This is a genomic window from Streptomyces sp. NPDC001381 (assembly GCF_042895685.1).
Lineage (GTDB): Bacteria > Actinomycetota > Actinomycetes > Streptomycetales > Streptomycetaceae > Streptomyces.
The window spans coordinates 637551-693209 of sequence record NZ_JBIAWO010000005.1 but is presented as its reverse complement, the minus strand read 5'-3'; the positions used below and the strand labels follow the sequence as shown (position 1 = coordinate 693209).

Genomic DNA, 55659 nt, shown 5'->3' with positions numbered 1-55659 from the left:
GTGTCCGGTTCGGGCTGGAGGTGCTCGCGGGCGTGCACGACCCGGCCGCCGAGGACGAAGACGCGGAACTGGTGGCGCCGGCCGTCGGCGGTGATGTTGCCCGCGTCGCGCGAGAGCATCCAGTCGGTGCCGTGCTCGGCGTAGTAGGCGGTGGCCTGCTCCAGCAGTTCCGGGGTGGTGACATGGAAGGTGTCGTTGCCGCCCGTCCCGACGACGGGGCGGGCCCAGGTGTCGCCGCCGAGCCGCTCGAACGCCTCGGACGCCTGCCGCGCGGAGGGCCCGGACAGGACGACCGTCTCCATCTGGGCGACGCCGTCCCGGTGGAAGCGGGCGACGGTGAGGTTCTTCTCCGTCGCCGTCCGCCAGGCTTCCGGGCCGGTGCCCAGGGTCACCACGTCGTGGGTCTCGAGGAGTTCCTGAAAGGCGGCGAGGTCCCGCCGGCGGTGCGGCGGGATCTCGTAGAGCAGGACGACGTCGGGCACGAAGTCCAGCCGCTCCTCGGGGACCCGCAGCCGTAACCGGCCTCCGTCGGGGATCCCGCGGCCGGTTCCGCCGGCCGCGAAGTGGCGGGAGTCGATACGGACGGGCGGGGTGCCGGTGAGCAGTTCCACGGCGTCGGCGAGGTACTCCCGGCAGCCTTCGGGCGACGTGGGATCGGCGATCAGGGCGATGCTCGGTCGGGACACAGCGGCCTCCAGTGGTGTCGACGCGCGCTCGTGCCGCGGGTGCCCTCGTGCGCGGTGCGAGCGGTGTCACGGATGGTGCCTGTCGCGCGGGTGGTCCTCGCACCCGTCGCCCTGGAAGCCGCGCCGGTGTGCGGGGCCGTACCGGGCCCGGACGGTGCCGGGTCGCGGTGGCCGGTGACCACGGGGGGTGGGGCTCGCCCCGCCGGATCCGCGTCGCAGGGCTGGCCGACCACTGTAAGCACCGGGCGAGGCGCCGTACCAGGGCGCACGCGCGCCCTCGTCCTGCCCCTTCCCCTGCGCCGTCCGCCCCCGTCCGTGCGCCCCGCCCGGCCACCGGTGACCTGCGGTCTCAGCCGCCCCAGGACCAGTCCGCGACCTCGGGAAGGTCGGTGCCGCGGGCCCGGATCCAGTCATGGTGGCGCAACCGCGCGTCCTCCATCCGCTGGCGTACGGCCGCCGCCCGCACCGCGAGTCCGGGGACGCGGTCGATGACGTCCATGACCAGGCGGTAGCGGTCGAGGTCGTTGCGGACGACCATGTCGAACGGGGTGGTCGTGGTGCCGATCTCCTTGTAGCCGCGCACGTGCAGGTTGCGGTGGCCGGTGCGGCGGTAGGCCAGGCGGTGGATCAGCCAGGGGTAGCCGTGGTAGGCGAAGATCACCGGCTTGTCGGTGGTGAACAGGCCGTCGTACTCGAAGTCGCTCATGCCGTGCGGGTGTTCCTCGCTGGGCATGAGGCGGGCGATGTCGACGACGTTGACGACGCGGACGGCGAGGTCGGGCAGGTTGCGGCGGAGCAGCTGGGCGGCGGCCAGCACCTCCTGGGTGGGGACGTCACCGGCGCAGCCGAGCACGACGTCGGGTTCGCGGCTGCCGTTCTCGGTGCCGGCCCAGTCCCAGATTCCGGCGCCGCGGGCGCAGTGGGCGCGGGCCTGGTCCAGGGTCAGCCAGTCGAAGCAGGGCTGTTTGCCGGCCACGATCACATTGACGTAGTCGCGGCTGCGCAGGGCGTGGTCCGCCACCGACAGCAGGGTGTTGGCGTCCGGCGGCAGATAGACCCGCACGACCTCGGGGCTCTTGTTGAGGACGTGGTCGACGAAGCCGGGGTCCTGGTGGGAGAAGCCGTTGTGGTCCTGGCGCCACACGTGCGACGTGAGCAGGTAGTTGAGGGAGGCGATGGACGCGCGCCAGGGCAGCCGCCGGGTCACGCGGAGCCACTTGACGTGCTGGTTGACCATCGAGTCGACGATGTGCACGAACGCCTCGTAGCAGGAGAACAGTCCGTGACGGCCCGTCAGGAGGTAGCCCTCCAGCCAGCCCTGGCAGGTGTGCTCGGAGAGGATCTCCATCACCCGGCCGTGCCGGTCGAGGTCCTCGTCGACCTGGAGGGTCTGCGCCTGCCAGGCCTTTCCGCTGGCTTCGAAGACGGCCTGGAGCCGGTTGGACGCGGTCTCGTCGGGTCCGAAGAGCCGGAAGTCCCGTCGCCCGGCGCTGGATCGCATGACGTCGCGCAGCAACTCACCCAGAACACGGGTGGGTTCGTGCAGGTTCGTGCCGGGCTTGTCGACCGGGACGGCGTACGAGTCGAGGGCGGGCAGGGGGAGTTCGCGCAGGAGCAGGCCGCCGTTGGCGTGCGGGGTGGCGCCGAGGCGGCGGGTGCCCTCGGGAATCCAGGCCAGGACGTCGAGGCGGGGGCTGCCGTGCTCGTCGAAGAGTTCCTCGGGCCGGTAGGAGCGCAGCCACGCCTCCAGCTGGCGCAGGTGGTCGGGGTTGTCCCGGACGGCGGACAGCGGGACCTGGTGGGAGCGCCAGGTGCCCTCGACGGGCAGCCGGTCGACGTGGGCGGGGCCGGTCCAGCCCTTCGGGGTGCGCAGGACGATCACCGGCCAGCGGGGGCGTTCCCCGGCCCCGTCCTGGCGGGCCGCGCGCTGCGCGGCGGCGATGCGGTCCAGGGCGGTGTCCATGGCCTGCGCCATCGCGCGATGGACGGCGTTCGGCTCGTCGCCGGTGACGTGGATGGGGTCGTGGCCGTAGCCGCGCAGCAGCTCGTCGAGTTCCGGTTCCGGGATCCGGGCCAGCACGGTGGGGTTGGCGATCTTGTAGCCGTTGAGGTGCAGGATCGGCAGCACCGCGCCGTCGTGCACGGGGTCGAGGAACTTGTCGGAGTGCCAGGCGGCGGCCAGCGGCCCGGTCTCCGCCTCGCCGTCGCCGATCACACAGGCCACCAGCAGGTCCGGGTTGTCGAAGGCGGCGCCGTAGGCGTGCGCCAGCGAATAGCCGAGCTCACCGCCCTCGTGGATCGAGCCGGGCGTCTCCGGCGCGACGTGGCTGGGCACACCGCCGGGGAAGGAGAACTGCCGGAACAGCCGCGCCATGCCCGCCCCGTCCCGCGGCACGTCCGGGTACGTCTCGCTGTAACTGCCCTCCAGCCAGGAGTTGGCGACCACCGCCGGGCCGCCGTGGCCGGGACCCCAGACGCACAGGGCGTTCAGGTCGCGGTTGCGGACGACCCGGTTGAGGTGGGTGTACACGAGGTTGAGCCCCGGTGAGGTGCCCCAGTGGCCGAGCAGCCGGGGCTTGACGTGCTCCGGGCGCAATGGCTCGGTGAGCAGCGGGTTGGCCATGAGGTAGATCTGGCCGACGGACAGGTAGTTCGCGGCGCGCCAGTGGGCGTGCAGTGTCCTGAGCTCGTCGTCGGTGAGCCGGGCGGACGACTGCTGCGGGTCGACGGACATTCTCGGGTTCCCTTCCGGATCGGGGTGGCGCGGAGGTGCGTACCGGTCCGTACCTCCCCACCCTCTCCCGGCGCCGGGTACCCGACCGGGCCGACCGGACCATACGGGCGAGCGGATCCGTCCGTAAGAGGACTCCCCCGGGCCGTCCTCGGGCTCCCCGGGCCGCCCTCAGGCCTCCCTCCCCCCGCTCTGCGGCCCGCCTCGCCAGGAGGCGGAGCGGCCCGCGTCGAGCCCGTGGATGTGCTCGACGTTGCGCCGGTCCTCGGCGTCCTGGCCGGCCTCCGCCGCGAACCAGGCGTCCAGGATCTCCTTGAGCAGGGGCACGGAGGTCAGGCGCAGGCTCAGGGCGAGGACGTTGGCGTCGTTCCACCGGCGGGCGCCGTCGGCCGTGACGGCGTCGGTGCACAGGGCGGCCCGGACGCCGGGCACCTTGTTCGCGGCGATCGACGCGCCCGTGCCGGTCCAGCAGCACACCACGGCCTGCTCCGAGGTGCCGTCGGCCACGTCCCGCGCCGCCGCCTCCGAGCACACCGCCCACTGCGGGTCGGAACCGGGGCGCAGCGCGCCGTGGGTCACCACGTCGTGTCCGCGGCCGCGCAGCTCCGAGACGAGGGCGCGGGCCACGGGTTCGTCCATGTCCGAGGAAACGGAGATCCGCATGTCGCGAGCCTACTGAGGGGACGTCCCCGCTGTCGCCTCCAGGAGCCCGCCGGAAGCGGGGCACCGGGTGACGTCCTCGGGCGCCCCGCGTCCCCCTCCGGCAGCCGAGCCCCGTCCGCCCCGGGAGCCGAGCCCCGCGGTCCCGCCGAGCGGCCCGGCCCCGCGCTCACCCCGCGCTCACCCCGCGGTCACCCCGCGGTCGGGTCCCATGTGCCGCTGGTCAGACCGACCGGGTTGGCGTCGGGGATGATCCCGGAGTCCAGGACGGTGCGGGCGAGTGGTTCGAGCAGGTGGGCGAGGCGGGCGGTGCCGTCGGCGCCGAGGGCGGTCCACGGTGCGGCGGCCGCGGCGTCGGTGTCGGCCTCGATCTCCTGGTGGGCGGCGGCCCCCTCCTTGGTGAGCCGCCCGTCCTCGTCGAGCCATCCGCGCGCACGCAACCCCGCCCGGGCCGCCTCCCAGTGGGCCGGGTCCCACTTACGGGTCTGCCGCTGGAACTCGTCGTCCGACTCCCCCGTCGCGCACTTCAGCGCCATGGCCTCGACCGGCCCCACCCCCCGGCCGACGAGGACGGCGACGTGTCCGTCGCCCCGGTGTTCGCGCAGGGTGGTCAGGGCCTGCCAGAGCCTGACGTGGGGCTGCGCCGGGCGGGCGAGGGCCTGGTTGGCGGCGGCGAGCACCCGCCCCGCCGTGTCCGCGGCCCGCGCGGCCTCCCAGGCCAGGTCGGCCGCCTCGGCCATCTCGTCGGAGGCGACCGCTTCCGGGCCGTGGAGGCCGGTCATGGCGGCGTCGACGGCTTGCGCGCGGGCCGCGAGGACGTCCGCCGGGTCGGCGTAGGTCCAGGCGTCGGGCAGGGCGCGGGCCACCCGGTCGGGGTGGAAGACGTAGAAGCAGCTGGTGACGACGGAGGCGGGAGCGGGGCCGAGCGGGGCGGCGCGCAGGGCGAAGTAGCCCATCCAGTAACCGCGCAGGCCGAGGCCGTCGGCGGCCCGGCGCACCTCGGGAGCGAAGTACACCAGGTCGTGGACCGGCTCGAAGCGCTCCCACATCGTCCGTGCGACGGTGTCGCCCACTGTGTGCCCTCCCGGGTCTCTCGGCGGCGGGTGCCGGAGGCAGCATCCATCATGACAGCGGTCATAACAAGCCCCCGGCCTTCACGGAGGCCCTGGACGACCCGCCGCACCGACCCCTGCCGCAGGCTCCGGGAACGCCGAGACCGCCGCCACGAACCGCTCGGCGTCGTCGAGCCAGGGGTAGTGCCCGGCACCCGGCTGTACGACGAGGGAGGCGTCCGGGAACAGGCGCGCGAACCGCGCCACCGAGCGGGGCGGGCTGTTCAGGTCGACCTCTCCGGCGAGCAGCAGGACGGGAGCGGCGAGGGCGGCGAGCGCGGCGCGGGTGGCGTGCGGGGTGAAGGCCCCTTCCTCCCCGAAGCGGGCCACGGCCTCGGCGTTGTCCGGCCGGGTGTCCGTGTGGTGCCGGCGCGCTGCGGCGTCCCAGCGGCCGTGGAAGAAGGGGGCCACGGCCTCCCAGTCCCGGCCGGTCCCCTCGGTGACGGCCACCAGGGCGGCGTACGCCTCCGGGAACCACGGCTCGTGCCGCCGCAGCCGCGCCAGCTCTCGGCGCGTCTCTCCGGTGATCTCGATGCCGACGGCGCGGGTGCCGGGGGTGACCAGGGCGAGGCTCGCGACGCGCTCCGGATGCCGGGCCGCGTACTGCGTCACGACGTTCGCACCGGCGGAGTGGGCGAGGAGGTCGATGCGGGGCAGTCGGAGGTGGGCGCGCAGGGCCTCGACGTCGTCGACGAGACGGTCGCAGCGGTAGGAGGCGGTGTCCTCGGGGATCGCGGACCGTCCGGTGCCACGGAGGTCCAGCGTGATCAGTTCGCGGTGCGCGGACAGGCCGCCGAGGTCGCCGAGGTAGGCGGAGGCCGCGGGGCCGCCGGGGACGCAGACGAGCGGGGCTCCGGATCCGGTCACGTGGTAGGCGAGCCGGGTTCCGTCAGGTGCGCAGAAGGTGGGCATGCCGGGGATCCTGGCATGTATAACCTGGTTGTACAACCCGGTTATGAGGCCCGAGCAGGGTGTATAACCGGGTTGTGACAGGTGAGGAGAGCACGGGGAGCGGCCCCGGGGCGCTGACCGAGGAACAGGCCGGGCGCATGCTGGCCGACATCAACGAGGTCATCCGCGCGGGCGAGGAGATGCGCGCGCTGCGCGCCGAGATGATCCAGGTGTTCGCCGGCCTCGGCTGGACCCAGGACACCATCGCCCGGCTCGCCGGGATGAGTCAGCCGGCCGTGTCCAAGCAGATGACGAAGCACCGGGACGACCCGCCGCCCCCGGTGGAACTCGCCCTCGACCAGCGGGACGCCCCCTGGCTCGAGGGGCGCCTGTGGGGCCTGGCCGAGGAGATCTCGGAGTGCCTCGGCCACTCCGCCCACTGCACCCGGTACGTCGAGGCCGTCACCCGGGGCAGGAAGCGCTTCACTCCCCAGAACGTCGACGCACTGCGCCGCCTCGTCGAGGAGGACCTGCGGGTCCACCGCGCGGAGCTGCCCGCCGGACACCGCGCCGCGTACGACACGATCAGCCGCGGACTCGACCTGCCCGAGCGGGCCACGGCCCCCGCCACCGCTTCGGCGTCCGTACGGCGCACGCTCGCCCGCCGGCTGCAACGGGACCGGCTGCGCGAGGACTGAGACGCGCGGCGGTCGGCCGGCGACCGTCCCGACGGGGCGGAACAAGGTCTCGGGCCGCGCCCCGCACCACCCGCGGCGCCCCGGCGCCGCCGTCCGTCGGTGCTGCGGGATCACGCCCGGCGCCGGACGGCCGGCGGGCAGGAGGACATGATCACCGACGGCCCTGGACCCGGTGGCACGGGCGCTTGGCGGGGCCTGAACCGGGCCGGTCGGGGCGGCCCCGCCCGGGAGGTCACCCGTTCCGGGCGGGGCAGCGGCCGTCGGCCGGTCAGCGGCGGGCGCGCTGGTGGACGCGGGCGAGGAGGAGGTTCGGGTCCTCCTGGGTGAAGTACGCCGCGCTGGGCACGTAGGCGGTCCGCCCGCGTACGGCCACGGAGGTCGGGTTGGACAGCCCGTCCTCGCCGGTCAGGACGACGGCGTGGGTGCCGTCCGGGCGGACCCGGACGACCTCGTTGGCGGCGATCAGCGCGGCGAGGACGGTGTCGCGGTGCCGCTCGACGAAGCCGAAGTCGTCGATGCCGGGCAGGCCGGTCGCCCTGGTCCTGATGGGGCCGGCGGAGCCGTTCTCCCGGACGGGGATGCGCAGGAGGGTGCCGGCGTCGGAGTTGGACACCCAGACGGCGTTGTGGTGGAGGCGGAGGCCGTTGACGCCGAAGCCGGACGCGTCCGGGCCGGTGCCCGGCTCGAGTTCGGGTCCCGTGGCCCAGGCCTTGGGCCTGCCGCCCCGGCTCGGGACGCGCCAGACGGTGCCCCGCACCGAGTCGGCGGTGTAGAGGACACCCCGGCGCTCGTCGAGGGCGAGGCCGTTGAGGAACCCGTCGGGCGGCAGCTTCGCGATCTGCCGCGGGGCGCCACCGTCGCGGGGGATGCGCCAGATGCCGGTCCGCCTGGTGCCGGTGGAGTAGTTGACGTAGAGCGTGCCGTCGTGGGCGCGGGCGATGCCGGTGACGACGGCGGCGCCGATGTTGGGGGTGTCGGGGTTCGCCACGGCGGGCAGGGTGGCGATGATCCGCGCGGTGCCCTTGCGGGTGACGTTCGCGACCTTGCGGGCGAAGCTGAAGGTCAGGTCGGCGGAACCGTCGGGTTCGAGGGCGATGTTCTCGGGTGTCTGCCCCTGGGCGAAGTCGAAGTGGGCGATGACGCGCGGGTCGGACACGGTCGGTTCGCCGGCCGCCGCGGTGGCCGTCGTGAGCAGGCCGAGAGCGAGGGCGGCTGCGGTGACACCCGCCAGGCGTGGAAGTCGGGACATGGACCTCTCCTCGGAGGGGAGCACGAAAGGCGCCGGTGTGCGGCGCGAGACGAACATGGCGGCGGGCCGGTGGCGGCGGCGGCAGTCGCGGCCGGGGGATCCCCCGCGTGGCCCAGGGCATGAACCCGCCTGCCGCATGCACGAGACTGGGCCGTGCAGTCAGGCACCGACCGAGAGGGAAACAGCGGCGTGATCATCTTCGGCACCAAGGGCTGTCTGTACCAGCTGGCGATCGTGACGCTGGTGTGCGGCCGCTGCGGCAACCCCTCCGCGCACACGCTCAGGAAGCGCGTCACCAAGTTCACGCTGTTCTTCGTGCCGCTGTTCCCGGTCTCCGTGAAGTACCTGACGCAGTGCACCTTCTGCGGAGCCGAGGAGAAGGTGACGCGGGAGCAGGCGGAGCGGCTGCGGACCCAGGGGTCCGTCACCGGGTGAGCCCGGCTCGCTCGCAGGCGGCCCGCAGCTCCCGGGTGCAGATCCGGTCGACGGTGTACACGCCGTCCTTGACCAGGGTGCGCCCGATGTCGGCGGCCGTCACCGCGTGCGGGGTGAGCAGGACCGCCGGGATGTCCCTGGTCGTGGGGCTGTCGACGGTGGTCGGTGCGTGGTCGCGGATGTCCTCGTCGCGGCCCAGGGCGACGGCCATGGCGGCGGCCGCGGCGGCCTCCTTGCGGAACGGCTTGTACACCGTCATGTACTGCTCGCCCTTGACGATGCGCCGTACGGCGTCGAGGTCGGCGTCCTGGCCGGTGACGGGGGGCAGGGGGGTGACGCCGGCGCTCTTGAGGGCGGCGATGACGCCCGCGGCGATGTTGTCGTCGGCCGCCACGACACCGTCGATCCCGCCGGGGCCGAGCGCCGCCACGGCGGCGGACATGTTGGCGTGGGCGACCTGCGTGCTCCAGTCCTGGGTCTCGTACGACCTGGCGACCCGGACCCGGTCCTGGATGACGGAGAGCGCCCCCCGCCGGAACAAGGCGGTGTTGGGGCTGGTCGGGTCGCCGTTCATCATCACGACCGTCCCGCCGTCGGCCTGCTTCCCCATGCCCTGCAGAAGCGCCTCGCCCTGGAGTCTGCCGACCCGCGTGCCGTCGAATCCGACGTAGCCGGAGACCGGGCCCTCGGCGAGCCGGTCGTAGGCGACCACCGGGACGCCCGCCTGGCGCGCCTCCTGGATCGAGGAGCGCAGCGCACGGGTGTCGGCGGCGTCGAGGATCAGGACCTCGGCCCCCTTGGTGATCATGGAGATCATCTGCTGCCGCTGCCGGGTCGCGTCGTTCTCGGCGTTGGCGTAGTCGAAGGTGCACGCGGGGCACAGCTTCCTCACCTGGGCCTGGATCATCGGCCGGTCGGCGTGCTCCCAGCGGGGGACCGAGCGGCTCGGCAGGAGCAGGCCCACGGTGAAGCCGTCGGACCGCGGGCCGCTGTCTTCGCCGCAGGCGGCCACGGGCAGTGCGAGGAGCACCGCGGCGAGCGCCGCCGTGACCGTCCGTCCGCGCGCTCTCATGGCGGGCCGCCCGCCTGCTGCTGGGCGACCGGTTCGTGGTCCGGTACGACGATCTCGCTCCACACCTGCTTGCCGCCGGCCACCGGGACCGAGCCGGAGGACTCCGACATCGCCTCGACCAGCATCAGTCCCCGGCCGCCGGTGGACTCCCAGTCCACGATCACGGGCTTGGCGGGCGCGCGGGGCGAGGAGTCGCTCACGCTGACCCGGACCCGGTCGCCGCGGAGCACCAGGTCGAGGCGGACCGGGCCCTGGGTGTGCACCAGGGCGTTGGTGACGAGTTCGGAGACGACCAGCAGCACCGCGTCGGCGGCTTCCGCGACCTTCCACCGGCGCAGGGTGCGGGCGGTGAAGCGGCGGGCGTGCATGACGGCGTCGGGCAGCCGCCACACCATCCACCCGGCGCGGATCGGACGGGTCGTCATGCCGTCGTAGCGCAGGAGCAGCAGGGCCACGTCGTCCTCGCGGCGGCCCGCGTCGCCGAGGAGTTCGTCGGCCATCGTCCCCGGGTCCGCCGGGTCGGCGGCGGCGAGCGCGGTGCGGGTGCGGCGCATGCCCTCGTCGAGGGGCAGGTCGGAGGCCTCGACCAGGCCGTCGGTGACCAGGGCGAGGACCGTGCCGGGGGCCAGCGCGACGGAGGTCATGGGGAACTCCGCCTCGGCGAGGATGCCGAGCGGGGGCCCGCCCGCGACCTCCACCTCCTCGGTGCCGCCGTCGGGATGGCGCACCAGCGGTGCGAGGTGCCCGGCGCGGACGAAGAGGGTGTTGCCCTCCTCCATGTCGAGTTCGGCGTAGCAGCAGGTCGCGAAGAGGTCGGTCTCCATGCCGACGAGGAGCCGGTTGGCGTGCGAGACGACCACGTCGGGCGGGTGGCCCTCCATGGCGTAGGCCCGGACGGCGGTGCGCATCTGGCCCATGATCGTCGCGGCTCCCGCGCTGTGTCCCTGCACGTCGCCGATCACCAGGGCCACCCGGTCCTCGGAGAGCGCGATGACGTCGTACCAGTCGCCGCCCACCTGGAGTCCCCGCCGGGCGGGCAGATAGCGGGCGACGGCGATCCCGCCGGGGAGTTCGGGCAGCCGGCGGGGCAGCAGGCTGCGCTGGAGCATGGTGGCGAGCTCCTGCTCCGCGTCGTGGGCGTGGGCGCGCTGGAGGGCCTGTCCGACGAGGGCCGCGGTGGCGGTGAGCAGGGAGCGCTCCTCGGGGACGAACTCGTGCGGCTGGTGCCAGCCGACCAGGCACACGCCGGCGATGCGGCCCTTGCCGGGGAGCGGCAGGACGGCGAGCCCGCCGGGGCCGATGCCCGCCAGGCCGGGTTCCAGGGCGGTGCCGGCGGGCCACAGGTCCATCCGGCCGTCGCTCAGCGCGGCCTGCAGGGTGGGCAGCGCCCGCACGGGTGTGTCGGGCCACTCCGTACGCCATTCGGAGCGCCACACGTCCGGCCAGGCGGCGGGCTGCGGCGGGTCCAGCACGGTGACCATCAGCCGGTCGTCCTGGACGGCGGCGAGGGCCACCCGGTCGGCGCCCAGCGGCTCGCGCAGGGCGGCGACCACCACCCGGCCGACGTCCCGGGTGGTGACGGCGTCGTCGAGCGCGGCGGTCAGCCACTGGATCCGGGAGACGTCGTCGGGGCTGCGGCGCAGGACCGGGGTGGCGGTCACCACGCCGACCACCTGCTCGGGCCGGTCGGCGGTGGCCGGTTCGGCCCGGCAGCTCAGGCTCAGCCAGCGCATCTCGCCCGTCGAGCCGCGCACCCGGAACTCCAGGTCGCGCCGGCCGGACGCCTGGGAGGCGGGTTCCAGGACGGACATCAGCGCGTGCATGTCCTCCGGGAGGGCGTGCGCCAGCAGGGTGTCGACCTTGCCGTCGAAGTCGTCCGCCGAGATGCCGACCAGGTCGAGGAGCGTGCCGTCGGCCTCGATCAGACCGGTGTCGGGGACCAGGACGAAGGAACCGACGCGCAGACTCCGCAGGGCGGGGTCCAGCAGGGACGACGGCTCGGGCGGTCCCGTCACGGGCTGGAGCAGGCCGGCGACCGCGTCGGCGTAGCGCTCCAGGAAGCGGCGCTGGTCGGCCTCGAAGCCGTCCGTCGAGGCCCCCGTCACGACGAGACAGCCGAGCCGTCTGCCCTCCGCGTCGAGGGGCAGCGCGCCGAGCGAGGGGTCGGCGGTGAGCCACAGCGGGCGGTCGGTGAGGAAGGCCCGCGCCGCGGGTGAGTCACCGGACAGGGGCAGCCGCTCCGGTGGTGCCGGCTCGGCAGGGGTACCTCCTGCCGAGTCCACCAGCCGAAGCTCTTCGTTCCCGGCCCCGGGCGTGTAGACCGCCGCCTGTGTCGCTCCGGCCAAGGTCAGGGCCCGGTCGAGGCATGTCCGCAACGTACCTCCCGTCCCTGCCGCAGGTGCCGACAGGTTGAGAACGGGGCACCCACCCACCAGAATCGCATATACGAACCAACCGGACATACCTACTCATCGTCCCTCTTGTCGTCTACGGCAGGTGGCACCCATGAAGGCCTGCATACGGGACACGGCCGCCACCCTGACCGCGGTCTCGGCGGCCGTCGCCCTGGCGGCCTGCGGGGCGGACGGCGGCACCGACCCCGGCGGGGGGACCGCGCCGCGCATCGGCCTGCTGCTGCCGGACTCCACCACGGCACGCTGGGAGGCGCAGGACCGGCCGCTGCTCGAGAAGAGGATCGAGGCCCTGTGCGACACATGCGTGGTCGAGCACGCCAACGCCAGGGGCGAGGTGGCCATCCAGCAGGAGCAGATGGACTCGATGATCACCAAGGGCGTCGACGCCATCGTGCTGGTGGCCGTGGACGGCAAGTCGCTCGCCACGTCGGTCTCGGAGGCCCGGGCGGCGGACATTCCCGTCATCGCCTACGACCGTCTCGCCGAGGGCCCGATCTCCGGCTACGTCTCCTTCGACGGGGTGGAGGTCGGCAGGCTCCAGGGCCGGGCCCTGCTGGAGGCCATGGGCGACGGGGTGAGGGAGCCGCAGATCGTCATGATGAACGGCGATCCCGCCGACCCGAACGCGGTGTCGTTCAAGAAGGGCGCGCTGTCCGTGCTCCGCGGGAAGGTGAAGATCGGCAAGGAGTACGACACCCCGCAGTGGCGGGCGGAGACCGCGCACATGAACATGTCCGCCGCGATCGCGGCCCTCGGCGCCGACGCCATCCACGGGGTCTACTCGGCCAACGACGGCCTCGCCGCCGGGAGCATCTCGTCCCTGAAAGCCAACAAGGTCGATCCGCTGCCGCCGGTCACCGGCCAGGACGCCGAGCTGGCGGCCCTGCGGCGGATCCTCGCCGGCGACCAGTACATGACCGTCTTCAAGCCCTTCGGCCCGGAGGCGGCGGCCGGCGGTGCGATGGCCGTGGCCGCGGCCCGCAGGGAGGGCCTGGACCGGGTGGCCACGGGCGAGGTGACGACGGGGAACGGCGAGAAGGTCCCGGCCGTCCTGCTCACGCCGGTGTCCGTGACCGCGGACAACATCGAGAGCACCGTGGTGAAGGAAGGCCTGCACACGGTCCAGCAGATCTGCACCCCCCAGCTCCGGTCCGCCTGCGAGGAGGCAGGGCTGACCTGACGGGCCGGTTCCGCGGGCTCCGGGCACGCCCGGGTCCAGGGAAGGAGTTGGTTGCCGTGCCGGATCCCCCCTTGCTGGCGCTGCGCGGGGTGTGCAAGCGCTACGGCGTCGTCGACGTCCTCACGGACATCGAGCTGGAGATCCACTCCGGCCAGGTCGTCGCCCTCCTGGGGGACAACGGAGCCGGCAAGTCGACCCTGGTCAAGGTGATCTCGGGGGTCACGCCCGCGGAGAGGGGCGTCATCGAGTGGGAGGGCCGGGCGGTCCACATCAGACGCCCGCACGACGCCCGGGACCTCGGCATCGCCACCGTCTACCAGGACCTCGCCCTGTGCGGGAACCTCGACGTCGTCGGGAACCTGTTCCTCGGGCGGGAGATCCGCCGGTACGGGTTCCTCGACGAGATGGAGATGGAGCGCCGCACCCAGCTCCTGCTGGAGCGGCTGACCCGGCGGGTCCCCGATCTGCGGCTGCCCGTCGCGTCGCTGTCCAGCGGCCAGCGCCAGACCGTCGCCATCGCCCGCTCACTCCTCGGCGACCCGCGGGTCCTCCTCCTCGACGAGCCGACGGCGGCCCTGGGGTTCGAGCAGACGTCCGAGATCCTGGACCTCATCGACCGGTTGCGGGACCGCGGACTGGGCGTCCTGCTCATCAGCCACAGCATGGGCGACGTGAAGGCCCTCGCGGACCGGGCCGCGGTGCTGCGGCTCGGCCGCAACAACGGCTTCTTCGACGTGAACACCGCCTCGCAGGAGCAGATCATCTCGTCCATCACCGGCGCCACGGAGAACGTGCCCCGCCGGCCGGCCCACCGGGAGGCGGGGTGGTGAAGGACATGCGCAGGGTCGCGGACGGCAGCCCGGGCGAACGCACCCTGCCGGAGGGCGAACCCCGTGCGCCGAGCCGAGCGCGGCTCGCCTCCCGGGCCGTGGGCGGGTGGACGCGTGCCGTGCGCGGCGGGGTGGAACTCCTGCGGCACAAGGTGACCGCGGGCGAACTGGGCTCACTGCCCGTCGTCCTCGTCCTCGCCGTCGTCTGGATCACCTTCCAGTCCCTGAACGAGAACTACCTCTCCCCGCGCAACCTGTCGAACCTCTGCGTGGACATCGTGGGCACGGGGCTGATCGCGGTCGGCATCGTCTTCGTGCTGCTGCTCGGCGAACTCGACCTGTCCGTGGGCTCGATCAGCGGTCTCGCGGCCGCCGTCTTCGCCGTGCTCAACGTGAATCACGGGGTGCCGGAGTGGCTCGCCCTCGTCGTCGGGGTGCTCACCGGCACCGTGGCGGGCACCGTCCAGGGGTTCTCCATCGCCAGAACCCGGGTACCGGCCTTCGTGGTCACGCTCGCGGGGCTGCTCACCTGGAACGGCCTGATGCTCGCCGTCCTCGGCGACAGCGGCACCGTCAACCTGGACGAGGACGGGCTCGTCGCCGACCTGACCAGCTACTACTTCACCCAGGACGCCGTCGCCTACGCCCTGGCGGCGGCCGCCACCGCGGCGGTGTTCCTGGTGGCCGACCGGGACAGACGGCGCCGCCTGTCCGTGGGCATGCCGCACCGCTCGCTGCCGGCCGTCGCGGTGCGCACGGGGGTCACGGCGGTGGTCGCGTTCGGCACCGCGTACCTCCTCAACCGCTTCCAGGGTCTGCCGCTCGCCCTGCTGATCTTCCTCGTGATGGTCGCCGGCCTCGACGTCCTGCTCCGCCGCACCCACTACGGGCGGCAGGTGTACGCGCTCGGCGGCAGCATCGAGGCGGCCCGGCGCGCCAGCCTCAGCGTGCTCCGGGTCCAGACCGCGGTGCTCGCCGTCTCCGGCACCATGGCCGCGATCGGCGGCCTGTTCCTGGCCTCCCGCATCACGTCGGTCAGCCAGAGTTCGGGCTCGGGCGTCCTGCTGGTGAACGCCATCGCCGCGGCCGTGATCGGAGGGACCAGTCTGTTCGGCGGGCGCGGTACGACGTGGTCGGCGGTGCTGGGCATGCTGGTCATCCAGTCCGTCGCCTCGGGCATGGCGATCACCGACACTCCCCCGGCCCTGCAGTTCGTGATCACGGGCGGGGTGCTGTTCGCGGCGGTGGTCATCGACGCGTTGTCGCGGCACTCGCAGGAGGCCCACGGACGGGCGTGACGGCCCGCGCGGCCCGGCACTCCCCCGGTGACCCGGACCGGCCGCATCCCTCTGTGATCTGCGCCACATCACGCGACTGCCGCAACTTTAATTGAAAGTTTTGTCATCTAGGCTGACAAACCTTCCGCCCCTCCGCAGGCCACCGGAGCGTCCCTCCATGCCCGACAGGTCCACCTCCGCCCCCGCGCAGCCCTCCGTGACCGCCGCGTACGCCCGGATCTACGAGGAACAGCAACCGCGTCTCGTCGCGTACGCCCGCACACTCACCCGGAACGCCTGGACCGCCGAGGACCTCGTCGCCGAGGCGCACTTCCGGGTGTGGCGGCGGCTGGCCGAGGGCCATGAGATCGACAACGTGCCGGCGTATCTCAGGACGACGGTGCGGCACCTGGCGATCGCCTCCGGGACCGCGGTGCGCGAGACGCCGCGCGATCCGCACACCGACGAGCGGGCGGAACCGGGCACGCCCCAGGGCGACCCGGCCGAGCAGGTGTCCCAGGTCGACCTGGTGGTGCGGGTGCTGGGCCAGCTGCCCGAGCGCTGGGTGAAGGCGCTGTGGCTGGCCGAGGCGGAGGGCCAGCCGCTGGCCGCGATCGGGCCGCAGCTCGGGACCAAGGAGGGCGCGACGGCCGTACTGCTGCACCGCGCCCGGGAGGGCATGCGGCAGGCCTTCCTGCGCACGCAGAGCGGCGCCCCCGACGACCCGGCGTGCCAGGTCCACTGGGCCCGGATGCCCGCGTACGTCCGCGGTGCCGCGACCCCGCGCCAGGGGGAACGGCTGCTCGGTCACGTGGACGGGTGCGCGGACTGCCGCGCGCGGCTCGCCGCGCTGATGCGGGCCAACGACCGGCTGCCGGCGCTCGTCGCCCCGGCGCTGCTCGTGTGCGCGCTGGGCGGCACGGGCAAGTTCCTCCCGGCCCTCGCGACGGGATCCGCCGGCGCGGCGACCGCGGCCGGCGCGGCGGGCGGGCACGGCGCCGGACTGCTGCACGGCGTGCGCCATGCCGTGGTCGGCGGCTCGAAGGCCCCCGCGGCGGTGGCGGCCGGCGCGCTGGTGGCGGGCGCCGCCGCGGTCTGCCTCGTCCTCGGCACGGCCGAGTCCGCTCCGACGCCCGCACAGCGCACGCCGGTCGCCGACGCCCCCGTGACCCGGGTGCCGGTGACCGGGACGCCGGTGGCACCGCCGGCGGGGGCCGCGCTTCCGGTGAAGGCCACCGGCGACGACCGGGCGACCTCCGCTCAGGCGGCCGACGACCGGGGAGAGGGCGCCGCCCGGACGGGGGACACGAGCAGTCCGCCGGAGTCGGCTCCGGGCGGGACGACCGCCTCCGCACCCGGGGACGACACGTCCCCGCCCGCCGAAACCCCGCCGGAGGAGGAACCGGCCGCTCCCCCGGCCGACGAGGGCGATCAGGACGGGGGTGGCCAGGAGGCACCGGAGCCCTCCGCTCCCGCCCCCGAGCCTCCGCCCGCTCCCGCTCCCGTTCCCGGGCCCGGGAACGGTACGGGCACCGGAACCGAGGAGCCCGGCGGGGACACCGACCCGGGCTCAGGCTCGGGCTCCGACACGACCGGCCCGGACTGCGGGACCGGCGGCGGGGACGCCGGGCACGGGGAGGACGGCGTGCACGGGAAGGGAGCCAGGCACGGGAAAGGCGGCGTGCACGGGAAGGAAGCCGGGCACGGGAAGGGCCGGGAGGGCGAGGGACGTCACCACCGGCCCGGGCACGCGAGCCCGCTCGGCGACTGACCCCGGCTCACGGCTCCCGGCCGCGACCGTCCGGGGGCGCCTGCCGCGGCTCCCCCGGACGACCCGATGGACCGGCCCTCACACGTTACGGCGGTACTGGCCCCCCACCTCGAAGAACGCGTCGGTGATCTGCTGCAGGGAGCAGACCCGGGCCGCGTCCATGAGCACGGCGAACACGTTGCTGTCGTTGACCGCCGCGTCCTTGAGGGCGGCCAGGGCCGCGTGCGCCTCGTCGCGGTGACCGGCCTGGTAGTCCCGGACGCGCTCCAGCTGGGAGCGCTTCTCCTCTTCGGTGGCGCGGGCCAGCTCGACCACTCCGTGCTCGGCGGTGTCGGCGTGGGGGTTGCGGAAGGTGTTGACGCCGATGATGGGCAGCGTGCCGTCGTGCTTGCGCTGCTCGTAGAGCATCGACTCGTCCTGGATCCGGCCGCGCTGGTAGCCGGTCTCCATGGCGCCGAGCACACCCCCGCGCTCGTTGATCCGCTCGAACTCCTGGAGGACGGCCTCTTCGACCAGGTCGGTGAGTTCGTCGATGACGAACGAGCCCTGGAGGGGGTTCTCGTTCATCGCCAGGCCCCATTCCCGGTTGATGATCAGCTGGATGGCCAGGGCGCGGCGGACGGATTCCTCGGTGGGGGTGGTGACCGCCTCGTCGTAGGCGTTGGTGTGCAGGCTGTTGCAGTTGTCGTAGATCGCGATGAGCGCCTGCAGCGTCGTACGGATGTCGTTGAAGTCCATCTCCTGGGCGTGCAGGGAGCGTCCGGAGGTCTGGACGTGGTACTTCAGTTTCTGGCTGCGCTCGTTGGCGCCGTACTTCTCCTTCATCGCGACGGCCCAGATCCGGCGGGCCACCCGGCCGAGGACGGAGTACTCGGGGTCCATGCCGTTGGAGAAGAAGAACGACAGGTTCGGGGCGAAGTCGTCGATGTGCATGCCCCGGGCGAGGTAGGCCTCGACGTAGGTGAAGCCGTTGGCCAGGGTGAAGGCGAGCTGGCTGACGGGGTTCGCGCCGGCTTCGGCGATGTGGTAGCCGGAGATGGACACCGAGTAGAAGTTGCGGACCTGGTGGGCGATGAACCACTCCTGGATGTCCGCCATCATCCGCAGGGAGAACTCGGTGGAGAACAGGCAGGTGTTCTGGCCCTGGTCCTCCTTGAGGATGTCCGCCTGCACCGTGCCCCGCACGTTCGCCAGTGCGCGGGCGCGCAGTTCGGCGGCCTCGTCCGGAGAGGGGTCGCGTCCCTCGGCGGCGCGGAAGGCGTCCAGCTGCTGGTCGACGGCGGTGTTGAGGAAGAACGCGAGGATCGTCGGGGCGGGGCCGTTGATCGTCATGGAGACCGAGGTCGTGGGGGCGACCAGGTCGAAGCCGTCGTAGAGCGCCTTCATGTCGTCGAGGGTGGCCACCGAGACCCCGGAGGTGCCGACCTTGCCGTAGATGTCGGGGCGTTCGTCCGGGTCGCGGCCGTAGAGGGTGACCGAGTCGAAGGCGGTGGACAGCCGGGTGGCCGGCTGGCCCTCGGAGAGCAGTTTGAAGCGCCGGTTGGTGCGGAACGGATCGCCCTCGCCGGCGAACATCCGCGCCGGGTCCTCGCCGTCGCGCTTGAAGGGGAACACCCCGGCGGTGAAGGGGAAGTAGCCGGGCAGGTTCTCCCCGCGCCAGAACCGCACCAGCTCTCCGTGGTCGGTGAACCGGGGCAGCGCGACGCGCGGGACCTTGTTGCCCGAGAGCGACTCACGCGTCAGCTTGGTACGGATCTCCTTGTCCCGGACCTTCACCACCTGCTCGTCGCCGGAGTAGGAGGCCACGACGGCGGGCCAGTCGCGGAGCTGTTCCGTGAGGTGGTGGGGGAGCTCGTTGCGGGCGCCGTCGAGCAGTGCCCGCACGTTCGCGGCGTCGGAGCCCGCCGCGGCGAGTTCGTCCGCGACGGCCTCCAGCCGCTGCACCCGCCTCGCCGCCTCGGCCAGCCGGCCGGTCTCGGCGTGGTAGGCGCGCACGCTGTCGGCGATCTCGGCGAGGTAGCGCACCCGGTCCGCGGGGACCACCTGCCGGATGCCGGAGGAGTGGCGTACGCCGACCGGCGCCAGCGCGCCCTGGATCAGCGGCAGGCCCCGCTCGGCGAGGGTGGCCTTGAGGTGCTGGTAGAGCGCCGTGACCCCGTCGTCGTTGAAGGTGGCCGCGGAGGTGCCGTACACCGGCATGTCCTCCGGCCGCTTGCCGAACGCCTCGCGGTTGCGGACCAGCTGGCGGCCCACGTCGCGCAGCGCGTCCTTCGCGCCGCGCCGCTCGAACTTGTTGATGGCCACGACGTCGGCGAAGTCGAGCATGTCGATCTTCTCCAGCTGCGAGGCGGCACCGAATTCCGGCGTCATCACGTACATCGAGGTGTCGACGAACGGCACGATCGCCGCGTCGCCCTGGCCGATGCCCGGCGTCTCCACGATCACCAGGTCGAACCCGGCCGCCTTCACGACGTCGATCACGTCCGCGAGGTGCTCGGGCAGCTCCCGGCTCCCCCGGGTGGCCAGGCTCCGGAAGAAGACCCGGTTGCCGTCGAGGGAGTTCATCCGGATCCGGTCGCCGAGCAGCGCGCCCCCGCCCCGGCGGCGGGTCGGGTCGACCGCGATCACCGCGATCCGCAGTTTGTCCTGCTGGTCGACCCGGAAGCGGCGCACCAGTTCGTCGGTCAGGGACGACTTGCCCGACCCGCCCGTGCCCGTGATGCCGAGCACCGGCGTGGTCCGCGCCGCCGCGCCGGCCCGCATCTGCTCCACGAACTCGGCGGGCAGCTTGCCCAGTTCGGCGCCGGTGACGGCGCGGGCGATCGCGAACCGGTCGCCCGCGAGGACGGCGGCCGCGTCCGCCGGCCTGCCGTCCCACAGGTCGAAGTCGCAGTCCCTCACGACCGAGTTGACCATCCCGGCCAGGCCCATCCGCTGGCCGTCCTCCGGGGAGAAGATGGTCACGCCGCTCCGGCGCAGCCGGGCGATCTCCTCGGGCACGATGACACCGCCACCGCCGCCGACCACACGGATGTGCTCCGCGCCCTGCCGGCGCAGCGACTCGACCAGGTACTCGAAGTACTCCACGTGGCCGCCCTGGTACGACGAGACCGCCACACCGTGGACGTCCTCCTCGAGCGCCGCGTCCACGACCTCCTGGACCGACCGGTTGTGCCCGAGGTGGATCACTTCCGCGCCCTGGGACTGGAAGATCCGGCGCATGATGTTGATCGAGGCGTCGTGCCCGTCGAACAGGGCCGAAGCCGTGATCAGACGGATGGGGTGCACGGGACGGTGCACTTCACTCATGGGGGGCCTTCCCGGAGAGGTCAGGGGTACGCCGACCCCGAGATAGTAGGACGTCCTACTAATTTACCGCAGGCGGCGCCGCTGTGACGTGTACCGCACGGTCGACCCCCGCGGGCCCGTCCGGGCCACCTCCGCGAACCGGGCGTCAGGGGCGTCCCGCCTCCAGGGAACGCACGGCGGCCTCCAGGACTTCGTGGACGGACTTGGCGGGGTGGCCGACGACGGCTTCGAGCGCGGGGCCGGCGGCGTGGAACTCGCCGCCGCGTGCCGCGGTGAACATCGTCAGGGCGAACTCCGCGGCCGGTCGCGGCATCCCCGTGGCGACCGCCGCGGAGATCCATTCGTCGTCCTCCACGACGGTCCGGGTGACGGTCCGGCCGGTGATGCGGCTGAGGATGCCGGCGACATCGGTGAAATCCAGTGCGTGGGGGGCCGCCAGCGGCGGCGTGACCCCTTCGAGCGCGTGGCCGCCGGTCAGCGCGAGGGCCGCGGCTTCCGCGAGATCCTCGTGGGCCGTCCAGGAGACCGGGCCGTCCTGCGGCACGGCGAGGATGCCGGTCCGCAGCGCGGCGCCGATGTGACGTTCGAGCGTGGAGGCGTAGAAACCGTTGCGCAGAGCGGTCCAAGGGACCCCTTGCCGCTGGAGGTGCTCTTCGGTGGCCGCGTGGACCTTCTGGGGCGGGAAGAGCGAGGTGGGAGATGCGGCCTGGTGGCTGGTGTAGAGGATGTGCCGGGCGCCCGCTTCCCGTGCCGCGTCGATGGCGGCGCGGTTCGCGCTCACCGCGGCGCCGCCCCGTATGGCCGCGGAGACGACCAGGACGCGCTCGGCACCCTCCAGGGAGTGCTTCAGGCTGTCGGGGTCGGTGAAGTCTCCCGCCCGGACCCGGACGCCGCGCTCGGCAAGGTGAGCGGCTTTGCCCACGTCGCGCACGCTCACGCCGATCCGGTCGGCCGGCACCTGCTCCAGCAAGCGGTTGACGATCAGCGATCCGAGGCGGCCGGTGGCTCCGGTGACGATCAGCATCGAGAACTCCCTCTGTCGATTTCCAGTGGAACCAGAAAAGACGGTAACACTGATACTTCCACTGAGACCAACAGGGGCGTCCGGCCCACGGGGGCGATGTCCGCCGCCCTCACATACAGCCAGTTCAGCGGCCTGCCACTGACGACGATCACCGGCAGCCCCGGCGGTATCATCGTTCCCATGCCTTCGAAACCGCAGGGGAGAGACAGCACCCGGGACCGCATCGTGAAGGCCGCGGCGGACCTGCTGCGCGATCATGGGCCGACCGCTGTGACCACCCGCCGCGTGGCCCACGAGGCGGGGCTGCAGCCACCCGCGCTGTACCGCTTCTTCCAAGGCAAGGACGACCTGCTGGACGCCGCGGTGGAGCACGTGTTCGCCGAACACGTGGCGGGCAAGCAGGCCACGCCGCCCTCGCAGGATCCCGTGGAGGACCTCCGCGACGGATGGAACACGCAGATCAGCTTCGGCCTCGCCCACCCCCACGTGTACGGCCTGCTGCTGGACCCGACACGCGCACGCGACACCCCCGCGATGTCCGCCGGTGTGCGGGTCCTCGCCGAGCGGGTGCACCGAATCGCCGCCGCCGGACGGCTCCGGGTGAGTGAGGAACGCGCCGTCAACCTCATCCGCGCGGCAGGAACCGGAACCGTCCACACCCTTCTGACCCTGCCACCGGGCCAGAGCGATCCGCACCTGGCCGACGCCGCCTTCGACGCGGTCGCGCGGGCCGTCTTCACCGACGAGTCGGCCGTCCCCACCCGGGACCCGGCGGCGATCGTGGCGGCCTTCCGCACCCTCCTGCCCGAACTGCCCGGCCTCAGCACGGCCGAGCTCACCCTCCTCGACGAGTGGCTCCAACGCTGATCACCGGCTTGGTGCGAGCCGCCACACCGGTCTTCTCCGCGACGGCGGCCGGCCCGGGCCCGTGCCGCCGTCACGATCGCGGATGCTCCGGGGCCGAAGCCGCGGGCCTCCCGATCTCGCGGTCGTGAGCCGCCTTCACGGCCCGCCCCGGATGCCGCTCAGGTGACCTTCACAGCCGCAAGGCCGATACTGCCTTTGTAGGACTCCAGTCGGCACGCCGTCGATCCACCGCCAGGTCTGACACGACGTCACCGAAGTCGGCATCACGTCGGCATCGGTGCCGCCACCACGCCGCTCCGGCCGCACCGGCCCGGGGCCGACGGCTACCGAACCCGATCTGACCAGCGAAAACACAGGCCGAAGACCACCTTCTAGGCTCGCTAGGAGATCCCCATGAAGATGCTGATCAACGTTCCGGAATCCGTGGTCGCGGACGCGCTGCGCGGCATGGCGGCCGCTCATCCCGAACTGACCGTCGACGTCGAGAACCGGGTGATCGTACGGCGGGACGCGCCGGTGGCCGGCAAGGTGGGCCTGGTGTCCGGCGGCGGGTCGGGGCACGAGCCGTTGCACGGCGGGTTCGTCGGACCCGGGATGCTCTCCGCGGCGTGTCCCGGCGAGGTGTTCACGTCTCCCGTGCCCGATCAGATGCTGCGGGCGGCGGCCGCCGTGGACAGCGGCGCGGGCGTGCTCCTCATCGTGAAGAACTACACCGGCGACGTGCTCAACTTCGACATGGCGGCCGAGCTCGCCGAGGACGAGGGCATCCAGATCGCCAAGGTGCTGGTCAACGACGACGTCGCCGTCACCGACAGCCTCTACACGGCCGGACGGCGCGGCACGGGCGCGACGCTCTTCGTGGAGAAGATCGCGGGCGCCGCGGCCGACGAGGGGCAGCCGCTGGAGCGGGTCCAGGCGGTCGCCCGGCAGGTGAACGAGAACTCCCGCACCTTCGGCGTCGCGCTGAGCGCGTGCACCACGCCCGCCAAGGGCAGCCCCACCTTCGACCTGCCGCCCGGCGAGCTGGAACTCGGCATCGGCATCCACGGCGAGCCGGGCCGGGAGCGGCGGGCGATGATGACGTCCGGGGAGATCGCCGACTTCGCGGTGCAGGCGATCCTGGACGACATGACCCCGCGCAATCCCGTTCTCGTCCTGGTCAACGGCATGGGCGCGACGCCCCTGCTGGAGCTGTACGGCTTCAACGCGGAGGTGCAGCGGGTGCTGACCCAGCGCGGGGTGGCGGTCGCCCGGACGCTCGTCGGCAACTACGTCACCTCCCTCGACATGGCCGGCGCCTCGGTCACCCTGTGCCAGGCCGACGAGGAGCTGCTGCGGCTGTGGGACGCGCCGGTGAAGACGCCGGGCCTGCGCTGGGGCATGTGAGCCGGGAGAGCAGGGCAGGCAGCCACCGAATCGACCACGCAAGGAGACCCAGTGCTCGACGCCGACTTCTTCCGCCGTTGGATGACGGCGACCGCCGCGTCCGTCGACCGCGAGGCGGAACGGCTCACGGCCCTCGACTCGCCCATCGGGGACGCCGACCACGGCAGCAACCTTCTGCGCGGGTTCACCGCGGTGACCGCGGCGCTGGAGAAGGAGGCGCCGCAGACCCCGGGCGCGATCCTCGTCCTCGCCGGGCGCCAGCTCATCTCCACGGTCGGCGGAGCCTCGGGCCCCCTGTACGGCACGCTGCTGCGGCGGACCGGGAAGGCGCTCGGGGACGCGGCGGAGGTGAGCGAGGAGGAGTTCGCGCAGGCGCTGCGGGCGGGCGTGGACGCCGTGATGCAGCTCGGGGGTGCCGCGCCGGGCGACAAGACGATGATCGACGCGCTGGTGCCGGCGGTGGACGCGCTCGGTGACGGTTTCGGCGCCGCCCGGACCGCGGCCGAGCAGGGCGCCGAGGCGACGATCCCCCTCCAGGCGCGCAAGGGCCGGGCCAGCTACCTCGGGGAGCGCAGCATCGGGCACCAGGATCCGGGGGCCACCTCGTCCGCCCTGCTCGTCGCGGGGCTCGTGGAAGCCGATGGGAAGTGAGGCGAAGGTGAGCGACGAGAAACTGGTCGGAATCGTGCTGGTCTCGCACAGCGCCGCGGTGGCGACCGCCGTGGCGGATCTGGCCCGGGGGCTCGCGAGTGGCGGCGCGGCCGTGCCGGTCGCCGCGGCCGGGGGCACCGAGGGCGGCGGGATGGGCACCAGCGCCGAGCTGGTCGCCGCCGCTGCCGCCGCCGTCGACCGGGGGGCCGGCGTCGCGCTCCTCACCGACCTGGGCAGCGCCGTCCTCACGGTCAAGGCGCTGCTCGCCGAGGGCGACGAGCTCCCCGCGACCGCCCGCCTGGTGGACGCCCCGTTCGTCGAGGGCGCGGTGGCCGCGGTGGTCACGGCGGCGACGGGGGCCGACCTGGACGCGGTGGAGGCGGCGGCCGTGGAGGCCTACGACTACCGGAAGGTGTGAGCGCGTTCCGGGCCGGCCTCCGGGTCAGCTCAGGCCCTCCGCGGCGACGGCGAGGGCCGAGCGGACGGCCTCCGCGAGCCCGGCGCGTACCGCCGCCGGGTCCGTGACGGGGTCGGCGGTCCGCCACGCGTGGTGGTCCACGGCGGCGGGCAGGGCCGCGTTGAACATCGCCGCCTGGATCGCCGGCCGGAGGTCGACGGCCGGCCGGCCGGCCCGCTCGGCGAGGGCGCGCGCGAACGCGGGCTCGGCCTCGTCGTAGGTCTGGAGCCGGACGGCGCGCGGGCCCGGTTCGGTGCGGGTCGGCCGGACGAGCGCGCCCACGACGGGGATCGTGGTGGACGCCGACCCGGCGGCCCACGGCCCGGCGGCGCCGGGCCCGCACTTCGTCAACGTCGGCCGGCTGGCCGAGCCGGAGGAGCAGGCCGCCGCGATCGTGTTGCTCGCCTCGGACACCGCGAGCAACATCAACGGCGTGGTCCTGCCGGTGGACGACGGCTGGTCCGCCGGCTGACACCCCACCCCCGCGGACGTCGGACGGCCCTCGGCCCCCCACCCCGGCCGTCCGACCTCCGGCGGGCCGCACTACTCCTCCTCCCCCACCTCTTCGTCGGCCTCGGCCAGCGCGGTCCGCGCCGCCTCCTGCACGTCCTCGGCCCAGGCGGCCCCATGGCCGCCCCGGGCTTCCCCGCCGTCCTGCCCACGGGCCTCTCCGGCCGCCGCCGTCCGGTCCGCGGGACGCTCCCCGGCGGCCGCCGGCTTCGGCCGTCCCGGCCGCGGGGCCGCGGACATCTCCGGGCCCCACCGTCCCGACGGCAGCGCGGACACCTCCGGACCCCTCGGATACCGGGCCGCCGTCCCGGCGTCCACCGGCGCCACGGACGCCTCCGGTGCCTCCGGTGCCTCCGGCGGCTGGTCCGTCCGCACCACGGCCCGCACGAACGCCCGGGCCAGCCGCTCCCCCGTCTCCCTGGCGGACACATGGCTCTCGATGGGCGTGGCGCGGGAGTTCTTGAAGACGATGTAGGTGACACCGGACGGGGTGCCGCCGCCGTGCGGGTCGGGTCGGATGCCGAGAGCCTCCGCGGTGGCGTAGGAGGCCTCGCCGATGATGTCGGGCGGGCCCACGTCGCCGACGACCGCGTACTGCACCCGGTCCCGGTAGACGACCGCCGCCACCGCTCCGCCGCGCACCCCGTGCTCGCGGTGGTTCCAGACGTCGCTCACGTCGGGCACGACGATGTAGGGCAGTGTCTCGGCGCTCAGGTAGCGGCCGTCGGACTGGGTGAAGGCCGTGGTCCCGGAGAACAGCGGGTCGACGCCGCTGTTGCAGTGCGGGCCGGGGCGGCCGTCGCAGTCGATGTCCATGTCGGCCGTCCAGAAGACCGCCTCGGGAGTGCCGCAGACCGGGACCGTCGCGGGCACGCCGTCGTCCGTGCGGTAGCGGCCCCGGGAGACGGGGGCGCAGTCCCGCACCCGGGCCAGCAGGTCGGCGGCGCGGACGGAGCCCTCCTGCCGTATCGCGGGCGGCCCGGGGGTGCCGTGCGTCTGCCGGACGGCGGACGGGACGGAGCTCGGGGCCAGCAGGGCGAGGCCGGCCGCGGCCAGGGTCAGCGACTGGGCGCGCACGATACGGGACCCTCTCGTGGGACGGTGACGGACACTCAGCCCAATCTGGTGGGGGTCGCATCCCGGGGCCATTCCGAGGGGGCCGTACGGTGCACGCTTCTGACGCCCCGACAGGGGCCCGGGGGCCGGCGCCGTCTCGGGCTCCGGCCCCCCGGCCACTGCGCCGGCGCGGGATCAGCGACGACAGCGTTCCGCGCCGCCGGCCCGAACTCAACCGCCCTCAGGGAGAGTTCGGCCGGGAGGAACATCAGCATACGAAACTTTCCCGAGCCGTCACGCAACCCCCGCCCCCGTACCGCCGTCTTCATTCGTTCGCCGTCTTGCCGTGCCCGCACCGCCGCGCCATATTGGTCCGGACCAATGCCGCCGCGCCGGTTCCGGGAGGCGAAGCCGTGCGACGCGTGACGCTCTGCGCGTGGGTGCTGGCCGTGTCGTGCGGGTGCGCGGCCGGCGACGGTGACGACGGGCGGGCGCCCGGCGCTCCGACGGGGGTGACCGCACGGGCCGGGAGCGCGACCAGCGTGCACGTGATGTGGAACGCGGTCGCGGCGGACCCGCCGGTCGGCGCGTACGAGGTCTACCGGGGCACCACGAAGGTCGGCGACGTGCCCGGCTCGGCGCACATGCTCGACGTCGTGCGTCTCGCGCCGGCCACCTCGTACGTCTTCACCGTGCGGGCCCGTGACGGCGACGGCCGGCTCGGGCCGCCCAGCCGGCAGGTCCGGGCGAGGACACCGGCGGCCACGCCGGCGGACACCTCGGCGCCGACCCGCCCGGGCGAAGTCACCGGCCGGGCCGCCGGAAGCCGGGCGGTCCAGCTGTCCTGGTCGGCGTCCACGGACGACCGCGAGGTGGTGTCGTACGACGTCTACCAGGGCGGAATGCGCATCCACAGCGTCGCCGGGACCCAGACCGCGACGGTCGTCACGGGACTGCGGCCCGGCACCCGTTACTCCTTCACCGTCCGCGCCCGCGACGCCGCCGACCATCTCTCGCCGGCCGGCGCGGCCGTGCGCGTGACCACCCCGTCCGGCGCCGGCGGGGGAGGCGGCACGGCGCCCGCCGGCTTCCGTGCCACGACCCGGCGCGCGGCGGACGGGGCGTACTACATCGACCTGTCGTGGGTGGCGCCGCGGGTGGACGGCGTGGTCACCGAGTACGGGATCCAGCTCGACGGGGCGGCGGCCACCTCGCTGGTGTGGGGCGGTCCGCCGCCGCGCGGCCGGGCGGCGTACAGCTTCTACGCGGGACGCGAGAAGGGGGTCACGCACCGGGTGCGGCTGCGGGCTCGGCTGCCGGACGGAACCTGGGGGGCGTACTCGGCGGAGCGGACGGTGACCACGGGGGCGCCCGGCTGACGCCTGGGCCGTCCGAAGGAATCCGTCACCTGCCCGGATGCGGTCCGCGTGCGCGACGCCACCGGGGCACGTTGGCTTCCTCTGAGGCAGCACGGGCGTACCCGACCCTCGGCGGCGCACGGGATGTACCGCCAACCGTGCCGCCGGAGGACATCCGATGCGCACTTCCCGTCTTCTTCTCCGCTCAGGAATGACCGTGACAGCCGCCGCCGCGCTGCCGCTCGCCCTGACCGCGCAGCCGGCTGCCGCGGTCTCCGGCATCTCGGTGAGCACGACCGGCACCACGGTGTCCGTGGTCACCAGCGCCTGCGCCCAGATCAACGGCAACTGGGGCACCGCGGCCCTGCTCAACAGCAGTCAGGCGAGCTTCGCCCAGGGGCGCCAGGTGGCGCTGTCGGGGACGGCCGTCAGCCAGTCCGCCGCCTGGTCCAGCGTGTCCCCGGGCACGTACACCGTGATCGTCATGTGCTCCAACGGCAACACTGCGGGCACCCAGTCCGTGATCGTGTCGACGCCGCCCACCCCGACGGTCTCCCCCAGCGTCTCCCCGACCGCGACCGCCTCGCCCTCGCGCGGTGTCATGGGCGGCCTCGGCGGCGCGGCCCGCGACGTCGGGCCCGTGACGATGGGGGTCGGGGGTGCGCTGGTGGGCGTGGGCGTCATCGCGGCGGCCTGGTTCCTGCGCCGCCGCTCGAAGCCGTACCGCCTCTAGGCCGTGTCCGCACCGTCCCGCCGTTCGCCCGCAGGGCGGGCGGGACGGTGCGGACACGGCCTAGGACCCCTCCTCCACGACGGGCAGTTCCCGCAGGGCCTCGGTGAGCCACTGGATCCAGAAGGTCTCCAGTTCGATGCCGGCGCGCAGGACCAGGTGCTGCAGCCTGGCCTGCGCGCCGGTGTCGCCGGGCGGGAAGTCGCGCTTCTCGATCTGCTCGTACTCGGCCAGCTGCCGCCGGTGCAGGTCGAGATGGCGGCGCAGGTCGGCGTCCAGACCCGCGGTGCCGACGACCGCCGCGGCCCGCAGCCGGAGCAGCAGCGTGTCGCGGTGCGGCTTGGGGTCCTGGGACGCGGCCGTCCAGCGGGCCAGTTCGGCGCGGCCCGCGGGCAGGACCTCGTAGGCCTTCTTCTGCCCGCGGGCCGGCTGCTCGGCGGGCAGGGCCCGGATATGACCCTCGGCCTCCAGTTTTCCCAGCTCGCGATAGATCTGCTGGTGCGTCGCCGACCAGAAGTAGCCGATCGACTTGTCGAACCGGCGGGTCAGGTCGAGTCCCGACGACGGCTTCTCGAGCAGGGCGGTGAGGATCGCGTGCGGGAGTGACATGGGGTCATCCTAGGGACGTGCCCCTGCGGGCCTACAGTGCCGCCGCGAGCTCGGTGCCCTGCTTGACGGCGCGCTTGGCGTCCAGTTCGGCGGCCACGTCGGCGCCGCCGATGAGGTGCGCGTTCACACCGGCGGCCAGCAGCTCCTCGTACAAGTCGCGGCGCGGGTCCTGGCCGGTGCACAGCACGATGGTGTCCACCTCCAGGACCGTGCTCTGCTCACCGACGGTGATGTGCAGACCCGCGTCGTCGATGCGGTCGTAGCGCACGCCCGGGACCATCGTCACGCCCCGGTGCTTGAGTTCGGCGCGGTGGATCCAGCCGGTGGTCTTGCCGAGGCCGGCGCCGACCTTGGTGGTCTTGCGCTGCAGGAGGTGGACCCGGCGGGGCGGGGCGGGGCGTTCGGGGGCCGCGAGACCGCCCGGTGCCGTGTAGTCCGTGTCGACGCCCCACTGGCGGAAGTACGCCGCCGGGTCCTCGCTCGCCTTGTCGCCGCCGTCGGTCAGGAACTCGGCGACGTCGAAGCCGATACCGCCCGCGCCCAGGATCGCGACCCGGTCGCCGACGGGCGCGCCGTCGCGCAGGACGTCGAGGTAGCCGACGACGCTCGGGTGGTCGACGCCGGGGATGTCGGGGGTGCGCGGGGTGACGCCGGTGGCGACGACCACCTCGTCGTAGTCCCCCAGGTCGGCCGCCGTCACCGGCGTGTCGAGGCGTACGTCGACACCGTGCGCGTCGAGCTGGTGGCGGAAGTAGCGCAGCGTCTCGTCGAACTCCTGCTTGCCGGGCACCTTGCGGGCGACGTTGAGCTGGCCGCCGATCTCGCTCGCCGCGTCGAACAGGGTGACCTCGTGGCCGCGTTCGGCGGCGCTCACGGCGCAGGCGAGACCCGCCGGGCCCGCGCCGACGACCGCGACGCGCTTGCGCAGCCGGGTCGGGGACAGGACCAGCTCGGTCTCGTGGCAGGCGCGCGGGTTGACCAGGCAGGAAGTGATCTTGCCGCTGAAGGTGTGGTCGAGGCAGGCCTGGTTGCAGCCGATGCAGGTGTTGATGGCCTCGGGTGTACCGGCCGCGGCCTTGTTCACGAAGTCCGGGTCGGCCAGCATCGGGCGGGCCATGGAGATCATGTCGGCGCAGCCGTCGGCGAGCAACTGCTCGGCGAGTTCCGGGGTGTTGATGCGGTTGGTGGTGACCAGCGGGACGGACACCGCGCCCATGAGCTTCTTCGTCACCCAGGTGTAGGCGCCGCGCGGCACGGAGGTGGCGATGGTGGGGATGCGGGCCTCGTGCCAGCCGATGCCGGTGTTGATGATGGTCGCGCCGGCCGCCTCGACGGCCTTCGCGAGGGTGACGACCTCGTCGAGCGTGGAGCCACCGGGCACCAGGTCCAGCATGGACAGCCGGTAGACGACGATGAAGTTCTCGCCGACCGCCTCGCGCACCCGGCGCACGATCTCGACGGGGAAGCGCATGCGGTTCTCGTACGCGCCTCCCCAGCGGTCGGTGCGGCGGTTGGTCGGCGCGGCGATGAACTCGTTGATGAGGTAGCCCTCGGAGCCCATGATCTCGACGCCGTCGTACCCGGCCTGCTGCGCGAGGCGGGCGGTGCGGGCGTAGTCGTCGATGGTGCGCTCGACGTCGGCGTCGGTCAGTTCGCGGGGCGCGAAGGGGCTGATGGGGGCCTGCAGGGGGCTCGGCGCCACCAGGTCGCGGTGGTAGGCGTAGCGGCCGAAGTGCAGGATCTGCAGCGCGATGCGGCCGCCCTCGCGGTGCACCGCCTCGGTGATCTGCCGGTGCTGCTCGGCCTCCTCGTCGGTGGTGAGCTTGGCGCCGCCCTCGGCCGGGCGCCCCTCGTCGTTGGGGGCGATGCCGCCGGTGACGATCAGGCCCACGCCCCCGCGGGCGCGGGCGGCGTAGAACTCCGCCATGCGCTCGAAGCCGCGGTCGGCCTCCTCCAGGCCCACGTGCATCGAGCCCATCAGGACGCGGTTGGGCAGCGTGGTGAAGCCCAGGTCGAGCGGGCTCAGCAGATGCGGGTAACGGGTCATGGCGGCCTCCGTGCGCGGCGTTGGTCGCCTCCAGTTCTAGAGGACCGCACACGGTTTATGCAACTAGTTGCACAATCGCTGCCGGGGTGTGTGCCGCACCTCACCCGCCGTGCGGCACACCCGCCCGCGCCTCACCTGCTTTCGAGAAGGACGTGCAGCTCCTGCTCCTGGTCACCGGAGGCCGAGGAGAGGTCGCGCACCGCGAAGAGCGAGTCCAGCATGGAACGCAGCCGCTCGATGGCCCAGTAGCCGCCCTGTGCGTCGGCCTCGACGGAGGACGACAGCCGGGCCGGCGGCGGACAGGAGTGGGCCTCGGTGACCTCGAACGTGCCCAGCCACACCATCGGGCGGCTCTCGTGGAGTTGCTGCGGCACCTCTTCCGGGCCCCGGTCGGACTCGAAGCAGGCACAGAGCGCGTCGAAGACGATCCGGGCGTCCTCCTTGCTGCATCCGCTGATCTCGAGGGAGACGGCCTCCTCGTGCAGACGCTCACGGTCCATCGTGATCGCTCCTCTCATGGCGGTGGCACGGCGGTGCGGGTTCCCCGCACGCCGCGCCACATCCCCAGAAAAGCACCACTTTCCGGGCGCCACCAGTGACGGCCGGCGTCGACGGCCGCCGCGGTCAGCTCTTCGTGAAGCGGTACGTCCTGCTGTCCGTCAGCACGCAGAAGCCGGGCGACACCACGATCACGCGCAGGGTCGCGGTACGGCGGTCGTAGTCGATGCCCTCCGCCTCGAAGGTCCCCGAGCAGGAGCTGCGCAGCGGCAGCCGGCGCAGGGCCGTGACATGGCCGGTGACGTCGGAGGTGCCGCCGGGCGCGGCCGACAGGTCGACCTGGAGGAGGGGCTTGGTGATGCCGAAGAGCGTGCCGGCCGGGTCGTCGGAGGAGCACAGCAGGGTCGTCGGCCCGGTGAAGTCGCAGCCCTGGACGTCGCGCACGGCGTGGTCCAGGCGGACGGTCGACACCTGCGGCAGGTTCGCCGAGGGCGAGGTGGTGGCGTTGGCGCCCGGGGTCGGGAGGACGAGGAAGCGGGTCATGGTGCCGTACTCGCCCGACAGCATCCACTGGCCGTCCGGGGTGATGGCCACCCAGGAGTTGTTCAGCGCCTCGCCCTGGCCCAGCGCGTGGACGTACTCCGACCAGGTGCCGCCGGGCGCCTGCACCCGGTACATCTTCGAGGTGCCCGAGTCGCTCTGGTAGGGCGAGACGTAGTAGCCGTCGTAGGAGGCGTCGGGGTCGCCGACGTGGTTCCAGCCGCGGCTGGAGACGGAGAGGGGGATGGTTCCGATGCCGGTGTACCGGTTGGCGCTGCCGGCGGGGACCTCGACGGAGGTCAGGCCCTGGCTCTCGGTGAGCGGGTCGGCGCGGTCGGAGCCGGTCTCGGTCCAGGTGTCGGCGGCCGAGGCGGGCGGGGCGGCGAAGAGGGCGGCGGCCGTCGCGGTGGCCAGCGCGACGAGGGCGGTGCGGACCGCGTGGCGGCGGGGCCGGGCGGGGCGCAGGGGCATGCGGGGGCTCCTCGTGGGGGGGCGGGGGCGCAGTCGGCGGACAGTCTGGCGGGACGTGGTCGTCATGTACAGACCAATCCGATGGACGGGGCCCGTCCTTGAGGGGAACAGCGGTCGCCGCCGTACTGGAGGAAGCGAGGGAGAAAGGTGTCCGGAGCCGTGGGAGAAAAGGGTTGAGCGCGGTAGAACAGGGGGAGTCGGCACGGGGGACGGCGTGCCGCGGCGACATGCGGAGGCGGTGCGTGGCATGAGTGCAGCCGGATCGTCCTCGGCCGCGGGTGGTGGGCCGGTCGGGCCCAGCGGGCTGCTGGACGTGCTGAACGTCGCCTCGGTGGTGCTCGACACCGAGGGACGCATCGTGCTGTGGAGTCCCCAGGCCGAGGAGCTGTTCGGATACTCGGCGGCCGAGGCCCTGGGGAAGTACGCGGCCCAGGTGATGATCCACGAGCGGCATGTCGACCTGGTCGTCAAGCTGTTCGCCGACGTCATGGCCACCGGACAGAGCTGGGCGGGCGCGTTCCCGGTCCGGTGCAAGGACGGCTCCACCCGGATGGTGGAGTTCCGCAACATGCGGCTGGTCAACGACCGGGGCGATGTCTTCGCGCTGGGTCTCGCGGCGGACCAGTCGACGGTGCGCCGGCTGGAGCGGGACGTGGCGCTGTCGACGCGGATGGTCGCGCAGTCCCCCATCGGTCTGGCGGTCGTGGACACGGAACTGCGCTATGTCTCGGTCAACGAGGCGCTGGCCCGCATCAACGGCGTGCCGGCGAAGGACCACGTCGGCCGCAGGATGCGCGACGTGCTGCCCGCGGTGGACGCGGACGCCCTGGAGGCGGCCGTGCGCGACGTGCTGCGGACCGGGGTGCCGCTCGTCGACCGGTCCACGGTCGGGCGCACCCGGGGGGACCCGGTCGAGGAACACGCCTGGTCGCTCTCGCTGTACCGGCTGGAGGACTCGCGCGGCACGGTGCTGGGCGTGGCCGCCTCGGTCATCGACATCACCGAGCAGTACCGGGCGGGTGTGGAGGCCGAGGCGGCCCGGCGGCGGCTGACCCTGATCGCCGACGCCTCCGCCCGGATCGGCACCACGCTGGACCTGGAGCGCACCGCCTGCGAGCTGGCCGAGGTCGCCGTGCCGGAGCTGGCGGACGTGGCCGCGGTGGACCTGCTCGACGAGGTGGTGGCGGGCCGGCGCTCCGGTCCGCGGCCCACCGAGGCGGCGGCCATCCGTTCCCTGGCGGTGCGGGCCGTCGACGCGCCGGAGGTGCTGCGGGCCGCCGACCCGGCCGGGCAGGTGGTCCGCTACGCCCCCGACCAGCTGATCACCGAGTGCGTGCGCACCGGGCAGCCCGTCATGGTGGCGCAGGTCAAGGACGAGGACCTGGCCCGCATCGCGCCCTCCCCGGAGGCGGCCGGTCTGCTGGCCCGGGCGGGCGTGCACTCCTACCTGGCCGTCCCGCTCATCGCGCGGGGCGAGGTGCTCGGCGCCCTGGACCTCAAGCGGATCCACAACCCGCTGGCGTTCGGCCGGGACGATCTGCTGCTCGCCCGGGAGCTGGCGGCCCGTGCCGCCGTGCAGATCGACAACGCCCGCTGGTACCAGAACGCCCGTACGACCGCGCTCACCCTCCAGCGCAGCCTGCTGCCCAGCCATCCGCCGGTCACCGGCGGCCTGGAGGTCGCCTCCCGCTACCAGCCGGCGGGCGCCACCACGGAGGTCGGCGGCGACTGGTTCGACGTCATCCCGCTCCAGGACGGCAAGACCGCGCTCGTCGTCGGCGATGTGATGGGCAGCGGTATCGACGCCGCCGCCACGATGGGCCGGCTGCGCACCGCGACGACCACACTGGCCTCCCTCGACCTCGACCCGGCGGTGCTCCTGGAGCACCTGGACAAGATCACCGACGGCCTGGACCACTCCATCGCCACATGTGTGTACGCCGTCCACGACCCGCGGCTCGGCAGGTGCCGCATCGCCAACGCCGGGCATCTGCCGCCGGCCCGGGTGCGCCCCGGCCTGCCGCCCGAACTGCTCGACCTGCCCACGGGCGCGCCGCTGGGCGTGGGCGGGGTGGCCTTCTCGACGACCGACGTCGACTTCGCGCCCGGCGACCAGCTCGTGCTGTACACGGACGGCCTGGTGGAGACCCGGCTGCACTCCCTGGACGAGCGTCTGGACGCGCTGCTCGCCCTCCTCGGCGATCCCGGGCGCCCGCTGGAGGAGCTCTGCGACCATCTGCTGACCGCGCTGCACCACCCCGACAACCACGACGACGTCGCACTGCTGGTGGCCCGGGCCCGCGGATGAGGGCGCGCGGGCGGGCACGCCGTACGCCCCGATTCACAGGCATTTATTACCTCTTCCTTACCGCGTTCCTCCGACAATCACAGTGAGGAGTGCCCGTCGTGCCCGCCCGCCGGGCCGAGGAAGGTGAGCCGAATGCACGAGCATGAGCAGCAGCCGGACCGGATCGAGGTGCTGTCGGGGCCGGGCGGCGAGGAGCGGCGGCCGGACTCCCCGCGCGCGCTGTGGCGGCGCCGCCCGGCCCGCGGGCGGACGGTGATCGCGGCCACCGCCGTCGCGGTCCTGGCCCTCGGCGGCACGGTCGCCTACGCGGCCACGTCGGGCGGCACGCCCGGCGGTTCGCCGTCCGCGTCCCCCTCGGCCTCGTCGTCCTCGGAGGATCACGGTGGCCGGCACGGCCACGGCGGCCCCTGGTCCGGCTTCGGTCTCGGCGGCGACGCGGTGCACGGCGAGGCGACCGTCAAGGACCGCGACACCGGCGAGTGGGTGGTACGGGTCTGGCAGCGGGGCACGGTCGAGAAGGCCGACGGCGACCGGGTCACCGTGAAGAGCGAGGACGGCACCTCGTGGACATGGACGGTCGGTCCGGACACGCCGGTGCGCGCCGACGGCACGTCCGGTTCCGGCGCCGGCGCGCTGGAGAAGGGCGACACGGTCGTCGTCGTGGGGTCCCGTTCCGGCGACACGTACACGGCGGCCCGGGTCCTGTCCGGCGACTTCCGCGACCGCGGCCCGGACCGGGACGACGGCCGCGGAGGCTTCCCGGGGCACGGCCCGTGGGACCGCGGGGACGACCGCTCCCCCAGCCCCACGGGCGGCGGCGCCGCTACCTGAGCCTGGTGCCGACGACGACGTGGGCGTACCGCTCCCCGTCCTCGGCCAGGCGCGCGCCCAGACCGGCACGGGTGAAGGCCCCGACGGCGTCCGGGGCCTGCCGTTCGCTGGTCTCGACCAGGAGGATCCCGCCCGGCATGAGCCACTCGGGGGCCTCGGCGGCGACCCTGCGCAGCACGTCGAGGCCGTCGCCGCCGCCGTCCAGGGCGGTGAGCGGCTCATGGTCGCGCGCCTCCGCCGGCAGCAGGGGGACCTCGTCGGTGGGGACGTAGGGCACGTTCGCGGCCAGGATGCCGATCCGGCCGCGCAGCCGGTCCGGCAGTGCCTCGAACAGGTCGCCCTCATGGGCGTGGCCGCCGTGGGCGGCGACATTGGCGCGGGCGCAGCGCACGGCCGCCGGGTCGATGTCGGCGGCGTGCAGTTCGACCTCGCCCAGCGCGGCGGCGAGGGCCGCGCCGACCGCGCCCGAGCCGCAGCACAGGTCCACGACGACGGAGGTGTGCGAGGCGTGCGCGAGGGCCTGTTCGACCAGGAACTCGGTGCGGCGGCGGGGTACGAAGACGCCGGGTTCGACGGTGATGCGCAGCCCGCGGAACTCGGCCCAGCCGACGACGAGTTCGAGAGGGTGACCGGCCACGCGGCGCGTCACCATCGCGTCGCGTTCGTCGGGCGTCCGGGCGGCGGAGAGGATCAGCTCCGCCTCGTCCTCGGCGAAGACGCACCCGGCGGCGCGCAGCGCGGCGACGACGGCGTCTCGGGAGGGGAAGGAGGCGGGCGGGGAGAACGGAGGCATGGAGAGCCGGGAGCCTTTCGGGAGTCGAAGGGCGCTCCCGCGTGAGCCTACGGGCGGCGATCCACGCCGCTCCGAGGGGAGAGCACCCGACCTGACACTGCGGTGATGGGTCCCACCTCCTCGGTCGCGCACGGCTGGGTACCTCCGCAGCCGGACGATCACCCTACCCCAGCGGAAACGGCCGAAGGCCTCCCCGGCCCTCAAGTTGTACTATGCAACAAGATGAGCGAGGAGGAGCGGACATGGTGGACACAGCCGAGGCCGTGGAGACCATCCAGCGGGAGATGACGGTCTTCGCCCGCCGCGCCCGCGCCTCCGCCGGGCGGCTGCATCCCGAGCTGTCGCTGGTCTCGTACACCCTCCTCGGTCATCTGGAGGAGAGCGGCGGCTGCCGGGCCACCGACCTGGCCGCGCACCACGCGCTGGACAAGTCGACGGTCAGCCGCCAGGTCGCGGCCCTGGAGCGGGCGGACCTGGTCGAACGGCGGCTCGACCCGCAGGACCACCGGGTGCACGTCCTGCATCTCACCGAGGCCGGCCGGCGCATCCTCGCCCAGGTCACCGAGAGCCGCCGCGCGGCCTTCCGGGAGCGGCTCACCGGGTGGCCGCGCAAGGATCTGGAGCGGTTCGCGCAGTACCTGGTGCGGTACAACGCCTCGCTCCCCGACGCCGGCTGACCACGGCCGCCGGGCACACCGGCCGGTCCCGCACCGGCGCGGCCCACCCCCGGCGGACCACTCGCCGCCGTCCGCCGCACGGCGGCAGCGCCCCCTGCGTCCACGGCGCCGGAGCCGCCGCCCCCTACGGCCCGAGAGCCGCCGGCCGCTCCGGCACCCGCGCCGCGAGGAACGCCGTTCTGCGGCGCAGGCGGAAGCCCAGGGACTCGTGGAGCCGGCCGGCGCCGGTGTTGCCGGCGCCGGTGTGCCGGAAGGGGGTCTCGCCGCGGGCGCGGATGCCGTGGGCGACGGCGAGGATCAGCCGGGTCGCCAGGCCCTCGCCGCGGAAGGCGGGGTCGGTGCAGACCGCGCTGATCTCGGTCCACCCCGGCGGACGGAGGCGCTCGCCGGCCATGGCGATCAGGGCGCCCTCCCTGCGGATGCCGAGGTACGTGCCGAGTTCCACGGTGCGCTGCTCGAAGGGGCCGGGCCGGGTGCGGGCGACCAGGTCGAGCATCTCGGGGACGTCGGCGGGGCCGAGGCGGACCGCCTCGGGGTCCGGCGCCGCGGCCGGCCCGTCGTCGACGAGCTGCACACCCTCGACCCGGAAGGTGATCTCCCAGCCCTCGGGGACCTCGCCCCGGAAGCCGGGCAGCGGGACCTCCGCGCCGGGTCCGGCGAGAGCCGCGAGGTCCGCCCAGTCGTCGGCGTCCGGCTCGTCGGGCAGCGCCGGCCAGGGCGAGACGTCCACCGGGTAACGCAGCACCCGGCCCCGGCGCTCGGCGAGGTGCGCGTGCGGGCCGGTGAGGGAGGCGAGGGCGGGATTGTCCAGGACGTGACGCCGTGCCGTGTCGCTCGTGCGCCCGCCCCGATCACGCTCACGCCCCTGCCTCCGGCGTGGCCGGCCGCGGAACCGGCGGGGTGCCCGCCCGCCGCGGGGACCTCCCGGCCGGTGCCCGGCCGGGGCCGGTCGACGTCCACGAGCGCCTCGGTCCCCGGGCCGCCGCACCGGGTGAAGACGTACGCCTTCGGCATTGCTCCCACTCTCCTTCGCTGCCGCCGGACCGCCGGGTCCGGAACGGCACGTGCAAGGAAGATCGCCGAAGGGCTGTTCCCCGGGCGGCGCACTGTTCACACGGGCTTGACGTTCGGCGGGCGGGGGTGGTCCGGAGCACCGCCGGCCTGCCCGTACGGTGGTATGCGCAAGCAACCGTCACCCTCACGCTGGAACCGCATGAACGTCACCCGAGGCTTCACCGGCCGCCCCCGCGTCGCCAACGCCGGGCTCCCACCCGGCCAGTACGACGCGGGCGAGGACTGGCCCGTGCTCTCCGCGGAGGTCACGCCCGACCTCTCCCCCGCCGACTGGACCTTCCGGATCGACGGGCTGGTCGCGGCGGAGCGGACCTGGGACTGGGACGAGGCGCACGCGCTGCCGGAGTCCGCGTACGAGGGCGACATCCACTGCGTGACCGGCTGGTCGAAGTTCGGGGTGCGGTTCTCGGGGGTGCCGCTGGACGCGTTCCTCGACGTCGTACGTCCGGACGCGGCCGCCACGCACGCCGTCGCCTACTCGCACACGGGATACACCACGAACCTGCCGCTCGCGGACCTGACCGGCGGACGGGCCTGGATCGCCTTCGCCCACGACGGGAAGCCGCTGGCGCCCGAGCACGGGGGGCCGGCGCGGCTGCTGGTGCCGCATCTGTACTTCTGGAAGAGCGCCAAGTGGATCGCCGGCCTCCGGCTGCTCGACCACGACGAGCCGGGCTTCTGGGAGCGGAACGGCTACCACGGGCGGGGCAACCCCTGGGAGGAGCAGAGGTACTCCGGTGACTGAGACGTCCCCCTCCCCCGTCTTCACCCCTGCGACCCGGTTCGCGGTGCCCGGCCGGATCGAGGTGAGCGACCGGGCCGCCGCCGTGTGGCAGACGGCGACGCTCACCGGGATCCGCCGTGAGACCCCGCGCGCGGCGACCTTCCGGTTCGCGGTGCCGGCCTGGGCGGGGCATCTGCCCGGCCAGCACCTGTCGCTGCGGCTGACCGCCGCCGACGGCTACACCGCCCAGCGGCACTACTCGATCGCCTCCGCGCCCGACGACGAGGGGCACCTCGAACTGACCCTCGACCATGTCGAGGGCGGCGAGGTCTCCGGCTGGTTCCACACCGTGGCGCGGCCGGGCGACCGGGTCGAGGTGCGCGGTCCGCTCAGCGGCTTCTTCGCCTGGCCCGGCGACCGGCCCGCGCTGCTGATCGGCGCGGGCTCCGGCGTCGTACCGCTGATGTCGATGGTCCGGCACCACCGGGCCCGCGGCCTGGAGGTCCCGCTGCGGCTGCTGGTGTCCGCGCGCAGCCCCGAGGAGCTGATCTACGCCCGGGAGTACGGCGCGGAGACCACGCCCGTCTTCACGCGCGGCGCGCCGGCGGGCGTGCCGGTGGGCCGGCTGACGGCCGCGCGTCTGGCGCCGGTGCTCAGGGAGCGGCCGCCGGGCGGCTGGGAGGCGTACGTGTGCGGGTCCAACGCCTTCGCCGAGCACGCGTCGCGGCTGCTGGTGGCGGCCGGGCAGCCGGTGGACCGCATCCGGATCGAGCGGTTCGGCTGAGCGGTCCGCGCCGCGCGCCCGCTCCTGGTGGCGGATGTACTCCGATGGGGGTACCACTGAGGTGGGCACTCGCGTCAAGCGAGGAGGTCCGGCAATGCGAACCCGGGTGCGTGGCTGGCGCTGGCGGAAGAACCCGCTGCGGCGCCGGTCGGATGTGGTGGAGGCGTGGACGGCGCTGGTCGTCGCCGTGCTGCTGCTGGTGGCCGTGCCGCTGGCGGGGGCGGTCGCGGGGCGGTGGGCGCACGACGAGGCGCGCACGGCCGCGGCCGTGCAGCGGGCCGAACGCCACCGGGTGCGGGCGGAGGTGGTGGGCCAGGTGCCCGAGAGCCTGCCGTCGGCGGACGGCGTACGGCAGCGGACGTACCGGGTGGCCGTGCGCTGGACCCCGCCCGGCGAGCGGGCGCGGACGGTCGAGGCCCGGGTGCCCGAGGGCACGCGCCGGGGTGACGTGGTGGACGTGTGGTTGGACGCGCGGGGACGGAGCGTTCCGGCTCCGCCGGGCGGTACGGCGGTGTGGCAGCACACGTTCACCATGGGCGTGTGCGCGGCCGGCGGGACGGCCGCCGTGGTGCTGCTCGGGCACTCGGTGGTCCGCCGGGTGGCGATGCGGCACCGGCTGACCGAGTGGGACCGCGCGTGGGCGCGTACGGAACCGGAGTGGACGCGGCGCAGGCCCGCGTGAAGCCGGGCGGCCCGGAGTCCGGGGCCTGGGCGAGGTGGCGGGACGGGGGCCGCGACGGAAGCCGGGACCGGTCTGGCGGGGGATCCGTGAAAGCCGCCCACGAGGCCTGGCGAGGGGATCCGTGCAGCCCCGACGGGGTCTGGCAGGGGATTCCGTGCAGCCTCCGACGGGGTCTGGCGAGGGCTCCGGGGAGGAACGTACGGTGTGATCATTCGTATGGCCACTTAACAAAAGGCGGTCTTCATGGCCCTGTTCGACCTGTCCCTCGAGGAGCTCCACGAGTACCGCAGCGCGTCCCCCGAGCCGGAGGGGTTCGACGCCTTCTGGTCCAAGACGTTGCAGGAGGCCCGCGAGCACGACCTGGACGCCCGCTTCGAGCCGGTCGAGACCGGGCTGGCCACGGTCGAGGTCTACGACGTGACGTTCGCGGGGTACGGCGGCCACCCGGTGAAGGGGTGGCTGAAGGTGCCGGCCGCCGCCGAGGGGCCGCTCCCGCTGATCGTGGAGTTCATCGGGTACGGCGGCGGGCGGGGGCTGCCGCACGAGAACCTGCTGTGGGCGTCGACCGGCCGCGCCCACTTCGTCATGGACACCCGGGGCCAGGGCAGCGCCTGGGGCGGCGGCGGTGGCACCGCGGACCCGGTGGGCGGCGCGCCGTCGTACCCCGGCTTCATGACCCGGGGCATCGACGCGCCCGAGAACTACTACTACCGGCGGGTGTTCACGGACGCGGTGCGCGCCGTGGAGGCGGCCCGCTCCCACCCGCTGACCGACGCGAGCCGGACCGTGGCGCTCGGCGGCAGCCAGGGCGGCGGCATCACGATCGCCGTCGGCGGTCTGGTGCCGGACCTGGCGGCGATCGCCCCGGACGTGCCGTTCCTGTGCGACTTTCCCCGTGCCGCCACGCTGACGGACCGTCACCCGTACCGTGAGATCGGCCTGTTCCTCAAGACGCACCGCGGCCGCAGCCAGGACGCGCTGCGCACCCTCTCGTACTTCGACGGCGTCCACTTCGCCTCCCGGGGCACGGCGCCGGCCCTGTTCTCGGCGGCCCTGGAGGACCAGACGTGCCCGCCGTCGACCGTGTTCGCCGCGTTCAACGCCTGGGCGCACGAGGACAAGACGATCGAGGTGTACGACTTCAACGACCACGAGGGCGGCGGCCCGTACCAGGAGGCGGCCAAGGTGCGCTGGCTGCGCTCGTACGCCTGAGGTCGCCCGCCCGGGGTCCGGGCGCCCGGGATCGCGCACATGAGGCACCGGAGGCGGTGCACCCCTTCCCTCCAGTCCGACCAGTCGGTACGTTGCGGGAGGCCGGGCCGCACCGTCGCGGTCCGGGACACCGCCGGACCACGGAGGGCCCATGTCCGAGCACGTGCCCCAGGTGCACGGCCACTGCGACGCGCGTTTCGCGGCGGTGCGCACGGCGTTCGAGGAGAACTTCCGCGACCGGGGCGAGCTGGGCGCCGCGGTGGCCGTCACGGTCGACGGAGTGACGGTGGTGGACCTGTGGGGCGGCTGGGCCGACGCCGCGCGCACCCGCGCGTGGGAGCGGGACACGCTGGTCAACGTCTGGTCGACGACCAAGGGCCCCACGGCCCTGTGCGCGCACGTCCTGGCCGACCGGGGGCTGCTCGACCTGGACGCCCCGGTCGCCGCGTACTGGCCCGGGTTCGCGGCCGCGGGCAAGGAGAACGTGCTCGTACGGCACCTGCTGTCGCACCGCGCCGGCCTGTCCGGACTGCGCGAGCCGCACACGCTGGAGCAGCTCTACGACTGGGAGGTGACGACCTCACGCCTCGCGGCCACCGAACCCTGGTGGGAGCCGGGCACCCGCTCCGGCTACCACGCGCTCACGTTCGGCTTCCTCGTGGGGGAGGTCGTACGGCGGGTGTCGGGCCTGCGGCCGGGCGCCTTCCTGGAGCGGGAGGTGACCGGGCCGCTCGGGGTCGACTTCCGCCTCGGGCTGCCGGAGAAGGAGGCCGGGCGGGCGGCCGAACTGGTGCATCCGCCGGCCGTGCCGTCCAGCGAACAGGCGGCCGTCTTCGCCCAGTTGGCGCCCGCCGCCGTCGCGGCCCTGACCAATCCCGTGGTCGGCGCCGCCGAGGCCAACTCGCCCGGCTGGCGGGCCGCGGAGATCCCGGCCGCGAACGGCCACGGCACGGCACGGGCGGTCGCCGCGCTGTACGGCGTCCTCGCCGGGCGCGGCTCCCACGGCGGTCGTCGCATCCTGTCCCCGGAGGCGGCCGAGCGGGTGCGCGAGGGACAGGGCGGCTGCCGGGACCTGGTGCTGGGCGCCGGGTTCGAGCACGAGACGGAGGTCGCGCTGGGCCTGTGGCTCAGCGGCGCCAACGGCTCCTACGGGCCCAATCCCCGCGCGGTCGGCCACGACGGCTTCGGCGGCTCCTGCGGGCTGGCCGATCCGGAGGCGGGGGTGTCGCTGGGTTACGTGATGAACCGGATGGGGCCGCGTATCGCCGACGACCCCCGCAAGATGGCCCTCGTCGACGCCCTGTACAGCGTGATCTGATCACCGCCGACTCCGGTGCCGTCGTCGTGCGTACGCCGTTTCACCCGAGCACGGCGCGGGCGCCCCGCCGGCCCCGGCGTCAGTCCACCCGTCGTGCCTCGACCATACGGACCCGTGGGCTTCCGTCGCTCCTCGTCCCGAACCCGGGCAGCGCACGGAGGTCCACGCGGAACCCGGCGCGCTCCAGCTCGCGCCGCACCTCGCCGAGGCGGAAGGCCCGGTAGTACATCACGAACGGCGGCCGCCACACGGCGTTGCGCACCCGCATCACGGCGTCGAAACCGAGGAGCGTCCAGAACGCCGGGGAGGACGGACGGGGCGGGGCGAGCACGGGGAACGCGAACCGGCCGCCCGGCCGCAGCACCCCGTGCACCTGGGCGAACAGTCCGGGCAGTTCACGGGGCAGGAAGTGCCCGAACGCGCCGAAGCTGACGACCAGGTCGAAGGCGGCCGTGAAGGGCAGGGCCCGGGCGTCCGCGCGCACCCAGGACACGCGCGCTCCCGTCGCCGGCGTCCGCCGGCGGGCCTCGTCGAGCATGCCCGCGCTGAAGTCGACGCCGGTCACGCTGCGCCCGCAGACCGTCGCCAGGACGTCCATCCCGGCGCCCGTGCCGCAGCACAGGTCGAGTCCGTCGTCGCAGGGGCCGGACTCCTTCAGGGCCGAGGCGACCGCGGCCAGGACGGAGTCCGGAGTACGGAAGGGCGTGTGGTCGAACTTGGGCGCCAGGAGGTCGTAGCCGTGCTCGACGGACGACAGGGCCTGGACGGCGAGTTCGCGCAGCGTGGGGCCTTCGGGACTGAACATCGCCCTCAGCCTACGGCGGCACGGCGCTTCAGGAGCAGGAGTGCGCGCTCGCACCAGCGCACGTTCTCCTCCTCGAAGGCGATCCCGGCCATCAGGGTGAGGTACGGCCCGATCCGGTCGGCCTCGACCAGGTACTCCTCCTCGGTGCGCCCGGCGAGCAGCCGCTCCCGGACGCGCTCGTAGCGGGCGAGCTTGCCGCGGGCCCAGCCACGGCGCTCCTCGATCAGCTCACGGCTCACCGCGGGATCCACGCCGTCCGACGCCTGGATCTTGATGAGGAGTTCGTCGCGGATGGCGGTGGGCCGGCGGGGCGGGGCGGCCGCGAAGGCGCGCAGATCCGCCCGGCCCGCCTCGGTGAGGGTGAACATCCGCTTGTTCGGGCGGCGTTCCTGCCGCACCACCCGTGCCTCGATGAGACCGTCCTCGGCGAGTCGCTCCAGCTCCCGGTACAGCTGCTGCGGGGTCGCGGGCCAGAAGTTCGCGAGGGAGACGTCGAAGACCTTGGACAGCTCGTAGCCCGAGGCCTCGCCTTCCAGGAGGGCTGCCAGGACGGCGTACTTGAGGGACATGTGGACACGGTAGCAGCAGGTGATTATTGTCATCCGCACTTACTGAACAAATTGAGTATGAGGACGAGGTGATCCGATGCGCGCGTTCCGTGAGGCGGTCGAGGCCGGCGATCTCGCCGCCGTCGAGGCGCTGCTGGCCGAGGACGTGGTCTTCACCAGCCCGGTCGTGTTCAAGCCGTACCCCGGCAAGGCGATCACCGCCGCGATCCTGCGGGCGGTGTCCGAGGTCTTCGAGGACTTCCGGTACGAGCGGGAGCTGGCCGGGGACGCGGGCCGCGACCACGCGCTGGTGTTCACGGCCCGGGTGGGCGACCGCACGCTCACCGGCTGCGACTTCATCCATCTCGACGACGACGGGCTGATCGACGAACTGACGGTCATGGTGCGGCCGTTGTCGGGCGCGCAGGCGCTGGCTGCGGCCATGGGCGCGCGGTTCGACGAGATCGTGAAGGAGGCGGAGGCCCGGTCGGTCTCCGCCTCCTGACGCTTCTCGCGGCTCAGCCGACCGTGAGGGTGAGGGCGCCGGTGTAGGTGCTGCCGGGGGTGAGCGCGGTGACCGTGCCGTCGACCGTGAGGGTCACGGTCCTGCCGCGCGGCGCCTTCACGGCCGCGTCGTCGGCGAGGGTGAGGGAGGTCAGGTACGAGGTGCCGGTGACCGTCCAGGTGGAACCGCTGTCCAGCGTCACGATCACGCCGTTGTTGACCGCCGGCTGCGCGGTGTTGGTGACGATGCCCAGTTCGTGGAAGGTGGAGGCGTCGGATGGACGGCACCCGGTGCTTGGCGGCGGTCGCGGAGATCACGCCCTCGACGGACGAGCCGGTGAAGGTGAGGACCATGTTCTTGCCCTTGCGCACGCCGTTGTAGAAATCGCCCTTGATCTTGATCGCCGTGAAGGCGGCGGCTCCGTCCGTGGCATGGGCGGCGGTGACGTCGAAGGAGGCGTCCTTGGCGGGGTCGGTCGTGGGCTCGGTGTAGACACCGACGTTCATCATCCTGCCGTCGACGTTCACCGGGCCCGGGTCGTCCAGCTCGATCATCTGCAGGATGATCCCGTCGCGGGGGTCGAGCCGGGCGCCGCCGGAGCCGTCCACGGTGATGGCGGTCTGCTGGCCCTTGTTGAGGAACGTGGCGCGTTCGGAGTTGACGACGGTCCCGCCGTCGAGGGTGAGGGTGCCGGCGCCGAAGAACATGTAGCCGAAGTGGCCGGAGTTCACGACCGTGTTGCGGACCGGCAGGGCGGCCAGCTCCGCCTCGGTGAGACCGAGCTCCAGCTCGGTGTCGAGGGCGGCGACGGCCTCGCGGGTGCTGTCGCCGTAGTGCACCACGGCCGCCGGGCCCGCGATGACGGTGGCGTAGCTGCCGACGTCGAAGCGGGAGCCGAGGACGCGGACGGTGGCGTCTCCGATGGCGTAGGTGCCGTACCCGTACTCCCCCGTGTTGCCGACATGGCTGTTGACTGCGGTGAGCTTGAGCCCGCTGCGGCGCACCGCTGGCTGCGGGAGAGCGTGCGCAGGGTCGGGGCGTCGCTGGACGAGCCGGTGATCGCCGACGCGGATGACAGCCATGGGGAACGCGCGTTTCCGGAGCTGACCGCGGCTTCCCAGCGTGGACGGGAGACACCCGTACCCTCCCCCGCTCTCGGCTTCGCGGAGCGGGGGGACCCCAGGAGGAGCCGTGAGCCGTACACGTCTGGCGGGCCGGACCGTCGTCGTCACCGGAGCAGAGCAGGGACAGGGGGCCGCGGAGACCGCGGCCGCCGCCCGGGAGGGTGCGACGGTGGTCGCGACCGACGTCCTGGACGAGGCGGGTGAGAAGCTCGCCGCCTCCCTGCGCGCCGAGGGCCTGGACGTGACCTACCGGCATCTGGACGTGTCGTCGCCGGACGGCTGGGCGGCGCTGGCGGGCGAGCTCGACGTGGTCCACGGTCTGGTCAACAACGCGGGCATCCCGGTGCGGGCCCGCCTGGGCGAGGTCGAACTCGCCGACTGGGAGCGGGCGTTCGCGGTGAACACGACCGGTGCGATGCTCGGCATCCAGGCCCTCGCCCCGCTGATGCCGGCCGGCTCGGCCATCGTCAACGTCGGTTCCGTCGCCGCTCTGACCGCCCATCACGCCGTGGCCTACACGGCCAGCAAGTGGGCGTTGCGGGGCCTGCCGAAGGTGGCGGCGCTGGAGCTGGCGCCGCGCGGCATCCGGACGAACCTCGTGCACCCGGGGTCATCGAGACCCCGTTGATGGCCACCGCGAACCCGGTGTTCGTCGCGGCGCACCTGGCGATGACGCCCCAGGGCCGCGCGGGTTCGGTGGACGAGGTCGCCCCGCTCGTGGTCTATCTGCTGTCCGACGAGGCGTCGTACGTGAACGGCGCGGAGATCACCGTCGACGGCGGGTACGCGGCGCACGGCGGGGTGAAGGCGATCACGAACGCGCTGGACGCCGCGGTGGCCGACCGCTGAGGCGGGGGGTGCCGGCCACCGTGCCGTGAAGTCCTGCCCGGGCCTCAGTTCTTGAGGTCCGCCAGGGTCGTCCTCGTGTCCGTCTTCAGCATGTCCGACACCTCGTCGAGGGTCGGCGGGTCGGTGTCGTCGTCGTACGAGGAGTAGTAGGCGCTGTAGCTCATCGTGTACGTCACCCAGCCGTCCCGTACGGCGAGCGTCGCGTAGAGCGAACCGCTGGACGAACCGGAGGTGGTGTCGTTGCTGACGAGGTAGGCCTCGTCGCCGATGCCCGTGACGGGTTCCACGTCGTAGCCGGAGTGGCTGTCGCCGTAGTTCTTCCAGGAGGCCGTGAACTCGGGTCCGGGGTCGGTCTTCTTGTGCAGGTCGAGCTGGAGGTAGAGGTACGCGTCCGCGTAGGTGGACGTGGTCTTCTTCAGGCTGACGCTGCACAGGCCCTCGTCGAGGGCGTCGTCCTCGAGCCTGTTGCGGGTCGGTGCGCCGTCGGTGTCGGTGTACTCGTCCTTGAAGGACGTGTAGTCGGCCGCGTTGCACAGGTTCGTGGGTGCCGTGTAGCCGCGCAGGTCCGGGTCGGCGCCCGTGCCGACGAGGAAGACGCCGGCCGCCCACGCGGCGGACGCCACCAGTGCGCCGAGGCCGGCCCACAGGACGGCTCGGCCGGCGCCGCCCCCTCGGGTGGGCGGCGGCCCGACCACGGGGTAGGGGGTCTGCTGGAGGTACGGATTCCCGGGTTCGGGCCGGGCCGGCTGACCGGGCTGACCGGGCTGACCGGGCTGGGCCGGCACGCCGACCAGGGTCGGCTGGGCGTAGACGCTCTGCGGGCCGGTCTGGGTGGCGGGCGCGGCAGGAGGGAAGCCCAGGGGGCCGCCCGCACCGGGCGACTGCGGATTCGGGTAGGGGTAAGCGCTCGGCTGGGCCGGGGCGTCGGACGGCTGTCGGGGCTGCTGCGGAGGCTCAGGCGGCGTGGACATGTCGTGAAGATAATGCTTTGATGGGGGTCAAGTCCCTTGACGTCCGTGATCGTTACGCTCTAGGGACATCTGCCGTAAACCTCGGAAGAGGCCGGGTTCTCCGACCCGGCCTCTTCCGCGTTGTGCAGGGGTTCGAGGGTTACGCGGACGCGGTCTGCACCGGCGCGGGCACGGCCGCGCGAGCGGTGTTCCCGCGCACCAGCAGCAGGGTCACCAGCGCGCCCAGCAGGGAGGCGCAGCCGCAGATCACCACCCCGACCGCCATGCCGTGGGCGAGGGCGGTCTGCGCGGCGGCGCGGGCGCCGTCGCTGCCGGCGTTGACGACGGCGAGCGGACCGGCCGCCGCCTCCATGCCCGCGTCGGCGCCGCTGAGCTTGCCGGCCAGCGCGGAGGACGCGGCGCTCATGGCGACGGTGCTGATGACGGCGGGGCCGAGGCCCTGCCCGAACTCGCGCACCAGGCTGGTGGCGCCGCTCGCCATGCCCGTCAGGTGGAGCGGTACGGCGTTCACGGCGGCGGAGGTGAGCGAGGAGACGACGCAGATGAAGCCGATGCCGAGCAGCAGCACCGGGCCGATGAAGGCGGCCAGGGAGGTGGTGGTGATGGGCAGGGCGGCGATCCAGAACTGGCCGGCGGCCATGGGCAGCAGGCCGCCCATGAGGAGCCGGCGCGGTTCGACGCGGGTGAGCATGCGGCTCAGGACGGGCGCGAGGAGCAGCGGGACGAGCTGGAGGATCACGAACGGCATGCCGGCCCGCAGGGGGCTGAGGTGCATGACGGCGCCGAGCCGGATGGAGACGCAGTAGGCGGTGCCGATGAAGCCGAACATGCCGGCCAGCGCGACCACGGCGGCCGCCGCGAACGAGGGGATCCTGAGCAGGTCGAGGTTGAACATGGGCGACTCGGAGCGCTTCTCCGCGACCACGAAGGTGTCGAGACGGAACTCGAAGACGGTCTCCAGTCCGAACGCGGCCTTGTACCAGGCCGTCTGGCTCGCCAGGTCGCGTACGTTGACGCCCACGTGGTCGAGTCGCGTGTCCATGCGGGCTCAGCCGGCCATGGCGCTGTCGCCGCCGTCGACCATGAGGTCGGCGCCGTTGACGAAGGCCGCCTCGTCGGAGCAGAGGAACGCCGCGGCACGCGCGATGTCCTCGGGTTCGCCGACCCGTCCGACCGGGATCCGCGCCTCCAGGTGGGCCTTCGGACCGTTCGGGTCGTCGAGGAAGGGGGCCGTGGCGGAGGTGCGGGTCATCCCGGGGGCGATGGTGTTGACACGGATGTGGTGCGGGGCACCGGCCGCGCACAGGTGCTTGCTCATCGCGAGAACCCCGCCCTTGGCGGCGCCGTGCGGGACCATCGGCAGGAACGGGGCGCCACGGACGGCGGCGACCGAGGCCACGTTCAGGACGGCCCCGCCGCCACGCGCGATGAGGTGCGGCCAGGCCGCCTGGGAGCAGAAGTACGGGATGTCCAGCTCGTTCCTGAGGGTGAAGTACCAGTCCTCGGCGGGCATGGACTCGACCGGGCCGTTGCGCAGCGCGGAGGCGTTGTTGTAGAGGATGTCGATCCCGCCGAAAGCCTCGATCCCGGCCTCGATCCACTCCCGCGCCCCGTGCTGGGTGGAGAGGTCGACCGGGGCGAGGGAGCGCATTGCTCCCCGGCCTTCTCGACGCGTTCCACGGTCTCGGCCGCGCTGTCCTCGTCGATGTCACAGCCGAATACCAGCGCGCCCTCAGCCGCGAACACCTGTGCCGCGGCCCGGCCGATTCCGGCTCCTGTTCCACTGATGAAGGCGATTTTCCCGGCCAGTCGACCCATGATGGCGAAGTCCCTTGTTCATGCCGCCCGAGTGCGGTGGTGGCAGCGTAGGGAGGGGAATTGGCCGGAACAAGAAATGTGTCAGCCCGGGGGCATCGGGCGTTCGTATGGCTGGTATGCGGAGGACGCCGCCCTCAGTCCGTCACTCCGGCGCGGTCAGTGCCTGGAGGCGGAATTCGCTGGGTGAGGTTCCGTGGGCGGCGCGGAAGGCGCGGGTGAAATCGGAGGCGCGCGGATAGCCCCAGCGGGCGGCGACGGCGTGGATCGGGGTGCCGCGCAGCGCGGAGTCCGCGAGGTCGCGGCGGGCGCCCGCCAGCCGCCGGCTGCGAATCCAGGCCGCGACCGTCTCGCCCCGCGCCTCCTGCGAGAAGATCCGGTGCAGATAGCTGAGGGAGATGTGGTGCGCCTCGGCGATCGCGGAGGGGGTCAGCTCCGGGTCGTGCAGGTTCTGCAGGATGAACGCCCGCACGCGCTGCGCCAGCGCCCGCTGCCGGGTCTCCTGCGACAACGCGGCCTCCGCGTCCAGCAGTTGGGCGAACCAGGCCGACAGCAGGTCGAGGACGACCGTGCCCAGGCGTGGCGCCAGGGACGGCTCCAGGCTCTCGGCCTGCCGGTCGAGGCCGACGAGGAAGTCCGTGAGCAGCGCGCCGGCGCCCTCCCGTCCCGGAAGTCCCCGGCCCAGCAACTCCCGGATCCGGTCCGGCGGCAGGGGCAGCAGCACCTTGGGGAAGTCCACCGCCACGCCCTTGACGACACCGCGGTCCCGGTCGTCGACGGGCCGCAGGTCGTACGGCCGTGAGCTGTCGGCCAGATGCAGGTCACGCGGGCCGAAGGTGTCGGTCCGTCCGGCGTGGTCCAGCGCCAGTCCGCCGTCGAGCAGCAGCGTCAGGTGGAACAGCTCGGGGTCGGACTGGCGCACCATCTTCGGGCTCCGCCGGTACCGCGTCGGCAGCGACGACGACGGCCACACGGTCACCGGCCCCAGCTCCATGCGCCGGCACTCCGCCCAGAAGTCGGCGGCGTGGGCGCTGATGAAGTCGCTGGAGCGGGTCAGGCCGACCAGTTCCCGCCAGTGGTCGAACCGGTCCGCCGCCGGCACGTCGTCGCTCCGGAACACGGTCCCGATCATCCCGTACGTCTCCGCTGTCGCCCCGCTGGATGCTCCTGCCGCCATCCTCCCATGCGAGATCACCCGTTTGGCGGGCACGTCCCCGTGGTACAGTGCGAGCAGTACCTGTGTAAGTCCCCGTCGGGGCACGGTACGAGTTCTCCTTCACTCCGCCGGTCCGCCCGCCGTTTTTCTCCGGCCGGCGCAGCGGCTTTCCCGCACCACCTCGCCCGCGGCGCAGTCCGCCGTACCCGAGGTGCTGTTCCCGCCGCCCGAGGCGCGCAGCGGCGCCCTCCCTCCGCGGCCGCATCCCAACCCAACCTCTCTCATGCCTTCCGTCCGTGAAAGGACCGACCACCATGACCACCACTCTCGAACACCCCCCTGTCCAGCGGCAGCCCGCCCGGATCGCCTCCGGTGTCCTCGACGTCGACGCGAGCGGGAAGGGGTACCTGCGGGCCGCCGACCTCCTGCCCACGCCCGCGGACCTCCAGGTCCCGGCGGCACTGATCCGCCGGCACGGGCTGCGCAAGGGCGACCTCGTCGAAGGGGTGCGCGGCACGCAGCGCGCCCTGACCGAGGTGGCGCGGATCGACGGGCGTACGCCCGAGGCCCTGAGCGCCCGTCGCCATTTCCGTGACCTCACGCCCCTGCACCCGCACCGTCGGCTGCGCCTCGAACACCCCGCGGCAGGTCTCGCCGGGCGCGTCACCGATCTGATCGCGCCCGTCGGCAAGGGCCAGCGCGGGCTGATCGTCGCACCGCCCAAGACGGGCAAGACCGTGCTGCTCCAGCAGCTCGCCGCCGCCGTCGCCGGCAACCACCCCGAGGCCCGGCTGATGGTGGTGCTGCTGGACGAGCGCCCCGAGGAAGTCACCGACATGCGGCGCTCGGTGCGCGGCGAGGTGTACGCCTCCACCTTCGACCGGGCCCCCAGGCAGCACATCGCCCTCGCCGAACTCGTCGTCGAACGGGCCAAGCGGCTCGTCGAGGCGGGCGAGGACGTCGTGATCCTCCTCGACTCGCTGACCCGGCTGTGCCGGGCGCACAACAACGCGGCCGCCGCCGGGGGCCGCACCCTGAGCGGCGGGGTCGACGCGACCGCGCTCATCGGCCCCAAGCGGTTCTTCGGTGCCGCGCGGGCGGCCGAGGAGGGCGGCTCGCTCACCGTCCTGGCCACGGCGCTGGTCGAAACGGGTTCCCGCGCGGACGACTTCTTCTTCGAGGAGCTGAAGGGCACCGGCAACATGGAACTCCGCCTCGACCGCGAACCGGCCTCCCGCCGTGTCTTCCCGGCCGTCGACATCAACGCCTCCGGTACCCGCCGCGAGGAACTCCTCCTCTCACCGGCCGAGTTCACCGCGGTGCGGGGGCTGCGCCGGGCGCTGCGGACGCGCGACGGGCAGGCGAACCTCGAGGCCCTTCTGGAGCGGATGCGGGAGACCCCGGACAACGCGGCGTTCCTGCGACGGGTCCAGCCGACGCTGCCCGCCGACCGGTGAGCGTGCGGCATCCGGGTGCTCGCGGGCCGGTGTACGGCACGGGCAGCACGGGGGAGGCGCCCCCACTTCCTACGTTGATCATATGAAGATCGGATTCTCCTCTCGGTCCGCCCTGTCGGCCTGCGCATGCTGTGCGGCGGGCGTCCTGGCCCTCGGGCCCCTCGCCGCCGCCGCGGCCGGAGCGGACCCGGGCACGCCCGGCGGACGCGGCACGGCACACACGCAGGCACGCCCGGCCGCGCAGGGACAGCCGGAGGAGCAGGCGCAGGCCCCGAAACCCTCGCTCCTGTACCGCTCCGGCACGCAGGTCAGACCCCACCGCGGAGCGCCCGGGGTCCCGGACGTCTCCGCGCTGTCGTGGCTGGTGGCCGACGCCGGGAGCGGTGAGGTGCTGGCCGCCTCCGGCGCGCACCGCAGACTCCCGCCCGCCAGCACCCTGAAGACCCTGTTCGCCCTCACGGTGCTGCCGGTCCTGCCCGGGGGGATCCGGCACGAGGTGTCCGAGGAGGAACTCGCCGGCATCGGGCCCGGCAGCAGTCTCGTCGGAGTCGCCGAGGGGCGCACCTACTCGGTCGCCGACCTGTGGCGCGGCGTGTTCCTCAACTCCGGCAACGACGCCGTGCACGTCCTGGCCGCCCTCAACGGTGGCTGGCGCGCGACGAGCGCGCGGATGCAGGAGAAGGCGCGGGCGCTCGGCGCGCTGGACACGCAGGTCCGCTCGCCCGACGGGTACGACACCCCGGGGCAGGTGTCGTCGGCGTACGACCTGGCGGTGTTCGGCAGGGCCGGGCTGCGCCGGGCGGACTTCGCGCGGTACTGCGGCACGGCGGAGGCACTGTTCCCCGGCCGCGAGGGAACGCCGTACGGGATCGCGAACACCAACCGGCTGCTGACCGGGCACGACGGCGTCGAGCCGTACCCGGGGCTGATCGGGGTCAAGAACGGCTACACGAGCAACGCCGGCAACACCCTGGTCGCCGCCGCGCGCCGGGGCGGGCACACGCTCCTGGTGACGGTGATGAACCCGCAGGCGGGCGGAGGCTACGCCGTCTACGAGGAGGCGCGCGCGCTGCTGGACTGGGGGTTCGCGGCCGGCGGCCGGGTCGATCCGGTGGGCTCGCTGGACGCGTTGCGCGCCCGGCCCCGTCCCGCGCCCGGCCCCGTGGCGGAGCCGGTGGCCGCCCCGGCCGTCGTCGCGGCGGCCGAGGACGAGGGCCGTCCCGGCCTGGCGGAGGCGGCGGCGATCGCCGGGGCCGCCGTACTGGGCGGGTCGGCCGTCGCGCTGGGACTGTGGTGCGCGGGCCGGCGCTCGGCACGGAGATGACCCACCGGAAGGCACAGCAGCAGACCGAGCGTGACCCAGGTGTACGTGCTGCCGCCGAGGAAGCCGTCGACGCCGGACGCGTCGTCGGACCAGAGCCACACCACGCTGGTGCACAGCACCGCGTACAGGGCGCCCGCGAGGCGCGGACGCCCTGCTCGGACCAGGACGGCGAAGGACGGCAGCAGCCACACCAGGTGATGCACCCAGGTGACCGGGCTGACCAGGCAGGCGGTGGCGCCGGTGAGCGCGAAGGCCGCCCGCCAGTCCCCCGCGTCCACCGCCCGACGGGCCCGCCGGGCCCAGACGCACAGCACCACCACGGCCAGCCCCGCCCACACGGCCCGGCTCTCCACGCCGAGCCGGGCCAGGACGCCCTGGAGCGACTGGTTCGAGACATAGTCGAGCCGGCCCACGCGACTGGTGTCCCAGACCGCGCGCGTCCAGTAGACGCCCGAGGCGTCGGGGGCGACCAGGGCCGCGCACGCCGTCGCGGCCACCGCGACGCCCGCGGCGACCGCGGCCGCGCGCCGGCGCCCGGCCACGAGCAGCAGGCCGATGAAGACCGCGGGCGTGAGCTTCACCGCGGCCGCGAGCCCGATCCCGGCACCGGCCCAGCGGCCCCGGCCGCTCGCCAGCAGCCAGGAGTCGGCCAGCACCAGGGCCAGCAGGAGCAGATTGACCTGGCCGAAGCTGACGGTGTCCCGCAGCGGCTCGAACAGCGCGAGGACACAGCCGGCCAGGACGGCGCCGTACCAGCCGTACCGCCGCCACACCGGCCCGGCCAGCACGTGTACGACGACCGCGAGCGCCGCCAGATCGAGCAGCAGGGCGGTCGCGATCGCCGTCCGCGGGCCGATGAACGCCATCGGCAGCATGGCGACGGCCGCGAACGGCGGATAGGTGAAGCCGTACGGGGTGCCGGGCACCCGGTAGTCGTAGACGCGTCCCCCGTGGTGGACCCAGCTGTCGACGGTGCCGTAGTAGACGCGCAGATCGAACCAGTCCCGCAGCAGCGGGACCGTCGCGGTGAAGAGGACGACGGCGGCGACCAGACAGCCGAGCAGCAGCAGACGGCCTCGGTCCGTGGCGGGTGCCCTCATGCCGTACGTCCCACGGCGACCGGGGCCGGCGCGGCCAGGCGGGCCTGCCACAGGACGACCACGGCCAGCGCGCCACCGGAGACCGCGAGGACCAGCCGGCCGGTGTCGGCGGGGCCGCCGTCGGGCAGCACGGCGAGGGCGAGGACGCCCGCGACGGCCGCCAAGCGGTGCCGCACGGAGGTGCTGGGGGCCGCGGCGGCGATGAGGAACAGGCCCCACAGCGCGTACCAGGGGCGGATCGCCGGGCCGAAGGCGGCCACGGCGGCGAGGCTCAGGCCGAGCGCATACACCGGGCGGGGGCGCAGCCGCCACCAAATGGCGACCAGGGTTGCGGCGGTGACCGCGAGGCCCAGCGCGTGCCAGGCGGGGACGGCCAGCGGGGCCAGGTCGCTGCCGAGGTGGTGCAGCAGGGCGCCGGTGGCGCGGCCGAGGAGGCTGGTGAGGGCCCAGTTCTGCGGGGACACCGGGGTGTTCAGTGCGGCGATCCAGCCGTATCCGGTACCCGCGACGGCGGTCGCGGCGACCGTCGTGGCGGCGCAGGCCGCCAGGGTGGTCAGCAGGGCCCGCGCGGGACGCCGGCCCGCGCGCACGGCCAGGACCACGACCGCCGCGAGGCCGAGGACGGCGGGTGCCTTGACCAGGCCGGCGAGCGTGACGAGGACGGCCGCCGCAACGGGGCGGCGGGCGAGCGCGGCGACCAGTCCGGCCCCGAGCAGACCGAGCATGATCGCGTCGTTGTGGGCGCCCGCCACCAGGTGCAGCAGCACCAGCGGGTTGAGGACGCCCAGCCACAGCGCGGCGGCCGGGTCGGCACCGCTGTGCCGGGCCAGACGGGGCAGCGCCGCCGCCATCAGCGCCACGCCGCACAGCGCGACCAGCCGCATCCCGATCAGCCCGGCGGGCAGTTCCCCCTTCGTCAGGCCGGACAGCGCGGAGGCGACCGCCATGAAGACCGGGCCGTACGGAGCGCAGGTGTGCCGCCACAGCGGGGCGACCTCCGCCGCGAGCGGGCCGCCGAGCCGGGCGGGTCCGTGCGCGTACACGTCGATGTGAGCGTCCACCATGGCGCCCTGGGCGAGGTAG

Annotated in this window: 47 protein-coding genes and 6 pseudogenes (2 of these 53 running past the window's edge); 25 read left to right on the top strand and 28 right to left on the bottom strand. The window is 73.7% G+C overall.

Features of this window, described 5'->3' with window-relative positions; genetic code table 11:
• From ACFY2L_RS25825 to ACFY2L_RS25805, 5 genes are all read right to left on the bottom strand, one after another.
• Positions 1 to 686: the 5' portion of a RimK family alpha-L-glutamate ligase gene (locus tag ACFY2L_RS25825; protein WP_390823484.1), read on the bottom strand. 292 nt of this gene lie to the left of the window's left edge; the window shows 686 of its 978 coding nt (coding positions 1-686); it begins with the start codon at positions 684 to 686; its stop codon lies off the left edge, out of view.
• A 349-nt stretch (positions 687 to 1035) separates the two neighbouring features.
• The gene (locus ACFY2L_RS25820; protein WP_390823483.1) at positions 1036 to 3420 is read right to left on the bottom strand and encodes a phosphoketolase; all 2385 of its coding nucleotides are present in this window, start codon (positions 3418 to 3420) and stop codon (positions 1036 to 1038) included.
• Between the two features lie 168 nt (positions 3421 to 3588).
• A complete protein-coding gene (locus ACFY2L_RS25815; RefSeq protein WP_390657735.1) occupies positions 3589 to 4080 on the bottom strand; it encodes an RpiB/LacA/LacB family sugar-phosphate isomerase in 492 nt (163 codons plus the stop codon).
• A 188-nt stretch (positions 4081 to 4268) separates the two neighbouring features.
• Positions 4269 to 5150, bottom strand: a complete 882-nt coding sequence (locus tag ACFY2L_RS25810) for a hypothetical protein (protein ID WP_390657734.1) — start codon at positions 5148 to 5150, stop codon at positions 4269 to 4271.
• Positions 5151 to 5231: 81 nt separating this feature from the next.
• Positions 5232 to 6101, bottom strand: coding sequence for an alpha/beta fold hydrolase (locus ACFY2L_RS25805; RefSeq protein ID WP_390823482.1), 870 nt, complete (start codon positions 6099 to 6101; stop codon positions 5232 to 5234).
• Positions 6102 to 6175: 74 nt separating this feature from the next.
• Between ACFY2L_RS25805 and ACFY2L_RS25800 the strand changes: the two genes are divergently transcribed.
• The gene (locus ACFY2L_RS25800) at positions 6176 to 6778 is read left to right on the top strand and encodes a sigma-70 family RNA polymerase sigma factor (RefSeq protein WP_390657732.1); all 603 of its coding nucleotides are present in this window, start codon (positions 6176 to 6178) and stop codon (positions 6776 to 6778) included.
• Positions 6779 to 7046: 268 nt separating this feature from the next.
• Here ACFY2L_RS25800 and ACFY2L_RS25795 read toward each other — a convergent pair whose 3' ends face one another.
• Positions 7047 to 8027 carry an SMP-30/gluconolactonase/LRE family protein gene (locus ACFY2L_RS25795; protein ID WP_390657731.1) on the bottom strand — a complete coding sequence of 327 codons (981 nt, stop codon included), beginning with the start codon at positions 8025 to 8027 and terminating at the stop codon, positions 7047 to 7049.
• A gap of 189 nt (positions 8028 to 8216) precedes the next feature.
• Here ACFY2L_RS25795 and ACFY2L_RS25790 point away from each other — a divergent pair, with 189 nt between their 5' ends.
• Positions 8217 to 8462, top strand: a complete 246-nt coding sequence (locus ACFY2L_RS25790; RefSeq protein WP_390657730.1) for a zinc-ribbon domain-containing protein — start codon at positions 8217 to 8219, stop codon at positions 8460 to 8462.
• On the opposite strand, the gene ACFY2L_RS25785 is transcribed toward ACFY2L_RS25790, so the two are convergent.
• Positions 8452 to 9534, bottom strand: a complete 1083-nt coding sequence (locus tag ACFY2L_RS25785) for a sugar ABC transporter substrate-binding protein (protein WP_390657729.1) — start codon at positions 9532 to 9534, stop codon at positions 8452 to 8454. The two genes, ACFY2L_RS25790 and ACFY2L_RS25785, sit on opposite strands and share 11 nt — an antisense overlap.
• Positions 9531 to 11909, bottom strand: coding sequence for a SpoIIE family protein phosphatase (locus ACFY2L_RS25780; protein WP_390657728.1), 2379 nt, complete (start codon positions 11907 to 11909; stop codon positions 9531 to 9533). Before ACFY2L_RS25780 ends, ACFY2L_RS25785 begins: the two co-directional genes overlap by 4 nt.
• Positions 11910 to 12039: 130 nt before the next feature.
• Between ACFY2L_RS25780 and ACFY2L_RS25775 the strand changes: the two genes are divergently transcribed.
• From ACFY2L_RS25775 to ACFY2L_RS25760, 4 genes are all read left to right on the top strand, one after another.
• A complete protein-coding gene (locus tag ACFY2L_RS25775) occupies positions 12040 to 13128 on the top strand; it encodes a sugar ABC transporter substrate-binding protein (RefSeq protein WP_390823481.1) in 1089 nt (362 codons plus the stop codon).
• Positions 13129 to 13184: 56 nt separating this feature from the next.
• On the top strand, positions 13185 to 13958 hold the full coding sequence (locus ACFY2L_RS25770) for an ATP-binding cassette domain-containing protein (protein ID WP_390657726.1): 774 nt from the start codon (positions 13185 to 13187) through the stop codon (positions 13956 to 13958).
• A gap of 5 nt (positions 13959 to 13963) precedes the next feature.
• A complete protein-coding gene (locus ACFY2L_RS25765) occupies positions 13964 to 15256 on the top strand; it encodes a sugar ABC transporter permease (protein WP_390657725.1) in 1293 nt (430 codons plus the stop codon).
• A gap of 157 nt (positions 15257 to 15413) precedes the next feature.
• Positions 15414 to 17006, top strand: coding sequence for a sigma-70 family RNA polymerase sigma factor (locus tag ACFY2L_RS25760; protein WP_390823480.1), 1593 nt, complete (start codon positions 15414 to 15416; stop codon positions 17004 to 17006).
• Between the two features lie 78 nt (positions 17007 to 17084).
• Here the strand turns inward: ACFY2L_RS25760 and icmF are convergent, their stop codons facing one another.
• On the bottom strand, positions 17085 to 20315 hold the full coding sequence (gene icmF / locus ACFY2L_RS25755) for a fused isobutyryl-CoA mutase/GTPase IcmF (RefSeq protein WP_390823479.1): 3231 nt from the start codon (positions 20313 to 20315) through the stop codon (positions 17085 to 17087).
• 145 nt (positions 20316 to 20460) lie between these two features.
• The gene (locus ACFY2L_RS25750) at positions 20461 to 21339 is read right to left on the bottom strand and encodes an NAD(P)H-binding protein (RefSeq protein ID WP_390823478.1); all 879 of its coding nucleotides are present in this window, start codon (positions 21337 to 21339) and stop codon (positions 20461 to 20463) included.
• 180 nt (positions 21340 to 21519) lie between these two features.
• Between ACFY2L_RS25750 and ACFY2L_RS25745 the strand changes: the two genes are divergently transcribed.
• The 4 genes from ACFY2L_RS25745 to ACFY2L_RS25730 all read left to right on the top strand — a co-directional run bounded on the left by ACFY2L_RS25745 (position 21520) and on the right by ACFY2L_RS25730 (position 24661).
• A complete protein-coding gene (locus ACFY2L_RS25745; protein ID WP_390823477.1) occupies positions 21520 to 22206 on the top strand; it encodes a TetR/AcrR family transcriptional regulator in 687 nt (228 codons plus the stop codon).
• Between the two features lie 393 nt (positions 22207 to 22599).
• Complete coding sequence (gene dhaK / locus ACFY2L_RS25740) at positions 22600 to 23592, top strand: dihydroxyacetone kinase subunit DhaK (RefSeq protein WP_390823476.1); 993 nt, start codon at positions 22600 to 22602, stop codon at positions 23590 to 23592.
• A gap of 51 nt (positions 23593 to 23643) precedes the next feature.
• Positions 23644 to 24243, top strand: a complete 600-nt coding sequence (dhaL, locus tag ACFY2L_RS25735) for a dihydroxyacetone kinase subunit DhaL (protein ID WP_390657719.1) — start codon at positions 23644 to 23646, stop codon at positions 24241 to 24243.
• 7 nt (positions 24244 to 24250) lie between these two features.
• Positions 24251 to 24661: a PTS fructose transporter subunit IIA gene (locus ACFY2L_RS25730; protein ID WP_390657718.1), complete on the top strand. Its 411-nt coding sequence runs from the start codon at positions 24251 to 24253 to the stop codon at positions 24659 to 24661.
• 24 nt (positions 24662 to 24685) lie between these two features.
• On the opposite strand, the gene ACFY2L_RS25725 is transcribed toward ACFY2L_RS25730, so the two are convergent.
• Positions 24686 to 24982: a hypothetical protein gene (locus ACFY2L_RS25725; RefSeq protein WP_390657717.1), complete on the bottom strand. Its 297-nt coding sequence runs from the start codon at positions 24980 to 24982 to the stop codon at positions 24686 to 24688.
• A gap of 1 nt (position 24983) precedes the next feature.
• On the opposite strand from ACFY2L_RS25725, the pseudogene ACFY2L_RS25720 reads away from it, so the two are divergent.
• Positions 24984 to 25172 (top strand): annotated as a pseudogene (locus ACFY2L_RS25720) (SDR family oxidoreductase); the annotation flags it as partial.
• 419 nt (positions 25173 to 25591) lie between these two features.
• Here ACFY2L_RS25720 and ACFY2L_RS25715 read toward each other — a convergent pair.
• Positions 25592 to 26287 (bottom strand): annotated as a pseudogene (locus tag ACFY2L_RS25715) (glycoside hydrolase family 75 protein); the annotation flags it as partial.
• Between the two features lie 392 nt (positions 26288 to 26679).
• Here ACFY2L_RS25715 and ACFY2L_RS25710 point away from each other — a divergent pair.
• Complete coding sequence (locus tag ACFY2L_RS25710; protein ID WP_390823475.1) at positions 26680 to 27645, top strand: fibronectin type III domain-containing protein; 966 nt, start codon at positions 26680 to 26682, stop codon at positions 27643 to 27645.
• Positions 27646 to 27802: 157 nt separating this feature from the next.
• Positions 27803 to 28357, top strand: a complete 555-nt coding sequence (locus ACFY2L_RS25705) for a hypothetical protein (RefSeq protein WP_390657715.1) — start codon at positions 27803 to 27805, stop codon at positions 28355 to 28357.
• A 60-nt stretch (positions 28358 to 28417) separates the two neighbouring features.
• Here ACFY2L_RS25705 and ACFY2L_RS25700 read toward each other — a convergent pair whose 3' ends face one another.
• From ACFY2L_RS25700 to ACFY2L_RS25685, 4 genes are all read right to left on the bottom strand, one after another.
• On the bottom strand, positions 28418 to 28963 hold the full coding sequence (locus ACFY2L_RS25700; RefSeq protein WP_390657714.1) for a PadR family transcriptional regulator: 546 nt from the start codon (positions 28961 to 28963) through the stop codon (positions 28418 to 28420).
• Between the two features lie 31 nt (positions 28964 to 28994).
• Positions 28995 to 31010 (bottom strand): FAD-dependent oxidoreductase, encoded by a 2016-nt coding sequence (locus ACFY2L_RS25695; RefSeq protein ID WP_390823474.1) that lies wholly within the window; start codon positions 31008 to 31010, stop codon positions 28995 to 28997.
• Between the two features lie 131 nt (positions 31011 to 31141).
• Positions 31142 to 31510, bottom strand: a complete 369-nt coding sequence (locus tag ACFY2L_RS25690; protein ID WP_390823473.1) for a hypothetical protein — start codon at positions 31508 to 31510, stop codon at positions 31142 to 31144.
• Between the two features lie 124 nt (positions 31511 to 31634).
• Complete coding sequence (locus ACFY2L_RS25685) at positions 31635 to 32519, bottom strand: hypothetical protein (protein WP_390823472.1); 885 nt, start codon at positions 32517 to 32519, stop codon at positions 31635 to 31637.
• A 247-nt stretch (positions 32520 to 32766) separates the two neighbouring features.
• Between ACFY2L_RS25685 and ACFY2L_RS25680 the strand changes: the two genes are divergently transcribed.
• Positions 32767 to 34827: a SpoIIE family protein phosphatase gene (locus ACFY2L_RS25680; RefSeq protein WP_390823471.1), complete on the top strand. Its 2061-nt coding sequence runs from the start codon at positions 32767 to 32769 to the stop codon at positions 34825 to 34827.
• 132 nt (positions 34828 to 34959) lie between these two features.
• Complete coding sequence (locus ACFY2L_RS25675) at positions 34960 to 35658, top strand: hypothetical protein (protein ID WP_390823470.1); 699 nt, start codon at positions 34960 to 34962, stop codon at positions 35656 to 35658.
• On the opposite strand, the gene ACFY2L_RS25670 is transcribed toward ACFY2L_RS25675, so the two are convergent.
• The gene (locus ACFY2L_RS25670) at positions 35651 to 36451 is read right to left on the bottom strand and encodes a putative protein N(5)-glutamine methyltransferase (RefSeq protein WP_390823469.1); all 801 of its coding nucleotides are present in this window, start codon (positions 36449 to 36451) and stop codon (positions 35651 to 35653) included. The two genes, ACFY2L_RS25675 and ACFY2L_RS25670, sit on opposite strands and share 8 nt — an antisense overlap.
• A gap of 245 nt (positions 36452 to 36696) precedes the next feature.
• Between ACFY2L_RS25670 and ACFY2L_RS25665 the strand changes: the two genes are divergently transcribed.
• Complete coding sequence (locus tag ACFY2L_RS25665) at positions 36697 to 37128, top strand: MarR family winged helix-turn-helix transcriptional regulator (protein ID WP_390823513.1); 432 nt, start codon at positions 36697 to 36699, stop codon at positions 37126 to 37128.
• A 124-nt stretch (positions 37129 to 37252) separates the two neighbouring features.
• Here ACFY2L_RS25665 and ACFY2L_RS25660 read toward each other — a convergent pair whose 3' ends face one another.
• Positions 37253 to 37939 (bottom strand): GNAT family N-acetyltransferase, encoded by a 687-nt coding sequence (locus ACFY2L_RS25660; protein ID WP_390823512.1) that lies wholly within the window; start codon positions 37937 to 37939, stop codon positions 37253 to 37255.
• Between the two features lie 402 nt (positions 37940 to 38341).
• On the opposite strand from ACFY2L_RS25660, the gene ACFY2L_RS25655 reads away from it, so the two are divergent.
• The 5 genes from ACFY2L_RS25655 to ACFY2L_RS25635 all read left to right on the top strand — a co-directional run bounded on the left by ACFY2L_RS25655 (position 38342) and on the right by ACFY2L_RS25635 (position 42922).
• Positions 38342 to 38947 carry a sulfite oxidase-like oxidoreductase gene (locus ACFY2L_RS25655; RefSeq protein WP_390823468.1) on the top strand — a complete coding sequence of 202 codons (606 nt, stop codon included), beginning with the start codon at positions 38342 to 38344 and terminating at the stop codon, positions 38945 to 38947.
• Positions 38940 to 39710 carry a ferredoxin reductase gene (locus ACFY2L_RS25650; RefSeq protein WP_390823467.1) on the top strand — a complete coding sequence of 257 codons (771 nt, stop codon included), beginning with the start codon at positions 38940 to 38942 and terminating at the stop codon, positions 39708 to 39710. Before ACFY2L_RS25655 ends, ACFY2L_RS25650 begins: the two co-directional genes overlap by 8 nt.
• 94 nt (positions 39711 to 39804) lie before the next feature.
• Positions 39805 to 40392, top strand: coding sequence for a hypothetical protein (locus tag ACFY2L_RS25645; protein ID WP_390657705.1), 588 nt, complete (start codon positions 39805 to 39807; stop codon positions 40390 to 40392).
• Between the two features lie 243 nt (positions 40393 to 40635).
• A complete protein-coding gene (locus tag ACFY2L_RS25640) occupies positions 40636 to 41604 on the top strand; it encodes an acetylxylan esterase (protein WP_390657704.1) in 969 nt (322 codons plus the stop codon).
• A 151-nt stretch (positions 41605 to 41755) separates the two neighbouring features.
• Positions 41756 to 42922, top strand: coding sequence for a serine hydrolase domain-containing protein (locus ACFY2L_RS25635; protein WP_390657703.1), 1167 nt, complete (start codon positions 41756 to 41758; stop codon positions 42920 to 42922).
• Between the two features lie 79 nt (positions 42923 to 43001).
• Here ACFY2L_RS25635 and ACFY2L_RS25630 read toward each other — a convergent pair whose 3' ends face one another.
• Complete coding sequence (locus tag ACFY2L_RS25630; protein ID WP_390823466.1) at positions 43002 to 43727, bottom strand: class I SAM-dependent methyltransferase; 726 nt, start codon at positions 43725 to 43727, stop codon at positions 43002 to 43004.
• 5 nt (positions 43728 to 43732) lie between these two features.
• Positions 43733 to 44296 carry a PadR family transcriptional regulator gene (locus ACFY2L_RS25625; RefSeq protein WP_390657701.1) on the bottom strand — a complete coding sequence of 188 codons (564 nt, stop codon included), beginning with the start codon at positions 44294 to 44296 and terminating at the stop codon, positions 43733 to 43735.
• A gap of 76 nt (positions 44297 to 44372) precedes the next feature.
• On the opposite strand from ACFY2L_RS25625, the gene ACFY2L_RS25620 reads away from it, so the two are divergent.
• Positions 44373 to 44780, top strand: coding sequence for a nuclear transport factor 2 family protein (locus ACFY2L_RS25620; protein WP_390657700.1), 408 nt, complete (start codon positions 44373 to 44375; stop codon positions 44778 to 44780).
• A gap of 13 nt (positions 44781 to 44793) precedes the next feature.
• On the opposite strand, the gene ACFY2L_RS25615 is transcribed toward ACFY2L_RS25620, so the two are convergent.
• Positions 44794 to 44982, bottom strand: coding sequence for a hypothetical protein (locus ACFY2L_RS25615; RefSeq protein WP_390823465.1), 189 nt, complete (start codon positions 44980 to 44982; stop codon positions 44794 to 44796).
• Positions 44983 to 45971: 989 nt separating this feature from the next.
• On the opposite strand from ACFY2L_RS25615, the pseudogene ACFY2L_RS25610 reads away from it, so the two are divergent.
• Positions 45972 to 46753, top strand: a pseudogene (locus ACFY2L_RS25610) (SDR family NAD(P)-dependent oxidoreductase).
• A 44-nt stretch (positions 46754 to 46797) separates the two neighbouring features.
• On the opposite strand, the gene ACFY2L_RS25605 reads toward ACFY2L_RS25610, so the two are convergent.
• The 5 genes and pseudogenes from ACFY2L_RS25605 to ACFY2L_RS25585 all read right to left on the bottom strand — a co-directional run bounded on the left by ACFY2L_RS25605 (position 46798) and on the right by ACFY2L_RS25585 (position 50671).
• Positions 46798 to 47724 (bottom strand): hypothetical protein, encoded by a 927-nt coding sequence (locus ACFY2L_RS25605; protein WP_390823464.1) that lies wholly within the window; start codon positions 47722 to 47724, stop codon positions 46798 to 46800.
• 139 nt (positions 47725 to 47863) lie between these two features.
• Positions 47864 to 48766 (bottom strand): MFS transporter, encoded by a 903-nt coding sequence (locus tag ACFY2L_RS25600; protein WP_390823463.1) that lies wholly within the window; start codon positions 48764 to 48766, stop codon positions 47864 to 47866.
• A 6-nt stretch (positions 48767 to 48772) separates the two neighbouring features.
• Positions 48773 to 49375 (bottom strand): SDR family NAD(P)-dependent oxidoreductase, encoded by a 603-nt coding sequence (locus tag ACFY2L_RS25595; RefSeq protein ID WP_390823462.1) that lies wholly within the window; start codon positions 49373 to 49375, stop codon positions 48773 to 48775.
• 56 nt (positions 49376 to 49431) lie between these two features.
• Positions 49432 to 49542, bottom strand: a pseudogene (locus ACFY2L_RS25590) (SDR family NAD(P)-dependent oxidoreductase); the annotation flags it as partial.
• 142 nt (positions 49543 to 49684) lie between these two features.
• Positions 49685 to 50671, bottom strand: coding sequence for an AraC family transcriptional regulator (locus ACFY2L_RS25585; RefSeq protein ID WP_390823511.1), 987 nt, complete (start codon positions 50669 to 50671; stop codon positions 49685 to 49687).
• A 338-nt stretch (positions 50672 to 51009) separates the two neighbouring features.
• Between ACFY2L_RS25585 and rho the strand changes: the two genes are divergently transcribed.
• Positions 51010 to 52152 carry a transcription termination factor Rho gene (gene rho / locus ACFY2L_RS25580; protein WP_390657695.1) on the top strand — a complete coding sequence of 381 codons (1143 nt, stop codon included), beginning with the start codon at positions 51010 to 51012 and terminating at the stop codon, positions 52150 to 52152.
• 82 nt (positions 52153 to 52234) lie between these two features.
• Positions 52235 to 53119: pseudogene (locus ACFY2L_RS25575) on the top strand (D-alanyl-D-alanine carboxypeptidase family protein); the annotation flags it as partial.
• 83 nt (positions 53120 to 53202) lie between these two features.
• On the opposite strand, the gene ACFY2L_RS25570 reads toward ACFY2L_RS25575, so the two are convergent.
• Entirely contained in the window at positions 53203 to 54576 is a 1374-nt protein-coding gene (locus ACFY2L_RS25570; protein WP_390823461.1) for a glycosyltransferase 87 family protein, read from the bottom strand.
• Positions 54573 to 55659, bottom strand: a pseudogene (gene mptB / locus ACFY2L_RS25565) (polyprenol phosphomannose-dependent alpha 1,6 mannosyltransferase MptB); its annotated part runs 350 nt beyond the window's last position; the annotation flags it as partial. The gene ACFY2L_RS25570 and the pseudogene mptB, both read right to left, overlap by 4 nt.

What these genes read in the sequence shown, in the direction of transcription:
- ACFY2L_RS25820 (WP_390823483.1), bottom strand. Translation starts at nt 3,420, where the DNA reads ATGTCCGTCGACCCGCAGCAGTCGTCCGCCCGGCTCACCGACGACGAG.
- ACFY2L_RS25815 (WP_390657735.1), bottom strand. Translation starts at nt 4,080, where the DNA reads ATGCGGATCTCCGTTTCCTCGGACATGGACGAACCCGTGGCCCGCGCC.
- ACFY2L_RS25805 (WP_390823482.1), bottom strand. Translation starts at nt 6,101, where the DNA reads ATGCCCACCTTCTGCGCACCTGACGGAACCCGGCTCGCCTACCACGTG.
- ACFY2L_RS25795 (WP_390657731.1), bottom strand. Translation starts at nt 8,027, where the DNA reads ATGTCCCGACTTCCACGCCTGGCGGGTGTCACCGCAGCCGCCCTCGCT.
- ACFY2L_RS25785 (WP_390657729.1), bottom strand. Translation starts at nt 9,534, where the DNA reads ATGAGAGCGCGCGGACGGACGGTCACGGCGGCGCTCGCCGCGGTGCTC.
- ACFY2L_RS25775 (WP_390823481.1), top strand. Translation starts at nt 12,040, where the DNA reads ATGAAGGCCTGCATACGGGACACGGCCGCCACCCTGACCGCGGTCTCG.
- ACFY2L_RS25765 (WP_390657725.1), top strand. Translation starts at nt 13,964, where the DNA reads ATGCGCAGGGTCGCGGACGGCAGCCCGGGCGAACGCACCCTGCCGGAG.
- ACFY2L_RS25760 (WP_390823480.1), top strand. Translation starts at nt 15,414, where the DNA reads ATGCCCGACAGGTCCACCTCCGCCCCCGCGCAGCCCTCCGTGACCGCC.
- icmF (WP_390823479.1), bottom strand. Translation starts at nt 20,315, where the DNA reads ATGAGTGAAGTGCACCGTCCCGTGCACCCCATCCGTCTGATCACGGCT.
- ACFY2L_RS25750 (WP_390823478.1), bottom strand. Translation starts at nt 21,339, where the DNA reads ATGCTGATCGTCACCGGAGCCACCGGCCGCCTCGGATCGCTGATCGTC.
- ACFY2L_RS25745 (WP_390823477.1), top strand. Translation starts at nt 21,520, where the DNA reads ATGCCTTCGAAACCGCAGGGGAGAGACAGCACCCGGGACCGCATCGTG.
- dhaK (WP_390823476.1), top strand. Translation starts at nt 22,600, where the DNA reads ATGAAGATGCTGATCAACGTTCCGGAATCCGTGGTCGCGGACGCGCTG.
- ACFY2L_RS25705 (WP_390657715.1), top strand. Translation starts at nt 27,803, where the DNA reads ATGCGCACTTCCCGTCTTCTTCTCCGCTCAGGAATGACCGTGACAGCC.
- ACFY2L_RS25700 (WP_390657714.1), bottom strand. Translation starts at nt 28,963, where the DNA reads ATGTCACTCCCGCACGCGATCCTCACCGCCCTGCTCGAGAAGCCGTCG.
- ACFY2L_RS25695 (WP_390823474.1), bottom strand. Translation starts at nt 31,010, where the DNA reads ATGACCCGTTACCCGCATCTGCTGAGCCCGCTCGACCTGGGCTTCACC.
- ACFY2L_RS25690 (WP_390823473.1), bottom strand. Translation starts at nt 31,510, where the DNA reads ATGGACCGTGAGCGTCTGCACGAGGAGGCCGTCTCCCTCGAGATCAGC.
- ACFY2L_RS25685 (WP_390823472.1), bottom strand. Translation starts at nt 32,519, where the DNA reads ATGCCCCTGCGCCCCGCCCGGCCCCGCCGCCACGCGGTCCGCACCGCC.
- ACFY2L_RS25680 (WP_390823471.1), top strand. Translation starts at nt 32,767, where the DNA reads ATGAGTGCAGCCGGATCGTCCTCGGCCGCGGGTGGTGGGCCGGTCGGG.
- ACFY2L_RS25675 (WP_390823470.1), top strand. Translation starts at nt 34,960, where the DNA reads ATGCACGAGCATGAGCAGCAGCCGGACCGGATCGAGGTGCTGTCGGGG.
- ACFY2L_RS25670 (WP_390823469.1), bottom strand. Translation starts at nt 36,451, where the DNA reads ATGCCTCCGTTCTCCCCGCCCGCCTCCTTCCCCTCCCGAGACGCCGTC.
- ACFY2L_RS25655 (WP_390823468.1), top strand. Translation starts at nt 38,342, where the DNA reads ATGAACGTCACCCGAGGCTTCACCGGCCGCCCCCGCGTCGCCAACGCC.
- ACFY2L_RS25645 (WP_390657705.1), top strand. Translation starts at nt 39,805, where the DNA reads ATGCGAACCCGGGTGCGTGGCTGGCGCTGGCGGAAGAACCCGCTGCGG.
- ACFY2L_RS25640 (WP_390657704.1), top strand. Translation starts at nt 40,636, where the DNA reads ATGGCCCTGTTCGACCTGTCCCTCGAGGAGCTCCACGAGTACCGCAGC.
- ACFY2L_RS25635 (WP_390657703.1), top strand. Translation starts at nt 41,756, where the DNA reads ATGTCCGAGCACGTGCCCCAGGTGCACGGCCACTGCGACGCGCGTTTC.
- ACFY2L_RS25630 (WP_390823466.1), bottom strand. Translation starts at nt 43,727, where the DNA reads ATGTTCAGTCCCGAAGGCCCCACGCTGCGCGAACTCGCCGTCCAGGCC.
- ACFY2L_RS25625 (WP_390657701.1), bottom strand. Translation starts at nt 44,296, where the DNA reads ATGTCCCTCAAGTACGCCGTCCTGGCAGCCCTCCTGGAAGGCGAGGCC.
- ACFY2L_RS25620 (WP_390657700.1), top strand. Translation starts at nt 44,373, where the DNA reads ATGCGCGCGTTCCGTGAGGCGGTCGAGGCCGGCGATCTCGCCGCCGTC.
- ACFY2L_RS25605 (WP_390823464.1), bottom strand. Translation starts at nt 47,724, where the DNA reads ATGTCCACGCCGCCTGAGCCTCCGCAGCAGCCCCGACAGCCGTCCGAC.
- ACFY2L_RS25600 (WP_390823463.1), bottom strand. Translation starts at nt 48,766, where the DNA reads ATGGACACGCGACTCGACCACGTGGGCGTCAACGTACGCGACCTGGCG.
- ACFY2L_RS25595 (WP_390823462.1), bottom strand. Translation starts at nt 49,375, where the DNA reads ATGCGCTCCCTCGCCCCGGTCGACCTCTCCACCCAGCACGGGGCGCGG.
- ACFY2L_RS25585 (WP_390823511.1), bottom strand. Translation starts at nt 50,671, where the DNA reads ATGATCGGGACCGTGTTCCGGAGCGACGACGTGCCGGCGGCGGACCGG.
- rho (WP_390657695.1), top strand. Translation starts at nt 51,010, where the DNA reads ATGACCACCACTCTCGAACACCCCCCTGTCCAGCGGCAGCCCGCCCGG.
- ACFY2L_RS25570 (WP_390823461.1), bottom strand. Translation starts at nt 54,576, where the DNA reads ATGAGGGCACCCGCCACGGACCGAGGCCGTCTGCTGCTGCTCGGCTGT.